We start from the raw sequence: 54,867 nt of genomic DNA on the forward strand, positions 1-54,867 counted from the left end.
CCATTGGAATTACCTCTCTCGTTTACGTCCGTCGACAGAGTCGACGAGCGGGCTTAGAAGTCGAGCCCGGCCTCGCGGGCCGCGTCCGCCAGGGCGGCGATGCGGCCGGCGTACCGGTTGCCCGCACGGTCGAAGACGACCGTCTCGACGCCGGCGGCCTTGGCGCGCTCGGCGACCAGGCTTCCGACCTTCTTGGCCAGCTCGGTCTTGTCGCCCTCGGTGCCGCGGATGGACACGTCGAGGGTGGACGCCGACGCCAGGGTGTGACCCTTGGCGTCGTCGATGACCTGGGCGACCATGTGGCGGTTCGAGCGGGTCACGACGAGGCGCGGACGCACCTCGGTGCCGGTGACGCGCTTGCGAACGCGGATGGCGCGGCGCTTGCGGGCGGCGTTCTTGTAGGCGTTGCCCTTGCCGATCTTGACAGAGACGCTCATCGCTTACTTACCACTCTTTCCGACCTTGCGGCGGATGACCTCGCCCGCGTACTTGACGCCCTTGGCCTTGTACGGGTCGGGCTTGCGCAGCTTGCGGATCTTGGCAGCGACCTCGCCGACCTTCTGCTTGTCAGTGCCGTCCACGTGGAACTTGGTGGGCGACTCGACCACGAAGGAGATGCCCTCCGGGGCCTCGACCAGGATCGGGTGGCTGTAGCCGAGCGAGAACTCCATCGCGGAGCCCTTCGCGGCGACTCGGTAACCAACACCGCTGATCTCCAGCGACTTGCGGTAGCCCGCGGTCACGCCGGTGATCATGTTCGCCACCAGCGTCCGCGAGAGGCCGTGCAGGGCCTTCGACTGACGCTCGTCGTTCGGGCGGGAGACGACCAGGGTGCCGTCCTCGCCCTTGCTGATCTCGATCGGCGCGGCGACGACGTGGGTGAGGGTGCCCTTGGGGCCCTTCACCGAGACCGCCTGGCCATCGATGGTGACGTCCACGCCGGCGGGAACCGGGATGGGCAGCCGTCCAATACGCGACATTGCTGTACCTCCGTTTCCCGAATTACCAGACGTAGGCGAGAACTTCTCCGCCTACGCCCTTCTTGGCGGCCTGCTTGTCGGTGAGGAGACCGGAGGACGTGGAGATGATCGCCACGCCCAGGCCGCCGAGCACCTTCGGCAGGTTGGTGGACTTTGCGTAAACGCGCAGACCCGGCTTGCTGATGCGCTTGATGCCGGCGATGGAGCGCTCACGGTTGGGGCCGAACTTGAGCTCGATGGTCAGCTTCTTGCCGACCTCGCCCTCGGTCGGGTCCTCAACCTTGTAGGAGGAGATGTAACCCTCCTGCTGCAGGATCTCGGCGACGTGCGCCTTGATCTTGCTCGACGGCATCACGACGGAGTCGTGGTACGCCGAGTTCGCGTTACGCAGACGAGTGAGCATGTCTGCGATCGGGTCGGTCATGGTCATGGTGGCCTCAGGCCTCTCTCGCCGTGGTTTCTCCGCGCCAGGTCCCCCTCCGCGCACTCCGGGGAGTGCGAAAGGGGCACAAGCGCAGGGGACCTGCGACGTAGTAAGACATGGGTGCGAGCCCTCACAAGAGAGCCGCGAGCACCTGTGGAGATGCCGCGGCAGGGGCCCGACCCCACCACCTTACGGGAATCCTCTCGGAAGCCCAAAAAGCGGTGGAGTCGGGCACGCTGCTTCGCAGTGGTGTGCCTAGGGCGCCTGGACTACCAGGAGCTCTTGGTCACGCCCGGCAGCTCGCCGCGGTGCGCCATCTCACGGAGGCAGACACGGCACAGGCCGAACTTGCGGTACACCGAGTGCGGACGGCCGCAGCGCTGGCACCGGGTGTACGCCCGGACACCGAACTTCGGCTTACGCTCGGCCTTTGCGATAAGGGCCTTCTTCGCCATGGCTCACGCCTCCTTGAACGGGAAGCCCAGAGCGCGCAGGAGCGCCCGGCCCTCATCGTCGGTCTGAGCGGTGGTCACGACGGTGATGTCCATACCGCGCTGACGGTCGACCTTGTCCTGGTCGATCTCGTGGAACATGACCTGCTCGGTCAGACCGAAGGTGTAGTTGCCACGGCCGTCGAACTGCTTCGGGGAGAGGCCGCGGAAGTCGCGGATGCGCGGCAGGGCCAGCGACACCAGACGGTCCACGAACTCCCACATGCGGTCACCACGAAGGGTGACGTGGGCGCCGATCGGCTGGCCCTCGCGCAGCTTGAACTGCGCGATCGACTTGCGGGCCTTGGTCACGGCCGGCTTCTGACCGGTGATCGCGGTCAGGTCCTTGATCGCGCCCTCGATCAGCTTGCTGTCACGGGCGGCCTCGCCGACACCCATGTTGACCACGACCTTGACCAGGCCGGGGATCAGCATGACGTTCTCGTACGAGAACTGCTCCTGCAGCTGGCCCTTGACCTCGGAGTTGTAACGCTCCTTGAGGCGGGGGGCCACCTTCTCAACAGTCGTCTCAGACATCAGATGTCCTCACCGGTCCGCTTGGCAACGCGGATCTTGTTGCCCTGGTCGTCGAAGCGGTAGCCGACGCGGGTGACGACCTTCTTGCCGTCCTTCTCCACGACCAGCTGGACGTTGGAGACGTGCACCGGGGCCTCGACGGTCACGATGCCGCCCTGGGTGCCCGGGCCCGGCTTGGTGTGCTTCTTGACCCGGTTGACACCCTCGACGAGGACCTTGTTCTCAGCGGGGATGGCCTGGATGACCTTGCCCTGCTTGCCCTTGTCCTTGCCGGTGATGACCTGGACCAGGTCACCCTTCTTGATCTTCATGCTGTTCGCCATGAGATTAGAGCACCTCCGGCGCCAGCGAGATGATCTTCATGAACTTCTTGTCGCGCAGCTCGCGGCCCACGGGGCCGAAGATGCGGGTACCGCGGGGGTCGCCCTCGGTGTTCTTGAGGACGACGGCGGCGTTCTCGTCGAACCGGATGTAGGAACCGTCCGGACGACGGCGCTCCTTCACGGTGCGGACGATGACGCACTTGACGACGTCACCCTTCTTCACCGAACCGCCGGGGATCGCGTCCTTGACGGTGGCGACGATGACGTCCCCGATACCGGCGTAGCGGCGACCGGAGCCACCGAGAACGCGGATGCAGAGAATCTCCTTGGCACCCGTGTTGTCGGCGACACGCAGTCGCGACTCCTGCTGGATCACAGCTTTCTCCTGATCGTCAACGAGAGTCGACGGGCCGGCCGCTGCTCACACCGGCAGCTCCCGCAGGGGCCTGCGAGAACCCGGTGCACATACGGCCGTACCTCATCGGCTTCGTTACTTGGCCTTCTCGAGGATCTCGACGACGCGCCAGCGCTTCGTCGCGGACAGCGGCCGGGTCTCCATGAGGAGGACACGGTCGCCGACACCGCACGCGTTCTGCTCGTCGTGCGCCTTCAGCTTGTTCGTACGGCGGATGACCTTGCCGTACAGCGCGTGCTTGACGCGGTCCTCGACGGCGACGACGACGGTCTTGTCCATCTTGTCGCTGACGACGAGACCCTCACGGGTCTTGCGGAAACCGCGCGTCTCGTTGGTGTTCTCAGTCATCAGGCGTTCTCCACCGTCTCGATGCCCAGCTCGCGCTCGCGCATCAGGGTGTAGATCCGCGCGATGTCCTTACGGACCAGCTTCAGCCGGCCGTGGTTGTCGAGCTGCCCGGTCGCCGCCTGGAAGCGGAGGTTGAACAGCTCCTCCTTGGCCTCACGCAGCTTGGCAACGAGGCCCTCGTTGTCCAGCTGACGAAGCTCAGCAGCCTTGGTAGCGGCCGACATCAGCTCTCACCGTCCTCGCGCCGGACGATCCGGCACTTCATCGGCAGCTTGTGCGCGGCACGGGTGAGCGCCTCGCGAGCAACCTTCTCGTTCGGGTACGACAGCTCGAACATGACCCGACCCGGGTGCACGTTCGCGATCCACCACTCCGGCGAACCCTTACCGGAACCCATGCGGGTCTCGGCCGGCTTCTTGGTGAGCGGGCGGTCCGGGTAGATGTTGATCCAGACCTTGCCGCCACGGCGGATGTGACGGGTGATCGCGATACGAGCGGACTCGATCTGACGGTTCGTCACGTAGGCCGGGGTCACGGCCTGGATGCCGAACTGGCCGAACGCCAGCTCGGTGCCGCCCTTCGAAGCGCCGCGACGCTTCGGGTGGTGCTGCTTGCGGTGCTTGACCCTACGGGGGATCAGCATGGGGGTCAGGCCTCCGTTCCGGTGTTCTCGGCAGCCGGAGCCTCGACCGCAGCGGCCGCGGGGGCCTCAGCAGCGGCGGGACGACGGCCGCGGCCACCGCGCTCGCCACCACGGCGCTCGCCACCGCGGGCGGGACGACCACCCTCGGGACGGGCCGGGCGGTTGCCCGAGCGGGCAGCGGCGTTCTCAGCGCGGACCTCGGCGATGTTCTTGACGTCGCCCTTGTAGATCCAGACCTTCACGCCGATGCGGCCGAAGGTGGTCTTGGCCTCGAAGAAGCCGTAGTCGACGTTCGCACGGAGGGTGTGCAGCGGCACGCGACCCTCGCGGTAGAACTCCGAACGGCTCATCTCGGCGCCGCCGAGACGACCGGAGCACTGGACCTTGATGCCCTTGGCGCCGGACTTCATGGTGCCCTGCATCGACTTGCGCATGGCACGGCGGAAGGAGACGCGGGAGGACAGCTGCTCCGCGACGCCCTGAGCCACGAGCTGGGCGTCCAGCTCGGGGTTCTTGACCTCGAGGATGTTCAGCTGGACCTGCTTGCCGGTCAGCTTCTCGAGGTCGCCGCGGATGCGGTCGGCCTCGGTGCCGCGCCGGCCGATGACGATGCCGGGGCGAGCGGTGTGGATGTCGACGCGGACGCGGTCGCGGGTGCGCTCGATCTCGACCTTGGAGATGCCGGCGCGCTCCATGCCCTTCGTCATCATGCGACGAATGGCGACGTCTTCCTTGACGTAGTCCTTGTACAGCTTGTCGGCGTACCAGCGGGACTTGAAGTCCGTGCTGATGCCGAGGCGGAACCCGTGCGGGTTAACCTTCTGGCCCATTACCGGGTCCCTTCCTTGCTGCTGACGACCACGGTGATGTGGCTGGTCCGCTTGCGGATCCGGTAGGCACGGCCCTGGGCGCGCGGACGGAACCGCTTCAGGGTCGGGCCCTCGTCAACGTACGCCTCGGAGATGTAGAGGTCGTCCACGTTGGAGTGGTTGTAGTTGTGCGCGGCGTTGGCGATGGCGCTGTCGAGCACCTTGCCGACCGGCACGGTGGCTGCCTGCGGAGCGAAACGCAGGACGGCCTGGGCCTCCGTGGCCGGAAGGCCGCGGATGAGGTCCACCACGCGGCGGGCCTTCATGGGCGTGACGCGGATGTACCGCGCCTGGGCCCTGGCTTCCATGGTTGTCCCCTTAATGGAGTAAGTCACTTAAGTCTGTCTGGCGCTGAGCTCAAGCCCGCGGAGCGACTAGCGACGCTTCGACTTGCGGTCTTCCTTCACGTGCCCCTTGAAGGTGCGCGTGGGAGCGAACTCGCCGAGCTTGTGGCCGACCATCGACTCGGTGACGAACACCGGGACGTGCTTGCGGCCATCGTGAACCGCGATCGTGTGGCCGAGCATGGCCGGGGAGATCACGGAACGACGGGACCAGGTCTTGATGACGTTCTGCGTGCCCGCCTCGTTCTGCACGTCCACCTTCTTCTGAAGGTGGTCGTCGATGAAGGGGCCCTTCTTGAGACTGCGCGGCATCTGACCTGCTCCTAGCGCTTCTTGTTGGTCTTGCGGCGGCGCACGATGAGCTTGTCCGACGCCTTGTTCGGGCGACGGGTACGGCCCTCGGGCTTGCCCCACGGCGAGACCGGGTGGCGACCACCGGAGGTCTTACCCTCACCACCACCGTGCGGGTGGTCGATCGGGTTCATGGCGACACCACGCACGGTCGGGCGGACGCCCTTCCAGCGCATGCGGCCGGCCTTGCCCCAGTTGATGTTCGACTGCTCGGCGTTGCCGACCTCGCCGACGGTCGCGCGGCAGCGCGCGTCAACCAGGCGGATCTCACCGGAGGGCATGCGCAGGTGCGCCATGCGGCCCTCACGGGCGAGCAGCTGGATGCCGGAACCGGCGGAGCGGGCCATCTTGGCACCGCCACCGGGACGCAGCTCCACCGCGTGGATGGTGGTACCGACCGGGATGTTGCGCAGCGGCAGGTTGTTGCCCGGCTTGATGTCGGCCCCGGGGCCGTTCTCGATCCGGTCACCCTGCGCGACGCCGCGGGGGGCGATGATGTAGCGCTTCTCGCCGTCCGCGTAGTGCAGGAGCGCGATGCGCGCGGTGCGGTTGGGGTCGTACTCGATGTGAGCGACCTTGGCCGGCACGCCGTCCTTGTCGTGACGACGGAAGTCGATCACGCGGTAGGCGCGCTTGTGACCGCCACCCTGGTGGCGGGCGGTGACACGACCGGCGTTGTTACGGCCGCCCTTGCTGTGCAGCGGGCGAACCAGCGACTTCTCCGGCGTGGACCGCGTGATTTCGACGAAGTCGGCCACGCTGGAGCCGCGGCGGCCCGGCGTAGTCGGCTTGTACTTGCGGATACCCATTTTCGTCCTCGTCCTTAACGACGATCACGCTCTCCGTCAGGCGGAGACCGGACCACCGAAGATGTCGATGCGGTTGCCCTCGGCCAGCGTCACGATGGCGCGCTTGGTGTCCTTGCGCTTGCCGAAACCGGTGCGGGAGCGCTTGCGCTTGCCCTGGCGGTTGAGCGTGTTGACGGCCTCGACCTTGACCGAGAAGACCGCCTCGACGGCCTGCTTGATCTGGGTCTTGTTGGCGTCCGGCGACACGACGAACGTGTACTTGTTCTCGTCGAGGAGCGAGTAGCTCTTCTCGGAGATGACCGGCTTGATCAGGACGTCACGCGGGTCCGTGTACGTCTTGCTCGTGATCTCGGCAGCCATCAGGCGGCGCTCCCTTCGAGCTCGCCCTCAGCAGCAACGGCCTTGGCGGACGCGACCGGACCGGCCACGAAACGCTCGAAGGCGGCCTGGGTGAAGACCACATCGTCGGAGACGAGCACGTCGTAGGTGTTCAGCTGACCGGCGTCCAGGATGTGGACGTTCGGCAGGTTGCGAGCGGACTTGAGGCCCAGCTCGTCCTCGCGCTCGACGACCAGGAGGACGTTCTTGCGCTCGGAGATCTTGCCGAACAGGGTCTTGGCGGCCTTGGTCGACGGCGCATCGGTCGCGGTCACCGCGGTGATCACGTGGATGCGCTCGTGGCGGGCCCGGTCGGTGAGCGCACCGCGGAGGGCGGCGGCGATCATCTTCTTCGGGGTCCGCTGCGAGTAGTCGCGCGGCACGGGACCGTGCACGACGCCACCGCCGGCGAACTGCGGCGCACGGGTCGAGCCCTGACGGGCGCGGCCGGTGCCCTTCTGGCGGTACGGCTTCTTGCCGCCACCACGGACCTCGCCGCGGCGCTTCACCTTGTGCGTGCCCTGGCGGGCAGCGGCGAGCTGCGCGACGACGACCTGGTGCATCAGCGGGATGCTGACCTTGGCGTCGAAGATCTCGGCGGGCAGCTCGAGGCTGCCGGCCTTGTCGCCGGCCGGCGACAGGATGTCAATGGTGGTCATATCCTTCACAGCCCCTTCGCCGCGGTGCGGACGAGGACGAGGCCGCCGTTCGGGCCCGGGACGGCGCCCTTGATGAGGAGCAGGCCCTTCTCCGCGTCGACCGCGTGCACGGTCAGGTTCTGGGTGGTCACACGCTCGTGGCCCATCCGACCCGCCATGCGCAGGCCCTTGAACACGCGGCCCGGGGTGGCGCAGCCACCGATGGAACCGGGCGAGCGGTGCTTGCGCTGGGTGCCGTGACCGGCGCCGAGGCCCTTGAAGTTGTGACGCTTCATGACACCGGCGAAGCCCTTGCCCTTGGAGGTGCCGGTCACGTCGACCTTGACACCCGCCTCGAACAGCTCGGCGGTGATCTCCTGGCCCAGGGTGTACTCGGACGCGTCCGAGGTACGCAGCTCGACCAGGTGGCGGCGCGGGGTGACACCGGCCTTGGCGAAGTGACCCGCGAGGGGCTTGTTCACCTTGCGGGGGTCGATCTCGCCGAAGCCGATCTGGACGGCGTCGTAGCCGGCCGGGCTGTCGGCGGTGTGGACCTGGGTCACGACATTCGGCCCGGCCTTGACGACGGTCACCGGAACGATCCGGTTGTTCTCGTCCCAGACCTGGGTCATGCCGAGCTTCTCGCCCAGGATGCCCTTAATCTGCTTAGCCATCTTCGGTGCGCCTCTCAGAGCTTGATCTCGATGTCGACACCGGCCGGCAGGTCGAGACGCATGAGCGAGTCAACCGTCTTCGGCGTGGGGTCGAGGATGTCGATCAGACGCTTGTGAGTACGCATCTCGAAGTGCTCGCGCGAGTCCTTGTACTTGTGCGGCGAGCGGATGACGCAGTACACGTTCTTCTCAGTGGGCAGCGGCACCGGGCCCGCGACCTGCGCACCAGTACGGATCACCGTCTCGACGATCTTCTTCGCCGAGGAGTCGATGACCTCGTGGTCGTAGGCCTTGAGCCGGATGCGGATCTTCTGTCCCGCCATGGCTACTCAGTAGTCCTTCTGTGGTCTGTTGCTTCCACGACCGGCTTCGTCCGGGCGGACTGGTCCGGCGGCGCCTCCGGGTGGTTACCCTCTCCGACCCCCGCGGTCGGGCGTGTCGCCCTACCGCTTGCAAAAAACCAAAGAGGTCTCCCTCTTCGGTTCTCACTCTCGGTCGGTGAGGTCTTGCACCCACCAGGCGCCGGGTCGAGGCCCCGCCCACGCTTCCCGGAAGATTCCCGTACGTCCGCCCCGCAGCTGCCGCGGTGTCGCTTACACACCACTGCGCCCACACGCCCACCGCAGGAGCGGTGAACGCGGACGCATGAACGGCCATCACGGGAACGACGAGTACGTGGGACTCGCTTCCGGTCCTCCCGGCGGGAGGCGCGCAGCATCGGCACTCAACCGAGCAACTTGGACATACTGCCACACCAGACGGCCCCGGCGCCAATCGGGAGGGCCGGCGCCGGGCGGCACCGGCCCTCCCCCGGTCAGCCGAGGCGCTGCGGCGCGAGCTCGGCCCGGTGGCCCTCGAAGGTCACCATGACGACGTCGAGCGCCTTGTGGCGGCCGGTCCGCGCGGCCTGCCGGACCTGCGCGAGGAGCTCCGGGTCCGAGAGGTAGATCCGCAGCGGGACGGCCGACTGGTCGGCGAAGTCGACGATCTCCTGCCCCGTCCGTCCCTTCAGCGCGAACGTCCACGCCCGCCAGGAGAGTCCCTGGTCGCGGCTCAGCACGCCCAGCCAGAGGTTGTCCTCGATCCGCGCGGGATCGGTCGGGACGCGGTCGCCGAGCAGCAGCATCGACACCTTGCCGTCGTCCTTGGGCCGGGCCCGGTCGATGGCGGTCACCTGGTCGGCGATGCGCGGGTGGGCGGACTGGGCCCGGAGGTACACCCGCCCCGCGCTGCTGCTCCAGCCGGAGTCCTTGGCGAGGTCGGGCTGCGAGTTCATCAGCAGGGCGGCGAGCAGGCAGGCGGTCGCCACCAGCGCGGTGACCACCGGGGCGAGCCTGCCGAGCACGCCCGTCCCGGCGGGGCGGGCCCGGCGGGACGCGACCAGCAGGACCGGCCCGACGGCGGCGCCGGCCGTGACCACGGTCGCCAGGAACAGACCGTGCATCATCTTCTCGAAGAAGTACGAGGTCTGGCCGGCGACCGCCATCTGGTACTCGCGGATGCCGAAGGCGAGCAGACCGGTGGCGGCGAGGCAGCCCGCGGCCACCCGGGCCGGGGGATTGCGGCGGGCGCCGCGTCCGAGCAGCAGGACCGCCGCCACGGCGAGCACCGGGTAGAGCAGGTGGCGGCTGACGGGGTACACCGCGCCGGGCACGGTCAGCACGCTGGCCGATCCGGCCGACGCCCAGTTGGCGGCGATCGGCAGGAGCGCCAGCACGCCGGCGGCCGCGGCGGCCAGCAGGGTGCGGCCGATCCGCCGGAGCCAGCGCCGGCGGTGCGCCCAGGCCCACACCAGGGCGACCAGGCCGGTGGCCGGCAGCAGCAGGTAGTAGCTGCAGGCGATCGCCACGAAGACCGCGCCCATGCACACCAGCTGCTCGCCGATGCGGCTCAGCGGGCGGACGGCGAGGGCCAGGAAAACCGCGAAGAGCGCCAGGCCGAAGATCTCGCTGAGGAAGCCGGTCAGCACCAGCCGGGGCAGTTCCACCACGGCGACCCAGACGCCGCCCGCCAGGCAGACCGGCAGGAGGAAGCGGGCGGCGACGGCCGGGCCCGCCGCCCAGCGCACCGACCACGCGGTGAAGGCCACCAGGGCCCCCGCGACGGCCGTGCTCAGCAGGATGAACAGGGAGAGCGCGTGCAGCGGCGCGGCCGGCGCGTCGGTGCCGCGCACGAACGAGGTCAGCACGGCCAGCGTCATGTGGCTGCCGGGCGGGTAGGTGTACACGCCCTCCTGGATGGTCCTGGCGGCGTCGTCCGCCCGCAGGGCCAGGTAGCCGGAGAAGCGGATCATGCTGTCGTACAGCGCGAAGTGGCGGCCCAGGTCCTCGGAGGTGATGACCAGCGCGAGGCGGTCGACCGCGTCGCGGTGCAGGAGGGGGCGCAGGAAGAAGGCGAAGCCGAAGGCCGAGGTCAGCAGGACGGGCACGTCCCGGGCCGGCAGCAGGTTCCGCCGGGTCCGCCGCCGCGCGGAGTCGTCCGGCGCTCCCCGCAGGACGCGCACGCCGATCAGGGTGAGCGCCGTGGTCTCGGCCAGGGCCAGCGGGTTCAGGCCCCAGGGCCAGAAGGAGGCGATCAGGCCGAGCACGCATATCCAGCCGACCAGGACGGCCGCCGATATGAACAGCCGGTCCAGCGGCGACGTGCGCGAGCGGATCAGCGAGGCCGCCGCGGCCCACAGCAGAAGGGGCGTCAGCAGGTCGGCGGAGACCAGGTGCAGCAGCACCGGCGCCACCAGGAGCACCGCCGCGAAGACCGGGGCCCCTGCCCACCGGGGGGCTGTGCCCCTGCCGCGGCCCCCGCTGTCCGGCCGGGCCGGGTCGGAGGCGGAAGCGCCGTTGAGGGTCTTGATCGGCATGGTTTCGGAGGGCAACCCGAGCCCCTTCGATGGTTAGGTTAGGGGCGTCCAGCCGCCTAAGATCAGGTCGCGACGCGAGCAACCTATCAGAGCGTGTCCAGGAGGGGCCCGACGCCTCCGGGGCCCCGGTGCGCCCGTCCCCGCCGATGCACGGATACTCTTCCGTAGGAGTGGAGCGGTTGCCGGTCGCCGCCCGGCTTCCTGCGGCTCGAATTCGGCTGTCCGCTCCGACCGGACCGGAGCGTGCACGTACGAGGGGGACCCAACCCGATGTTCAGGGTGCTGAAGGCGATGGCGACGCGGTCGCCGAGCGACCGGCGCAGACTGTGGACGATCGCCTTCCTCACCTTCGCGATCCTCGGCGGCACCTGGTCCGTCGCCACCCCGCTGATGGCCTCGCCCGACGAGCCCGCGCACGTGGTGCGCGCGGCGGCGGTGGTCCGCGGCCAGGTGAACGGCGTCGAGGTGATGGAGCCCCAGATGGTGGGGTACATCCACAGCACCTGGGCGAACTCCGGCGTCGAACTCCCCAGCTGGTACCAGCAGCTCAAGACGGCCGACACCTGCTACCGCTTCAAGGGCAAGATCCCCGCGAAGTGCGCGAAGAAGGTCCACGAGGACTCGGACACCGTGCTGGTGACGACGAGTGCCGGCCGCTACAACCCGGTCTACTACTTCGCGGTCGGCTGGCCCAGCCTCCTGGTGTCCGGCCCGCACAGCGTCTACCTGATGCGCCTGGTCTCCGCCGTGCTGTCCGCGCTGCTGCTGGCGAGCGCGATGGTCACGGCCGGCGAGTGGCGCCGGTCCTGGCTGCCGAAGATCGGTGTGCTCGCCGCCGCCACGCCCATGACGCTGTTCCTCGGCGGCATGGTCAACCCCAACGGCGTCGAGATCGCTGCGGGCCTGCTGTTCTGGACGGCGGTGCTGTCGCTGCTGATAGATCCGCAACCGGACCTGCTGAAGCGGCGGTTGGCCCGCACGGGGGTGGCCGGCGTCGTCCTGCTGGAGATCAGGCCGCTCGGGCTGGCCTGGATCGTCGGCACCGTGTTCTTCGGTCTGCTGGCCTCCCAGCAGGGCGCGGTGCGCGAGATCGTCAAGCACCGCAGCGCCCGGCTCTGGGCGGTCGTCCTGGCCGTCGCGCTCGCCGCGGCGCAGGCGTGGAACAGCACCCACCCCGACCACTCGACCATCCAGACCTCCGCGGACCTGAGCTTCTTCAAGGCGGCCGAGCACACCTTCCTGGAGAGCGACAAGTACCTGCGCCAGATGATCGGCTGGTTCGGCTGGCTGGACGCGGAGAGCCCGTTCCTGACCGTGTCGGTGTGGTCCGGCACGATCCTGCTGCTGATCATGCTGTCGCTGGCGTGCGGGCGGCGCCGCGACGTGATCGCGCTGCTCGGGCTGATGGCCGCGATCCTCGGCATCCCGATCGTCGCCCAGGGACTGCAGGCCTCCACCCTCGGCCTCATCTGGCAGGGCCGCTACCTGCTGCCGTTCGCGGTGGGCCTGCCGCTGCTCGCCGCCACCATCCTCTCCAAGCGCTCCCCGCAGGGCGGGTTGATGCGCGCCCGGCTGACCCTCGTCATCGGCTCCGCGCTGGCCGCCGCACAGCTGGCGGCGTTCTTCTGGGCGCTGCGCCGCTTCACGGTCGGCGTCGAGGGGCACGTCATCCCGATGCCGGCGGCGTGGAGCCCGCCGGGGACGTGGGTGCTGTGGACGGTGGTGTACGCGCTGGGATCGATCGGCGTGGTCTGGCTGGTGGCGGGTCAGAGCGACTACCGCCCGCCGACGGTCGGGGACGCTGACGGCACGGGCAGCGCCTCCGCGGTGCTGTCGGTGACCGCCTCGCCGGACGCCGGCGTCGGCCGGTCCCTCACCGTCCCCTCCGCGGTCCCCGCGGGGGCGGCCGAGGTCTGACCGCCGCACGGCCCAGGAAACGGCACCGGGCCCGTAGGACGCCCCCGGGAGGCGTCCTACGGGCCCGGTGCCGTTCCACGGCCGGTGTTCCCGTGGCCGGGGTCAGCGCACGGCGTGCCGCAGCATGGCGTTCACGCCGGGCCGGCCGGCGTGCTTGGCCGCCCCCGGGAGCAGGGTGAGGGCGTGCAGCCGCGAGGAGAGGTGGAGGCGGGACACCCGGGCGGCCTGGGCCCAGCCGTGCGCCCCGAGCCGGTCCGCGGTCTCCACGAAGAAGCGCTTGGCCTCGCCGAAGCGGGCGCCGGTGTACGCCTTCGCCGAGGACTCGCTCTCGGCGTGCCGCCGGTAGCTGAAGCACTCCTCGGACGCCACGGCCAGCGAGGCGCCGTCCACCAGCAGGTCGATCACCAGGGCGAGGTCCTGGATCACGCCGAGGTCGGCGCGGAAGCCGAACTTCCTGATGGACTCGGTGCGCCAGCAGATCGACGGGAAGTAGAGCCAGTTGCCGCGCAGCAGGCTGACCGCGAGCTCCTCGCCGGCGAGCAGTTCGCGGCCGGCGCCCTTGGGCGCGTACAGCTTCCGCTTGGTGCGGTCCACCAGGGTGTCGAACGGCTCGCCGTCGCTGCCGATGACCCGGACGCCCGGCTGGACCATGGTGGCGGCCGGGAACCGCTCCACGGCCTCCCGGACGACCCGGAGGTAGTTCGGGTGCATCAGGTCGTCGCAGCCCATGAGGGTCAGGTACTCGTACTCGGCGAGCTCCACGCAGCGGTTGAAGTTGCCGGTGACGCCGAGGTTCTCGTCGTTGCGGAAGTACCGGACCCGGTCGTCGCCCAGGGACTCGAACCATCCGGGCACGTCGGGCTCGCGCCCGTCGTCGACGACGGTCAGCCGCCAGTCGTCGCCGTCCTGGGCGAGGACGCTGCGCACGGCGTCCTGCATCAGGGCCACGTCGCCGTAGTAAGGCAGCAGGATCTCGAAACGCGACATCGGGCCTAGACCTTCAGGGCGGACGGGAGTTCGGACCCGGCCGGGTGGACGGGGGCGACCGGACGGGTGCGGAGGTGCTCCGGCATGCGCCGCATCATGGCGAGCAGCAGCACTAGGCCGGCCCGGGCGAGGTAGATCATCGCCTTGACCGGGGAGGCGCTCGGCCGGCCGGTCGTCCGGGGCCGCATCGCGACCGGGACCTGGCGGACGACGTAGCCGCAGCGGACGGCGCCGACCATGCTCTCCACCGTGTCGCCCAGGTACTCGACCGGGTACCACTGGGCGAAGAACTCGATGAGGTCGCGGTTGCAGGCGCGGAAGCCGGAGGTGGTGTCGGTGAGGCGGGTCCGGGCGATCCGCGACAGCACCCGGGAGAGCAGGCCCATGGCCCACTTGCGCGGGCCGCGGACCTTGTAGTCGCCCTCGCCGTCGAAGCGGGCGCCTATCACCAGGTCGGCCTCGGAGAGCTTCGCGAGCAGGGTGGGTATGTACGCGGGGTCGTGCTGGCCGTCGGCGTCCACCTGGATCGCGACGTCGTAGCCGTTCTGCTGCGCGTAGCGGTAGCCGAGCCGCATCGCACCGCCGACGCCGAGGTTGTAGGGCAGGCTGACGACCGCGGAGCCGGCCGCGGCGGCCACCTGGGCGGTGGCGTCCGAGGAGCCGTCGTTCACCACCAGCGTGTCCACCCAGGGGAGTTGGGTCTGCAACTCCTTGAGCACGCCGGGAAGGCCCTCGGCCTCGTTCCAGGCCGGAAGGATGACGAGGACTCGGCGCCCGTCGATCATGAGTGCACCTCGGTTTCGGCACTGTCCTCGGGGAGGTCGCGGGCGGTCTGCAGCGAGTACCCGTCCCGTTCCATCAGGTGGGCCCGCATCAGCGCGACCTCCTCGGAAAGGCTGCGGGTCTCGGCCTCCAGACGGCTGGCCTCCCAGCTGAGGTGCAGGCAAACGAGCAGGATGAGGATGAAGCCCGCGAACAGGACCAGGCTCACACCGGAAGCGACCCCGAGCCGACGGGCCGTGGCGTCGAGGACCCGGGGGACGAATCCGAGCGGAGCCACGACCAGGCCGATGGCTATCCATATCGCGGCGTACTTCTCACGCAGCTGTTGCCTGCGCAGCAGCTCGACGATGCAGGCGAGCACCAGCACGCCGGTGATCGAGGTGAGAACTGTGAGTTGCACGGAAGAATTCGCCTTTCGGCATCGGCGGGAGGCTCATCGTAGTCGCACGTGCGGCAGGGTCCGTGGACGGGGTCGAACGGTTGCGCGGGCCGCTCAGACCCGGTCGAGCACGGCGGTCGGCGGGTTGGGCGACGGGGTGCGGCGGGCGGGCCGGAGCGCGGCGAGCATGCCGAGGCACGTCACCGCGGAGCCCGCGAAGTAGGCGAGTTCCGTCCGGGTGGCGATGGGCCCCGGCAGCAGGGTCACCCCCACCAGGCAGGCCGTTCCCAGGACCCAGCCGAGCAGCTGGAAGCGGTGCCGGTCGAGCACCATGAGGGCCTGGCCGAGGAGCATCGCCAGCATGTAGAAGAGGGTGCCGAGGGAGAGCCAGAGGAAGTCCCAGCCGCCCAGCACCGGCGGTGCGGCGAACAGCACGCGGATGAGCCACGGCCCGAGGGCGACCGCGACGGCTCCGCCGGCTCCGCCGAGCAGGCAGATGACCGCCCCGCTGCGTCGGAGCAGTTGGTTGAAGGCCGGGCGGTCGCCCGCCGCGGCGGCGCTCGACAGCCCGCTGAGCAGCGAGGCCTGCAGCGAGCCGAAGACGAAGAGCGGCACCCGGGCCAGCACCAGGGCGTTCAGCAGGGCGGCGATCAGCGCGACCGCCGTCGGCTCCAGCAGCTGGGTGCTGAGGACGACCGCGTTGACCACGAGCTGGGCGAGCAGGGTCGAGCAGATCAGCAGCCACAGCCCGCGGGAGAGGTCCCGCCAGGCGATGGCCGGGCCGGGCCGCAGCACCCGGACGAGCGGCGGCAGGGTCACCAGCACGGACACCAGCGGCGCGACCGCGAGGATCAGGCTGAAGGCCAGGGCCGTGTGCGCACCCGCCGCGGCGCAGCCGAAGGCGAGGCCCATCCGCAGGCCGCCGTCCACTCCGAGCTGGGTGCCGTACGCGGTGAACCGGCCGAGGCCGGCGAGGATGCCGCGGGTGAGGTAGCCGGCGGCGAGGCCGACGAAGGCCGCGCCGAGGGCGGCCACCATCGCCAGGTCGCCGTGGAAGAAGGAGTCGGCGATCGGCCGGGACGCGGCCGCGAGGACGGCGAGGGTCGCCGCCAGGATCCCGCCGGTGAGCAGGGCCGCCTTGCGCAGCACCGGGAGCGCGCCGTGGCCGAGGACGGCCCGGGCGGCGACGATCCGGGTCAGCTCCTGTTCGATCGGGAAGAAGACGCCGATCCCGATCGACATGACGATGGTCCACAGCACCGAGACGTTCGCCATCGCGTCGACCGACAGGCTGTGGCCGGCCACGCCCAGGTGGACGTAGGAGGCGGCGCCGAGGACCACCGTGCCGGCGGCCACGACCGGGGTGCCGGCCGGAAGGGCGGCCAGGACCCTGGCGAGCGGGTTCCTCATCGGGTGCCGCCGTCCTCGGCGGCGGGGACGGACGTGCGGGCGGCGGCGGCGAGCGCGGCGAACGCCGGTGTGGCCATGGCCTCCTCCAGCTGGGCCCGCCAGTCGGCCTGCGGCGCGAGGCCGGCCGCGGCGAAGCGGTCGTGCCCGAGCACGCTGAAGGCGGGCCTGACGGCGGGGCGGACGAAGGCCGCCGAGGTGGTGGTGCGGATCCGCTCCGGGTCCAGTCCGGCCAGCCGGTAGGCCTCCCGGGCGAGCCCGTGCCAGGTCGTCCGGCCGGCGGCGGTGCCGTGGTAGACACCGGCCGGTGCGTCGGCGGACCGGCCGAGGGCGGCCAGCTGCCGGGCGAGGGCGCGGGACCAGGTGGGCTGGCCGTGCTGGTCGTCGACGACGTCGAGGGCCGGCCGCTGGGCGGCCAGCTTGAGCATGGTGGCGACGAAGTTCGGGCCGTGCTCGCCGTAGAGCCACGCGGTGCGCACCACGTAGCCGTTCTCCGGCAGCAGCTCCAGCACGGCGCGCTCGCCGGCCAGCTTGCTGCGGCCGTAGGCGTTGACCGGCGCGGTGGCGGCGGTCTCCGGGTAGGGCTCGGTGGCGTCGCCGGGCAGCACGTAGTCGGTGGAGACCTGCAGCAGCCGGGCGCCCTCGGCGGCGCAGGCGGCGGCGAGGTTGCGGGCGCCGTCGCCGTTGACCGCGGTGGCGGCGGCCTCGGCGCTCTCCGCGCCGTCGACGTCCGTCCAGGCGGCGCAGTTGACGACCACCCGGTGGCCGCGGACGGCGGCCCGGACGGCGGCCGGGTCGGTGATGTCGAGGTCGGCCCGGCCCAGCGCCGTCACCTCGTCGCCCTCGTTCTCGAGGACGGTGACGAGGTCGCGGCCGAGCATGCCGGCCGCGCCCGTCACCAGCCAGCGGGTACTCACTTCGCCAGGGCCGCCTTCGTCTTGAGCGGCTCCCACCAGGCGCGGTTCTCGCGGTACCAGGCGATGGTGGCCGCGAGGCCGTCCTCGAAGCGCACCTGCGGGGTGTAGCCGAGCTCCTCGCGGATCTTGGAGATGTCGAGGGAGTAGCGCAGGTCGTGGCCCTTGCGGTCCTGGACGTGCTCGACCATGTCCCAGCCGGCGCCGGCGGCTTCCAGCAGGAGGCCGGTGAGCTCCTTGTTGGTGACCTCGGTGCCGCCGCCGATGTTGTAGACCTCGCCGGCCCGGCCGCCGCGCATCACCAGGTCGATGCCCCGGCAGTGGTCGGAGACGTGCAGCCAGTCCCGGATGTTGCCGCCGTCGCCGTACAGCGGCACCTTCCTGCCGTCGATCAGGTTGGTGGTGAACAGCGGGATGACCTTCTCCGGGAACTGGTAGTACCCGTAGTTGTTGGAGCAGCGGGTGACCACCACGTCCATGCCGTGGGTGCGGTGGTAGGCCAGCGCCAGCAGGTCGGAGGACGCCTTGGAGGCGGAGTACGGGGAGTTGGGCGCGAGCGGCCACTCCTCCGTCCAGGAGCCCTCGGTGATGGAGCCGTAGACCTCGTCGGTGGAGACGTGGACGAAGCGGCCGACCCCGTGCTTGCGGGCGGCGTCGAGCAGCACCTGGGTGCCGACGACGTTGGTGAGGACGAACGGGCCGGCACCGGCGATCGAGCGGTCCACGTGGGACTCCGCGGCGAAGTGCACGACGACGTCGTGGCCGGGCATCACCTGGTCGACGACGGCCTCGTCGCAGATGTCGCCCTTCACGAAGGTGTAGCCCGGGTGCTCCGCCACGGGGGCGAGGTTCGCCTCGACGCCCGAGTAGGTGAGCTTGTCGAGCACGGTGATCCTGAGCGACCCGTCCGCGCCGAGCAGCTGTCGGACAAACTCTGAACCGATGAAGCCGGCACCGCCGGTGACGAGAATGCGCATAGTGCCCGCAGTCTACTTGCCGTCCGAATGCATGGACGGCCCGGGCGAGGGGTATGGGGCGGTCCTCGCATAGGCTGCACGCCATGCGTGGAATTCTCTTGGCCGGCGGCACCGGGTCCCGGCTGTGGCCCCTGACGCGAGCGGTCTCGAAGCAGCTGCTCCCGGTCTTCGACAAGCCGATGATCTACTACCCGCTCTCCACCCTGGTGATGGCGGGCATCAGCGAGATCCTGATCATCACCACCCCGGAGGACCGGCCGCAGTTCGAGCGCCTGCTCGGCGACGGCTCCCAGCTGGGCCTCAGCCTCGAATACGCGGTGCAGGAGCGTCCCGAGGGCATCGCCCAGGCGTTCGTCCTCGGCGCGGACTTCATCGGCGACGAGCACGTGGCGCTGATCCTCGGCGACAACATCTTTCACGGCAGCGGCCTCGGCACGCGGCTCGCCGAGCACACCGACGCGGTCGGCGGCCGGGTCTTCGCGTACCCGGTGGCCGACCCGACCGCCTACGGCGTGGTCGAGTTCGACGAGCAGGGCCAGGTCATCTCCATCGAGGAGAAGCCGGAGAAGCCGAAGTCCCGGTACGCGGTGCCGGGCCTCTACTTCTACGACAACCGCGTGGTGGAGATCGCCCGCGACCTGGAGCCGAGCGCCCGCGGCGAGCTCGAGATCACCGCCGTCAACGAGGCGTACCTGCGCGACGGCCGGCTGCACGTGACGATCCTCGACCGCGGCACCGCCTGGCTGGACACCGGGACGTTCGTGTCGATGGTGCAGGCCTCGGAGTTCGTCCGCGTGATCGAGGAGCGCCAGGGCTTCAAGATCGGCTGCATCGAGGAGGCGTGCTGGCGCGCCGGGCTGATCGACTCCGAGCAGCTGCGCGAGCTGGCCCTGCCGCTGCTGAAGAGCGGTTACGGCACCTACCTGTTGAACCTGCTGGACGAGGAGGAGTCCCGGTGAAGATCCGCGAGCTCGGCATCGAGGGAGCGTTCGAGATCACCCCGCAGCTGCACGGGGACCCGCGCGGCCTGTTCACCGAGTGGTACCGCTTCGACCGGCTGGCCGAGGCGGTCGGTCACCCGCTGCGCCTGGCCCAGGGCAACCTCTCCGTCTCGGCGCGCGGCGTGGTGCGCGGCATCCACTTCGCCGACGTGCCGCCCGGTCAGGCGAAGTACGTGACCTGCGTGCGCGGTGCGGTGCTCGACGTGGTGGTGGACCTGCGGGTCGGCTCGCCGACCTTCGGCCGCTGGGAGGGCGTCCGGCTGGACGACACCGAGCGCCGGGCGCTGTACATCGCCGAGGGCCTCGGCCACGGCTTCTGCGCGCTCACCGACGACGCCACGCTGTCCTACCTCTGCTCGGAGACCTACAACCCCACCGGGGAGCACGCGGTGCACCCGCTCGACGCGGAGCTGGGCATCGAGTGGCCGGCCGAGCTGCCGCAGCTGTCGGCCCGCGACGAGGCCGCGCCCTCGCTCGCCGAGGCGATCGCCACCGGCCTGCTGCCGGACTACGAGACCTGCCGCACGTACTCCGCGGGCCTGTGACCCGGTAGCCGGAAACGCGGAAGGGCCCGCCCTCCCCGTCCTCGCGGACGGAGGGGGCGGGCCCTTCCGTTTGCCTTGCGGCGAGCCCTACGACGGGCCGGGGTCAGATCGTCACTTGACGATCTTGGTGACCTGGCCGGCGCCGACGGTGCGGCCACCCTCACGGATGGCGAACTTGAGGCCCTCCTCCATGGCGACGGGCTGGATCAGCGCGACGGTCATGGCGGTGTTGTCGCCCGGCATGACCATCTCGGTGCCCTCGGGGAGGGTCACGACGCCGGTCACGTCCGTGGTACGGAAGTAGAACTGCGGGCGGTAGTTGTTGAAGAAGGGGGTGTGACGGCCACCCTCGTCCTTCGACAGGATGTAGGCCTGGGCCTCGAAGTCGGTGTGCGGGGTGACCGAACCCGGCTTGATGATGACCTGGCCGCGCTCGACGTCCTCGCGCTTGATGCCACGGAGGAGCAGACCGACGTTCTCACCGGCCTGGCCCTCGTCGAGCAGCTTGCGGAACATCTCGATACCGGTGACCGTGGTGGTGGTCTTGGTGGTCTTGATGCCGATGATGTCGACGGTCTCGTTGACCTTGAGGACACCGCGCTCGATGCGGCCGGTGACGACGGTGCCACGACCGGTGATCGTGAAGACGTCCTCGATCGGCATCAGGAACGGCAGCTCGGTGGCACGGGCCGGGGTCGGGATCGACTCGTCGACGGCGTGCATGAGGCCGAGGAGCTTCTCGCCCCACTCCTTGTCGCCCTCGAGCGCCTTGAGCGCCGAGACGCGCACGACCGGCAGGTCGTCGCCCGGGAACTCGTACTCGGAGAGGAGCTCACGGACCTCGAGCTCGACGAGCTCCAGGATCTCCTCGTCGTCCACCATGTCGGCCTTGTTCAGGGCGACGACGATGTAGGGGACGCCGACCTGGCGGGCCAGGAGGACGTGCTCCTTGGTCTGCGGCATCGGGCCGTCGGTGGCGGCGACGACGAGGATCGCACCGTCCATCTGGGCCGCACCGGTGATCATGTTCTTGATGTAGTCAGCGTGACCCGGGCAGTCAACGTGGGCGTAGTGACGCGCCTCGGTCTGGTACTCGACGTGCGCGATCGAGATGGTGATACCGCGCTGCCGCTCCTCCGGCGCCTTGTCGATCTGGTCGAACGGCGTGAAGGGGTTGATGTCCGGGTACGCGTCGTGCAGCACCTTGGTGATCGCCGCGGTCAGCGTGGTCTTACCGTGGTCGATGTGACCGATGGTGCCGATGTTGACGTGGGGCTTCGTCCGCTCGAACTTCGCCTTCGCCACTGCAGTCCTCCTGAGGACAGTTCTGTACGCCGTACGACGTCAGTTGGTCTTTGATCGGGATTGGGAACGGGGCGCTGGTAGCGCTCCATGCCGTCCCGCGGGGTGGGGTGCCGGGAGGGCCCGGGGGAATCCGTGGGGATTCGCCCCGGGTTACCTCCTTCTAGCCTAAGGGGTCGGATTCGTCCCGAATAACGGGCCGAACCTTGACCGGCGGAGCCGGCCTTACTCGCCCTTGGCCTTGGCGATGATGTCGTCCGCCACGTTCCGCGGAACCTCGGCGTACGAGTCGAACTGCATCGAGTAGCTTGCGCGACCAGAGGTCTTGCTGCGCAGGTCACCGACGTAGCCGAACATCTCGGAGAGCGGCACGAGCGCCTTGACGACGCGCGCACCGTGACGCTCCTCCATGGCCCGGATCTGGCCACGGCGGGAGTTGATGTCGCCGATCACGTCGCCCATGTAGTCCTCGGGCGTGGTGACCTCGACGGCCATCATCGGCTCCAGGAGGGCCGGACCGGCCTTCTTGGCGCCTTCCTTGAAGGCCATCGAACCGGCGATCTTGAACGCGAGCTCGGACGAGTCGACGTCGTGCGACGCACCGTCGAGCAGGGTCACGCGGACGCCCTGGAGCGGGTAGCCGGCGAGGACACCGAACTCCATGGCCTCCTGGCAACCGGCGTCGACCGAGGGGATGTACTCCTTCGGCACGCGGCCACCGGTGACCTTGTTGACGAACTCGTAGCCCTCGCCCGACTCCAGCGGCTCGATCGCGATCTGGATCTTCGCGAACTGACCCGAACCACCGGTCTGCTTCTTGTGCGTGTAGTCGATGCGCTCGACGGCCTTGCGGATCGTCTCGCGGTACGCGACCTGCGGCTTGCCGACGTTGGCCTCGACCTTGAACTCACGGCGCATACGGTCGACGAGCACCTCGAGGTGCAGCTCGCCCATACCCGCGATGATGGTCTGGCCGGTCTCCTCGTCCGTGTTGACCTGGAAGGACGGGTCCTCCTCGGCGAGACGCTGGATGGCGACACCCAGCTTCTCCTGGTCACCCTTGGACTTGGGCTCGATCGCGACGCGGATGACCGGGGCCGGGAAGTCCATGGACTCCAGGATGACCGGCTGCTTCTCGTCGGACAGCGTCTCACCGGTGGTGGTCTGCTTCAGGCCCATGACGGCGATGATGTCGCCGGCGCCCACCGAGTCGATCTCCTCACGCTTGTTCGCGTGCATGCGGTAGATCTTGCCGATGCGCTCCTTCTTGCCCTTGACGGAGTTCAGCACCGAGGTGCCGGACTCCAGGCGGCCGGAGTACACGCGGACGAAGGTGAGCTTGCCCAGGTGCGGGTCGGACATGATCTTGAACGCCAGGGCGGCCAGCGGCTCGTCGTCCGAGGCCTGGCGGACGATCTTCTCTTCGGGGTTGTTCGGCTTGGTGCCCTCGATGCCCTCGATGTCGAGGGGCGACGGCAGGTACTTCACAACCGCGTCGAGCAGGGGCTGAACGCCCTTGTTCTTGAACGCCGAGCCGCAGAAGATCGGGGTGAAGTCCGAGTTCAGCGTGCCCTTGCGGATCGCGGCGACCAGCAGCTCCTCGGGGATGTCCTCGCCCTCCAGGGCGAGCTCCATCACCTCGTCGCTGACGTTCGACACGGTGTCGAGCAGGGCCTCGCGGTACTCCTCGGCCTTGTCGGCGAGGTCGGCCGGGATGTCGACGACGTCGTACATCTCGCCCTTGGTGGCCTCGGGCGACCAGACCAGGGCCTTCATCTTCACCAGGTCGACGACGCCGACGAAGTCGGACTCCGCGCCGATCGGGAGCTGCATGACCAGCGGGGTGGCGCCGAGGCGGTCCACGATGGTCTGCACGCAGAAGTAGAAGTCGGCGCCCGTGCGGTCCAGCTTGTTGATGAAGCAGATGCGCGGGACGCCGTAGCGGTCAGCCTGCCGCCACACGGTCTCGGACTGGGGCTCGACGCCGGCGACGCCGTCGAACACCGTCACGCCACCGTCGAGCACGCGCAGCGAGCGCTCCACCTCGACGGTGAAGTCGACGTGGCCCGGGGTGTCGATGATGTTGATGGTGTTGTCGACGCCGTCGAGCGTCCAGTGACAGGTCGTCGCGGCCGACGTGATGGTGATGCCGCGCTCCTGCTCCTGCTCCATCCAGTCCATGGTGGCAGCGCCATCGTGGACCTCACCGATCTTGTACGAGACACCGGTGTAGAACAGGATCCGCTCGGTGGTGGTGGTCTTGCCCGCGTCGATGTGCGCCATGATCCCGATGTTGCGGACCTTGGCGAGGTCAAGGGAGGTTGCAGCCATGGTGGCTCGTTCTCTCTCTGTCTAGTGACGGGGTTCGGACTACCAGCGGTAGTGCGCGAAGGCCTTGTTGGACTCGGCCATCTTGTGGGTGTCCTCGCGACGCTTCACGGACGCGCCGAGGCCGTTGCTGGCGTCGAGGATCTCGTTCAGCAGACGCTCGGTCATGGTCTTCTCGCGACGGGCGCGGGAGTAACCGACGAGCCAGCGCAGCGCCAGGGTGTTGGCACGGCCCGGCTTGACCTCGACCGGCACCTGGTAGGTCGCGCCACCGACACGGCGGGACTTGACCTCGAGGGTCGGCTTGACGTTCTCCAGGGCGCGCTTGAGCGCGACCACCGGGTCGGCGCCGGTCTTCTCGCGGACGCCCTCGAGGGCGCCGTACACGATCCGCTCGGCGGTGGAGCGCTTGCCGTGCAGCAGGATCTTGTTGACCAGCGAGGTCACCAGCGGGGAGCCGTAAACCGGGTCGATGATGACCGGGCGCTTCGGGGCGGGGCCCTTACGAGGCATTCTTACTTCTCCTTCTTGGCGCCGTAGCGGCTGCGAGCCTGCTTGCGGTTCTTGACACCCTGGGTGTCGAGGGAGCCGCGGATGATCTTGTAGCGGACACCAGGAAGGTCCTTCACACGGCCACCGCGGACCAGCACGATGGAGTGCTCCTGCAGGTTGTGGCCCTCGCCCGGGATGTAGGCGGTGACCTCGATCCCGCTGGTGAGGCGCACACGGGCGACCTTACGAAGCGCCGAGTTCGGCTTCTTCGGGGTGGTCGTGTACACACGCGTGCAGACGCCACGACGCTGCGGGGAGCCCTTCAGGGCGGGCGTCTTGTTCTTCTCGACCTTGTCCTGCCGGCCCTTTCGGACCAGCTGCTGGATCGTAGGCACCGTTTCTCCGTTTTCTGTGTGCCAAGGCTGCGTAAAACTAACCTGCGGCGCCCCTCGACCCACCGACCCACGCGGTCGGGTGTGTCGAGTCTCCCGGCGGAGGAATCGCGGAATCCCATGAGCTGATGGACAGCGACGGCGCTCGCACGGCGAGAGCGGGATCAGCGCTCCGCTACGGCGGCCGGTCAACTGGCACGCACAAGGACCCGGGGACACCCCAGGCACGAATCAGAGCGTACCTAGCGCATCGGCGGCGGTCAAAACAAATGCAACGCCGCTGCTCACCCGGGCGAGCCTGGACAACCGGAACGGTGCGGGAACGTTCGAGCCGTCTTACCACACATCGGACGGGGCCGCCACCCTGCCCGGCCGCCGTCCCGGCCCGCGGAACGGGACGGAACCGCAGGTCAGCCCGCGGACACCACGGCGAGCAGCATCATCAGCGCCCATCCGGCCACCGACAGCCAGCCGATCACCAGACCGGCCGTCGCCATGCCGTCGCCCTCCTCGCGGCCGGCCCGCAGCTGCGACTTCGCGATGTGCCCGGTGACCACGGCCGGGATGCCGAGCGCGCCGAAGGTCGGCAGGCAGAGCAGGCCCAGCACCATCGAGGCGATCGCCATCCCGTTGGTGCGCGGCGGCGCGTACGGCGCCGGCGGCGGCATGAAGGTCGGCGGGACGACCGGCACGGCCGCGCCCATCGGCGCCACCATCGGCCCGGACGGCAGGTCGGCGACCAGCTGCGCGAGCTGACCGTACGTCTGCGCGCGGTGCGCGTGGTCGAAGCGCTGCGAGTACTCCTCCGCCGTCAGCCGGCCCTCGGCGTAGGCGGCCTTCAGCACGTCGACCGTCCGCTCGCGGTCCGCGTGGGCGGCGCGCATCGCGGCCTGCGGGGTGGCCGCCGGCTGCCAGGGCTGCGGCGGCGGGCCGTACGACTGCTGCGGATGCCTCCACGGCTCAACGGCCATGCGGCCACCTCCCTGACACCCCGTCGCGCGTCGGCTGCGCGTGCTGCCCCTACAGAATGCAGGACGAGCGGCGCCCCCGAGTAGTTGCCCGCCACGAAGACCGATTCACGTGGCGGCCGCCACGCGCCGCCCGCGGCCCGCCCGCCCGTCGGAGCCGCTCCTGCATCATGGGACGGGATCCGGCCGGTCGTGGCCGGGCCGGCGGACGCGGACGGAAGAGGCATCGTGGGCAGGCGCAGCGGCAGGGCCGGGCAGGACTCCGCCGTCGAGGGGCTGCTGGCCTCGGCGGTGCAGCAGGTCGTGGCTGCGCCCGCGGAGACGTTGGAGTACGCGCTGGACGGCGGCGCCTCGCTGCTGGCCGCCTCGGCGGAGCAGTGGCCGGAGGTCGGCCGGGCGCTGCTGGCGTTCGCGGAGCGCGCGGTCGGCCGGTGCTGGACGGCCGGGTGGCGGCCCGCCGACCTCGTCCGGGTGGTGCGGCGCGAGCTGGGGCCGGTGCACCTGGCGCTGGCGGTCGACCTGATCGCGGCGGAGGGCAGGCGGCACCCGGCCGCCTCGCTGGACCGGCGCTGGCAGGAGCAGCTGCGGGAGCTGGCGGCCGAGGTGTGGTGGGGGTCGGACGAGGCGTACCTGCCGGAGTTCGCGGCCCGGCACCGGCAGGACCGGTTCGCGCTGGCGACGGCCGCGCTGGAGCTGCTGCGGGCCTGGTCGCTGCTGCCGCCGATCGCGCCGGTCGGCCCGGTGCCCGGGCAGCAGGGCGGCGGTCGGGCGTTCGACCCGGCGGCCGCGCGCCCGGCGGCGGGCGAGCCGCGGATGCTCGGGCGGATCCGGGCGCTGCTGGCGAAGGCCGAGTCGACGGAGTTCCCCGACGAGGCGGAGGCGCTGACCGAAAAGGCCCAGCAGCTGATGGCGCAGCACTCGATCGACGAGGCGCTGCTCGCGGCGGGCGGCCCGGCGAAGGACGCGCCGGCCGCGCTGCGGATCGGGGTCGACCAGCCGTACGAGAGCCCGAAGGCGATGCTGCTGGACGCGGTGGCGGCGGCGAACCGGTGCCGGGTGGTGTGGGCGAAGGAGTTCGGCTTCTGCACGGTGATCGGCTTCGACGCGGACCTGGACGCGGTGGAGCTGCTCTACACCTCGCTGCTGGTGCAGGGCACCGCGGCGATGCACCGGGCGGGCAGCCGCCGGCACCAGGACGGCGCGCCGCGGACGAAGGCGTTCCGTCAGTCCTTCCTGATCTCCTATGCTGCGCGGATCCGGGAGCGGCTCACCGAGGCGACCGAGCGGGCGACCGCCGACGCGGCGGCCGGACGGCACCTGCGCGAGGACGGCACCTCCGAGCAGCTGGCGCCGGACGAGCGGCTGCTGCCGGTGCTGGCGGCCCGCGGGCAGGCGGTGGACGACACGGTCGGGCGGATGTTCCCGAAGCTGGTCTCGCAGCGGGTGCGGGTCAGCGACGGAGAGGGGTGGGCGGCCGGACGGGCCGCCGCGGACCGGGCGGCGCTGCACGGGCGTGCCGGGGCGATCGAGGACTGACGGCCGGAGCGGCCGCGGAGGGGGAGACGATGGTGGAGTACCGGGACCGCGTGCGCGGCTCACTGGTGGGCGGGGCGCTCGGCGACGCGCTGGGCTGGCCGGTGGAGTTCCAGCGGCTGGACGACATCCGGGACCGCTTCGGCCCGGACGGGCTGCGCTCGCCGGCCGCCGGCGGCCGGCACGGCGAGGTGACCGACGACACCCAGATGACGCTGTTCACCGCCGAGGGCCTGCTGCGCGGCGGCACCCGCGAGGAGGTCCACCGGGCGTACCGGCGGTGGATGCTGACCCAGCGGCTGCCCGGGCCGGAGCGCCACCCGGACGGCTGGCTGCTCGGCCGGGAGTTCCTGTACGCCTCGCGGGCGCCGGGGACGGCCTGCACCAGCGGGCTCGCCGGGTACGGCTACCTGCCGCCGGTGGCGTACGGGCTGCACGGCGAGGTGAACGCGCAGTCCAAGGGCTGCGGCACGGTGATGCGCTCGGCGCCGTTCGGGCTGGCCCGGCTGGGGGTGCGGCGGGCCTTCGAACTGGCGGCGGACTGCGCTCAGCTGACGCACGGACACCCGACGGGGTACCTGGCGGCGGGGGCCTTCGCGGCGCTGGTCGAGCGGCTGGTGCACGGGACGGAGCTGCGGCGGGCGGTCGAGGAGACCGTCGAGCAGACCGCGGCGTACCCGGGCGGCGAGGAGACGGTGGCGGCGCTGCGGCGTGCGGTGCGGGTGGCCGGGCTCGGCCCGGCGTGCCCCGAGCGGGTGGAGCAGGTGGGCCTCGGCTGGATCGCCGAGGAGTGCCTGGCGATCGCGGTGTACGCGGCGCTGACGGGCGCGGACGCCCGGGAGGCGCTGGTGCTGGCGGCGAACCACTCGGGGGACAGCGACTCCACCGGTGCGGTCTGCGGCAACCTGGTCGGCGCGATGTACGGCACCGCCGGGCTGCCGGCGGACTGGACGGCCGAGGTGGAGGGCCTGGACGTGGTGCTGCAGGTCGCGGACGACCTGGTGGCGGCCTTCGCGGACGGCGACCGGGCCGCACTGGCGGACCGGTACCCGCTGCTGCCCCCGGTGGAGGCTTCCGCGGCTCCCGCCTTCTCGGCTCCCGTCGCTCCCCCGACGCCCGCTGCTCCCCCGGCGCCGCCGGCGGGCCGGCAGCGCTTCCGGACCAGGGACTGAGCCGGTGGGCCTGAGTCCGGAGAAGGTGGCGGCCGCCGCGCCGGGGCTGGTCGGCCACTACGCGTCGGCGCGGGTCAGCCTGGAGAAGTCCGGGCTGCGCGGGGTGCGGGCCGCGGTGTACCTGGTGCTGGACCGGTCCGGGTCCATGCGGCCGTTCTACCGCTCGGGTGCCGTCCAGCGCTTCGCCGAGCAGGTGCTGGCGCTCTCCGCGCACCTGGACGACGACGGGCGGGTGCCGGTGGTGTTCTTCTCCACCGAGGTGGACGGGGTGGCCGAGCTCGCGCTCGACGACCACCGCGGCCGGATCGACGCGCTGCACGCCGGGCTCGGGCACATGGGCCGCACCAACTACCACCTGGCGATGAAGGCCGTGATCCGGCACCACCAGCTGTCCGGGGCGAACGCCCCGGCGCTGGTGGTGTTCCAGACCGACGGCGGCCCGACCGCCCGCGGCGCGGCCCGCGAGCTGCTCTGCCTGGCCGCCGAACTGCCGCTCTACTGGCAGTTCGTGGGCTTCGGCGACCCGGCCGACCAGGAGTTCGCCTTCCTGCACCGGCTGGACGAGCTCCCGGTGCCCGCGGCCAGGCCGGTCGACAACGCCGGCTTCTTCCCGGCCGGCCGCGACCCCGGGTCCCACTCCGACGCCGAGCTGTACGACCGGCTGCTGGAGGGCTTCCCCGCGTGGCTGGCGGCCGCCCGGGCGGCGGGCGTCCTGGCCGGCTGAGTCGGCGCCCGGGCGGCCGAGCGGGCGTCAGTCCCAGAGCGCGCCGAGCGCGAGGAGTTCGTCGCGGTACTCGATGCGCTCGGCCCACTCGGCGGGCCAGGCGGCGCTGCCGTGCCGGGCGCCGGCGAAGGCGCCGGTGAGGCAGGCGATGGAGTCGGAGTCTCCGGAGGAGAAGGCGGCCCGGCGGACGGCGGCGACCGGGTCGTCGGGCAGCAGCAGGAAGCACAGCAGACCGGTGGCGAAGGCCTCTTCGGCGATCCACCCGGCGCCGGTGGTCTCGCACGGGTCGGTGTCGAGGGAGGGCCGGGCGAGCGCGGCGTCCAGCCGGTCGAGGACGAAGAGGCACTCGTCCCAGCCGCGGGTGGCGAAGGTCTCCGGCGACGGGTCCTGGGCGTGGGCGGCGAGGTCGCCGAGCCAGAACGCGTCGTAGCGGCCGCGCTGCCCGGTGGCGTACGCGCGCAGCAGGCCCGGGAGTTCGGCCGGGGCGGTGCCGTCGGCGAGCAGCCGCACGGTGTGCGCGGTGAGCACGCTGGCGGCGAGCGCGGTGGGGTGGCCGTGGGTCAACCCGGACTGCAGCTGCGCGGCGCCCGAGAGCTGGGCCGGCGTCAGCCCGCGGACGAGGCCGAGCGGGGCGACCCGCATGTTGGCGCCGCAGCCCTTGGAGCCGACGTCGCTCGCCTGCTGCCAGGGCGTGCCGTCCCTGCTGAGGCGGTGGCAGGAGCGCATGCAGGTGCGGCCGGGGGCGCGGTTGTTCTCCGGGGAGCGCCACCAGTCGACGAACCCCTCGCGCAACGGCCGCTCCAGGCGCAGCGGGGTGAGCGGGCCGCGCTCCAGGGCGGTGCGCAGGGCGCGGCCGAGGGCGAGGGTCATCTGGGTGTCGTCGGTGACCCTGGCCGGGTCGGGCAGCGGGAGCCGGCGCCAGTCGGGGCAGCCGGCGGTGATGCCCGCCATGGTGTCGAACTCGGTGGGTCGTCCCATGGCGTCGCCGATCGCCAGCCCCAGCAGTGCCCCCGTTGCCGCTCCCACGGCCACCTCCAGCGGTGTGTCAGACCTCGACCAGCAGTTCTTCGAGTCCGCGGATCACGTAGCCGGGCCGCCAGACGGGCTCGCGGACGAGGCGCAGGCCGGGTGCCCGGCGGAGCAGTGCGCCGAAGGACTCGTTGAGCTCCAGTCTGGCGAGCGGGGCGCCGAGACAGAAATGGATTCCGGCGCCGAAGGTGATGTGCGGGTTGTCGGTGCGGCCGAGGTCGAGCCGGTCGGGGTCGGCGAAGCGCTCGGGGTCGCGGTTGGCGGAGCCGAAGAGCAGGGCGACCTCGGAGCCGCGCGGGATCCGTACCCCGCCGACCTCGATGTCCTCCAGCACCCAGCGTTCGAACATCTGCAGCGGTGTGTCCCAGCGCATCAGTTCCTCGACGGCGGTGGGCAGCAGTTCGTCCACCGAGGCGCGGAGCCGGGCGAGTTCGCCGGGGTTGCGGAAGAGCGCCCACCAGCCGTTGCCGGTGGTGTTGACGGTCGCCTCGTGCCCGGCGTTGAGCAGCAGCACGCAGGTGGAGACGACCTCCTGCTCGCTGAGCACCTCCCCCTCGTCGGCGACCAGGGCGAGGGCGCTGATCAGGTCGTCGCCGGGGTCGGTGCGGCGCCGCCGGATCAGGGCGCGCAGGTAGTCGGAGAACTCGGTGCTGGCGCGGACGGCGCGCCGCGCCGTCTCCTCGCCCGGGTTGAGCTCGAACATGCCGGTGATGTCGGCGGACCACGGCCGCAGCAGGTGCCGGTCGCCCTCCGGGACGCCGAGCATCTCGGCGATGACGGCGACCGGCAGCGGCTCGGCGACCGTCGCGATCAGGTCGCCGCCGCCGTCGGCCAGCAGGCCGGTGACGAGTCCGTCGGCGAGCCGGGCGACGGTGGGGCGCAGCGACTCGACCCGGCGCGGGGTGAAGGCCTTGGAGACCAGGCGGCGGATGCGGGTGTGGTCGGGGGCCTCCAGGTCGAGCAGGCCGTTGTCGTTGAGGGTGTGGAAGGGCTCGTGCGCGGGGTCGGGCTCGGGCCGGCCGAACTCGGCGTGGGTGTAGCGGTGGGTGTAGGTGCGGCCGAGCCGGCGGTCGCGCAGCAGGGCGGAGACGTCGGCGTACCGGGCGATCAGCCACTGGTTGCTGGGTTCGTACCGGGTGACCGGCGCCTTCGCCCGTAGCTCGGCGTACGCGTCGTAGGGGTGGGCGACGAACGCCGCCGACCACGGGTCGAAGCCACCGCTTGCCATCGTCCGCCTCCCACGCGTCCGGGGAGGGCCCATGCTACGCAGCCGGTCAGGCCGGGGTGGAGAACTCCCCTGCGGTGATCCGGGCGACCAGCGCGGGCAGCGCCTGCGAGATCGGTTCGCGGATCACCTCGGCGGCCTCGTCGTCGTAGGGGGTCGGGTCGGCGTTGACGACGATCAGCCGGGCGCCGTGCTCCACCGCGACCCGGGCGAGAGCGGCCGCCGGGTGGACCTGCAGCAGGGTGCCGACGGCGAGGAACAGGTCGCAGGCCTTGGCGATCGCCGCGGCGTCCGCGAGCACCTGCTCGTCGAGCACTTCGCCGAACATCACGGTGCACGGCTTGAGCACGCCCCCGCAGGCGAGGCAGGCCGGGTCCGGCTCGCCGGCGTCGACCCGGGCCAGCGCCTCGGCCATCGGGGTGCGCAGGCGGCAGCGGACGCACTGCACCCGGTCGGCGGTGCCGTGGAGTTCGAGCACCTTGCGCTCGGGCAGGCCCGAACGCCGGTGCAGGCCGTCGACGTTCTGCGTGAGGACGCGCATCGGCAGCCCGGAGCGTTCCAGTTCGACGAGCGCGAGGTGGCCGGCGTTGGGTTCGGCACCGACGGCGCCGACCTCCTTGCGCAGCTGCCAGGACCGCCGGCGGACGTCCGGATCGGCGAGGTACGGGCCGATGGTGACGAGCTCCTGCGCCTTCGGGTCGCGCTGCCACAGGCCGTTCGGGCCGCGGTAGTCGGGGATGCCGGAGTCTGTGGAGATGCCCGCGCCGGTGAGGACGGCGATCAGGGGCCGCTTGGCGTTCATGGCCGGGACGGTACGCGGGCGGCCGCGGCCGGCGCCACCGGAAAACCTGGTGCGCCGCGCGGCGGCGGGTGCGCACACTGGCCGGGAACCCCACCGTGTCGAAGGAGTCCCGTGCAGGGTGCCGTCACCGTCTCGCCGTCCCGGGTACCGGAGTTGCTGCTGGGTCTGGCGACCGTCCGCCCGGTCTTCCTGTGGGGTGCGCCCGGCATCGGCAAGTCCTCGCTGGTGCGGGGGTTCGCCGATTCGCTGGGTCTGGAGTGCGTGAGCCTGATCGGCACCCAGTTGGCGCCGGAGGACCTGGTCGGCGTGCCGCAGCTGACCGCGGACGGCCGGTCCCGGTTCTGCCCGCCGGAGTCGATCGCCCGCGACGAGCCGTACTGCCTGTTCCTCGACGAGCTCAACGCGGCCTCGCCGGACGTGCAGAAGGCCTTCTACTCGCTGATCCTGGACCGCCGGATCGGCTCCTACGAGCTGCCGCCGGGCTCGATCGTGATCGGCGCGGGCAACCGGGCGACCGACGGTGCGCTGGCCCGGCCGATGGCCTCCGCGCTGGTCAACCGGCTGGTCCACGTGCACCTGCGGGCCAGCGCCACCGACTGGCTGGCCTGGGCGGCCGGCGCGGGCATCCACCCGTGGGTGCTGGACCACCTCACCGACCGGCCGGACCACCTGTGGTCGGCGCCGCCGAAGACCGAGGAGCCGTTCTCCACCCCGCGCTCCTGGCACATGCTCTCCGACGCGCTGCACTCCTTCGGCCCGGCCCTGGACGAGGCGGCGCTGCAGGTGGTCGCGCACGGCCTGCTCACCCCGCAGCACGCGGTGGCCTTCTGCGGCTACGCCAAGATCGTCCGCAACGCGTACGGGCTGGACGCCATCCTCAAGGGCGACGCCCGCTGGCCCGCCCGGTTGGAGGACCGCGACCTGCTGTACTACCTGGCCGACGCCTTCCGCGGGAGGCTGGTCAAGGTGCTCCCGGCCCGCAAGGAGCACGCCTCCGAGCAGCTGCGGCGCACCGCGTACCGGGCGAAGTCGCTGCTCGTCCAGCTCGCCGAGATCTCCGTCGAGGTCGCCCAGACCGTCATCGCGGACGGCGAGGACGGCAACCCGGTGCTGCCGTCGTGGTTCCTGGTCGAGGCCGCCCGGGACATGCCCCGGCTCGTCGAGGCACGGCGGTGAGCCGTGCCGCCGCGAAGCGCCGCGCCGCCGGCCGTGATCCCGAGGAACGTCCGGACCCGGCCGCCGAGGCCTTCCGGGCGGGACTCGCGCTGGTGGGGGCCAACCACGCCCTGAACGCGATCGACGCCCGGATCTGCACCGCCCCCGGCTGCGAGGCCGTCCCGCCCGGCGGCTGGGCGGTCGTCGACTCCGACGGCACCGTGCACGCCGACATCGGGCGGCACGCCGAACCCGCCGAGTGGGCCTGGGTGCTGACGCACTGCCTGCTCCACCTCGGCTTCGGCCACGTGCCCGCCGCGCGCGGCCGGCGCACACCGGCCGACGACGCGCTGCAGGCCGCCCGCTGCACCGCCGTCCACCGCTTCCAGGCCACCTTCCACGTCGGGCGCTGCCCGTTCGACCTGCCGCGGTCGCTGCCCGCCGGCGACGAGGACGAACTCGCCGCCCGCTGGCGCCGCGACGGGGTACCGGACGTCCCGAGCGCCTGCGGCCCGGGCCTCGCCGACCAGCTGCTGGTGCCCTGGCAGGGATACCGGGACCCGGAGGACTGGACGGCCGCGTTCGCCGCGGCCCTCACCCGGACGGTCTCCGCCGCGATGGACGTCGCCGGCGGCCGCCGGGCCGGCCTCACCGACGCCCGCGAACCGCAGCGGCCCTGGATGCGGGCGCTGAACTGGTTCGTCTCCTCCTACCCGCTGCTCGGCGGCATCGCGGCCGGCATGACCGTCGTCGCCGACGCCGAACTCGCCCGCGCGCACGGGATCTCCGTCGCCGCGGTGAACGCCGCGGCCGGCGAGCTCTACGTCAACCCGCTGCTGCACCTGACCGACGAGGAGTGGCGGTTCGTCCTCGGCCACGAGATGCTGCACGCCGCCCTGCGGCACGGCGACCGGACGGGCGCCCGCGACCCGTACCTCTTCAACGTCGCCTGCGACTTCGTGGTGAACGGCTGGCTGGTCGAGATGGGCGTCGGCGACATGCCGGAGGGCCTGCTGCACGACCCGCGGCTCAAGGGGCTCTCCGCCGAGGAGGTGTACGACCGGATCGTCCGCGACCAGCGGCGGATCCGCCGCCTCGCCACCCTCGCCGGGAAGGGCCGGCCGGACGTGCTCGGCGAGCCGCTCGGCAGCCCGCGCGACCACGTCGACCTGGACGGGTTCTACCGGCGCGGCCTGCAGCAGGGCTTCGAACTCCACACCCGGGAGCGCGGCACCCTCCCCGCCGGACTGGTCGAGGAGATCCGCGCGCTCGCCCACCCGCCGCTGCCCTGGGACGCGCAGCTCGCCCGCTGGTTCGACGAGTTCGTGCCGTCCCCGCAGACCGTGCGCAGCTACGCCCGGCCCTCGCGCCGGCAGTCCGCCACCCCGGACATCCCGCGGGCGGGGCGGTGGCGGCCCGAGGAGGAGGTAGCCCGGTGCACCTTCGGCGTGGTGCTCGACACCTCCGGCTCGATGAGCCGGCCGCTGCTCGGCAAGGCCCTCGGCGCCATCGCCTCGTACGCGGCGGCCCGCGACGTGGCCGCCGCCCGGGTGGTGTTCTGCGACGCCGCACCGCACGACGCCGGCTACCTGCCGCCGGAGGAGATCGCCGGCCGGGTCCGCGTCCGGGGCCGCGGCGGCACGGTGCTGCAGCCCGGGGTCGACCTGCTGGAACGCGCCGAGGACTTCCCACCGGGGGCTCCGCTGCTGGTGATCACCGACGCCGAGTGCGACGTCCTGCGGATCCGCCGCGAGCACGCCTACCTCGTCCCCCGCGGCGCCACCCTCCCCTTCGCCCCCCGCGGCCCGGTCTTCCGCATGCGCTGAAGCTCCCGGCGGCGGCTCGGGGCGACGGTCGCGGACGGCCCGTCACGGCTCCCCCGCGACCACCGCCCCGGACTCGTAGGCGAAGACCACGGCGTGCACGCGGTCCGCAGCTGCAGCTTGGCGAGGAGGTTGGAGACGTGGGTCTTCACGGTGTGCTCGCTGACGGTGAGTTCGGCGGCGATCTCGGCGTGGAGAGTCCGCGGGCGAGCAGCCGCAGCGTCTGGGCCTTGCGGGCGGTCAGCTGCTGCAGCATCCGGGAGGGCGGCCGTGCCGGGCTCGCCGGTCCGGCCCTGCGGGCGGTGAACTCGCCGATCAGCCGTCGGGTGACGGAGGGCGCGAGCAGCGCCTCACCGGTGGCGACCGTGCGGACGCCGGTGACCTCGACGTCCCCGGTCTCCCCCTCGATCACCAGGGTGCGCACCTGCTCGGTGACCCGGTAGCCGACGTCCCGCCGGTGGTCCTCGGCGAGGCAGCCCACCAGGGCGGCCCCGGTCAGCGCGGTCACGGCCGTGTACAGCAGCACCTTGGCCGGTGGACGGTTCATGCGCCCCCCCGGCCGCCCGGACCGTCCGGACCGCCGCGGGGACCACACTGCCCGTCGGAGGGGCCCCTCCGGATTCCCCGCCGGAGCGGTCCTGCCGACTCCTCCGCGCGGGGGAGGACGAGGGGACGCGGGAACGCCGCAGGGCGGCCGCCCCTTCCGGGGTGGCCGCCCTGCGGCGTTCAGGACCTGCGGACTCAGCCGGTGTACGGGCCGTAGTCGTAGTCGTCCAGCGGGACCGCCTGGCCGGAGCCGGCGCCGAAGGGCGACAGGTCGTAGTCGTCGTAGCCGACGGCCGAGTACATCGCGGCCTTGGCCTCCTCGGTCGGCTCGACCCGGATGTTGCGGTAGCGGGGCAGACCCGTACCGGCCGGGATGAGCTTACCGAGGATGACGTTCTCCTTGAGGCCCAGCAGCGGGTCCGACTTGGCGTGGATCGCCGCGTCGGTGAGCACCCGGGTCGTCTCCTGGAAGGAGGCGGCCGACAGCCAGGACTCGGTGGCCAGCGAGGCCTTGGTGATACCCATGAGCTGCGGACGGCCGGAGGCGGGGTGACCGCCCTCGGACACCACGCGGCGGTTCTCCTGCTCGAAGCGGCCGCGCTCGACGAGCTCGCCCGGGAGCAGCTCGGCGTCGCCCGACTCGATGATCGTCACGCGGCGGAGCATCTGCCGGATGATGATCTCGATGTGCTTGTCGTGGATCGACACACCCTGCGAGTTGTAGACCTTCTGGACCTCGGCGACCAGGTGGACCTGGACGGCGCGCTGGCCCATGATGCGCAGGACGTCGTGCGGGTTGGTGGCACCGACGGTCAGCTTCTGGCCGACCTCGACCGCCTCGCCCTCGCTCACCAGGAGCTTGACGCGCTTGGAGACCGGGTAGGCGATCTCGTCGCTGCCGTCGTCCGGGGTGACGACCAGCTTGCGGGTCTTCTCGGTGTCCTCGATGCGGACCCGGCCCTGCGCCTCCGAGATCGGGGCCACACCCTTGGGGGTACGGGCCTCGAAGAGCTCGACGACACGCGGCAGACCCTGGGTGATGTCGTCACCGGCCACACCACCGGTGTGGAAGGTACGCATCGTCAGCTGGGTACCGGGCTCACCGATGGACTGGGCGGCGATGATGCCGACCGCCTCACCGATGTCGACCAGCTTGCCGGTGGCCAGCGAGCGGCCGTAGCACATGGCGCAGGTGCCGACCGCCGACTCACAGGTGAGGATCGAGCGGGTCTTGACCTCGCTGATGCCGTGCCGGATCAGCTCGTCGATCAGGACGTCGCCGAGGTCGGTGTTGGCGGTGGCCAGCAGCTTGCCGTCGACGGTGATGTCCTCGGCGAGCATGCGGGCGTAGACGCTGGTCTCGACGTCGTCGGCCTTGCGCAGCACGCCGTCGGCGCCCACGGAACCGATCGACAGCTTCAGGCCGCGCTCGGTGCCGCAGTCCTCCTCGCGGATGATGACGTCCTGGGAGACGTCGACCAGACGACGGGTGAGGTAACCGGAGTCGGCGGTGCGCAGGGCGGTGTCGGCGAGACCCTTACGGGCACCGTGGGTGGAGATGAAGTACTCCAGCACGGACAGGCCCTCGCGGAAGGACGCCTTGATGGGACGCGGGATCGTCTCGTTCTTGGCGTTCGACACCAGACCACGCATACCGGCGATCTGACGCATCTGCATCATGTTTCCACGAGCACCCGAGTCGACCATCATGAAGATGGGGTTCGTCTTCGGGAAGTTCACGGCCATGGCCTCGGCGACCTCGTTGGTCGCGCGGGTCCAGATGCCGACCAGCTCGCTCTTGCGCTCGTCGTTGGTGATCAGACCGCGCTCGTACTGCTTCTGGACCTTCTCCGCCTGCGCCTCGTAGCCCTCGAGGATCTGGGGCTTGCTCGGCGGGACGATGACGTCCGAGATCGAGACGGTGACACCGGAACGGGTCGACCAGTGGAAGCCGGACGCCTTCAGGTTGTCGAGCGTCGCGGCGACGACGACCTTCGGGTAGCGCTCGGCCAGGTCGTTGACGATGGCCGACAGCTGCTTCTTGCCGACCTCGTAGTCGACGAACGGGTAGTCCTCGGGCAGCAGCTCGTTGAAGAGCGCGCGGCCCAGGGTGGTGGTGATGCGGAACGGCTCGCCCTCGAACCAGGTCGACTGGCCGTCCTCGTCCACCGGCGCCGTCCAGCCGCGCGGCGGGACCGTGCCAGCGGGCATGCGCAGGTCGATCGGGGCCTGGACGTCCAGCTCGCGGGCGTCGAAGGCCATGATCGCCTCGGCGGTCGACGAGAAGGAGCGGCCGGCGCCCTTCACGTTGTCGCGGTCCGAGGTGAGGAAGAACAGACCGAGCACCATGTCCTGGGTCGGCATGGTGACCGGACGGCCGTCGGCCGGCTTGAGGATGTTGTTCGAGGACAGCATCAGGATGCGGGCCTCGGCCTGCGCCTCCGCGGAGAGCGGCAGGTGGACGGCCATCTGGTCACCGTCGAAGTCCGCGTTGAACGCGGTGCAGACGAGCGGGTGGATCTGGATGGCCTTGCCCTCGACCAGCTGCGGCTCGAAGGCCTGGATGCCGAGGCGGTGCAGGGTGGGCGCACGGTTCAGCAGGACGGGGTGCTCGGCGATGACCTCTTCGAGGACGTCCCACACGACCGGGCGGGCGCGCTCGACCATGCGCTTGGCCGACTTGATGTTCTGCGCGTGGTTCAGGTCGACCAGGCGCTTCATCACGAACGGCTTGAAGAGCTCCAGCGCCATGGCCTTGGGCAGACCGCACTGGTGCAGCTTGAGCTGCGGGCCGACGACGATGACCGAACGGGCCGAGTAGTCGACGCGCTTGCCGAGCAGGTTCTGGCGGAAACGACCCTGCTTGCCCTTGAGCATGTCGGAGAGCGACTTCAGCGGACGGTTGCCGGGGCCCGTGACCGGGCGGCCGCGGCGGCCGTTGTCGAAGAGCGCGTCGACGGCCTCCTGGAGCATGCGCTTCTCGTTGTTCACGATGATCTCGGGGGCACCGAGGTCGAGGAGGCGCTTCAGGCGGTTGTTGCGGTTGATGACGCGGCGGTACAGGTCGTTCAGGTCGGAGGTCGCGAAGCGGCCACCGTCGAGCTGCACCATCGGACGCAGGTCCGGCGGGATGACCGGCACGCAGTCCAGCACCATGCCCTTGGGCTTGTTGGTGGTCTGCAGGAACGCGGAGACGACCTTGAGGCGCTTGAGCGCACGGGTCTTCTTCTGGCCCTTGCCGGTGCGGATGATCTCGCGCAGGCGCTCGGACTCCTCCGCCAGGTCGAACGACTCCAGGCGGTCCTTGAGCGCCGCGGCGCCCATCGAGCCGGAGAAGTACGTGCCGAAGCGGTCGCGCAGCTCGCGGTAGAGCAGCTCGTCGCCCTCCAGGTCCTGGACCTTGAGGTTCTTGAAGCGGCTCCACACCTCGTCGAGGCGGTCCAGCTCGCGCTGGGCGCGGTCGCGCAGCTGCTTCATCTCGCGCTCGGCGCCCTCGCGCACCTTGCGGCGGACGTCGGCCTTGGCGCCCTCGGCCTCCAGCTCGGCCAGGTCGGTCTCGGCCTTCTTGGCACGGCCTTCGAGGTCGGCGTCGCGGCGGTTCTCGATCTGCTGGCGCTCGACCGAGACGTGCGCCTCCAGGGACGGCAGGTCGCGCTGGCGGCGCTCGTCGTCGACCCAGGTGATCATGTAGGCGGCGAAGTAGATGACCTTCTCGAGGTCCTTCGGCGCCAGGTCCAGCAGGTAGCCCAGGCGGGACGGGACACCCTTGAAGTACCAGATGTGGGTGACCGGGGCGGCCAGCTCGATGTGGCCCATCCGCTCGCGGCGCACCTTGGCGCGGGTCACCTCGACGCCGCAGCGCTCGCAGATGATGCCCTTGAAGCGGACGCGCTTGTACTTACCGCAGTAGCACTCCCAGTCCCGGGTGGGGCCGAAGATCTTCTCGCAGAAGAGGCCGTCCTTCTCGGGCTTCAGGGTGCGGTAGTTGATGGTCTCCGGCTTCTTGACCTCGCCGTGGGACCACTGGCGGATGTCGTCGGCGGTGGCCAGGCCGATACGGAGCTCGTCGAAGAAGTTGACGTCAAGCACTGGTCGTCAAGCCCTCTTTCGTGATTCGAGAGTTTGTCTGTGGTCTGAGGGGGGCCTGGGGGCGGGGCCGGCTGTTCCTGCTCACGCGGAGCAGCCGGCCCGGCCTCCGTCAGACCTCTTCGACGCTGCTCGGCTCGCGCCGGGACAGGTCAATGCCGAGCTCCTCGGCCGCACGGAAGACGTCCTCGTCGGAGTCCCGCATCTCGATGGACTGGCCGTCCGAGGACAGCACCTCCACGTTGAGGCAGAGCGACTGCATTTCCTTGATGAGCACCTTGAAGGACTCGGGAATGCCGGGCTCGGGGATGTTCTCGCCCTTGACGATGGCCTCGTAGACCTTCACGCGGCCGAGGACGTCGTCGGACTTGATGGTGAGGAGCTCCTGCAGCGCGTACGCGGCTCCGTACGCCTCGAGGGCCCACACCTCCATCTCACCGAATCGCTGACCACCGAACTGCGCCTTACCACCGAGCGGCTGCTGGGTGATCATCGAGTACGGACCGGTCGAACGGGCGTGCAGCTTGTCGTCGACCAGGTGGTGCAGCTTGAGGATGTACATGTAGCCGACCGAGATCGGCATCGGGAACGGCTCGCCGGAGCGGCCGTCGAACAGCCGGGCCTTGCCGGTGGAGTTCACCAGGCGCTCGCCGTCGCGGGTGAGCGTGGTGTTGTCCAGCAGGCCGGTGATCTCGTCCTCGCGGGCGCCGTCGAAGACCGGGGTGGCGAGGTTGGTGCCACCGACGACCTGGTCGGCGCCGATCTCCTGCAGGCGCTGGGCCCACTCGTCGGCGAGGCCGGAGACGTCCCAGCCCTGCTGGGCGAGCCAGCCGAGGTGGATCTCCAGGACCTGTCCCGGGTTCATTCGGGACGGGACACCCAGCGGGTTGAGGATGATGTCGACCGGGGTGCCGTCCTCCAGGAACGGCATGTCCTCGACCGGCAGGATCTTGGAGATGACGCCCTTGTTGCCGTGACGGCCGGCGAGCTTGTCACCGTTGGTGATCTTGCGCTTCTGGGCCACGTAGACGCGGACCAGCTGGTTGACGCCCGGAGGGAGCTCGTCGCCCTCCTCGCGGTCGAAGACGCGGACGCCGATGACCTTGCCGGACTCGCCGTGCGGCACCTTCAGCGAGGTGTCGCGGACCTCGCGCGCCTTCTCACCGAAGATCGCGCGGAGCAGGCGCTCCTCGGGGGTCAGCTCGGTCTCGCCCTTCGGGGTGACCTTGCCGACCAGGATGTCGCCGGTGACGACGTCGGCGCCGATCCGGATGATGCCGCGCTCGTCGAGGTCGGCGAGGACCTCCTCGGAGACGTTCGGGATGTCCCGGGTGATCTCCTCGGGGCCCAGCTTGGTGTCACGGGCGTCGACCTCGTGCTCCTCGATGTGGATCGAGGAGAGGACGTCGTCCTGGACGAGGCGCTGCGACAGGATGATCGCGTCCTCGTAGTTGTGGCCCTCCCACGACATGAACGCCACGAGGAGGTTCTTGCCGAGCGCCATCTCGCCCTGGTCGGTGCACGGGCCGTCGGCCAGCACCTGGCCGGCCTCGACGCGGGCGCCCTCGTCCACGAGCACCTTCTGGTTGAAGGAGGTGCCCTGGTTCGAGCGGGTGAACTTGGCGGCGCGGTACGTGGTGTACGTGCCGTCGTCGTTGGCCACGGTGACGTAGTCGGCCGAGACCTCCTGCACCACACCGGCCTTCTCGGCGGTGATGACGTCGGCGGCGTCGACCGCGCAGCGGTACTCCATGCCGGTGCCGACCAGCGGGGCCTCGCTCTTCAGCAGCGGCACCGCCTGGCGCATCATGTTCGAGCCCATGAGCGCGCGGTTGGCGTCGTCGTGCTCGAGGAAGGGGATCATGGCGGTCGCGACCGACACCATCTGGCGCGGCGAGACGTCCATGTAGTCGATCTCGGTGCCCGGGATGTAGTCGATCTCGCCGCCGCGGCGGCGGACCAGGACGCGGGGCTCCGCGAAGTGCAGGTCGTTCGTCAGCGGCGCGTTGGCCTGCGCGATGACGTAGCGGTCCTCCTCGTCGGCGGTGAGGTAGTCCACCTGCTCGGTGACCACGCCGTCGACGACCTTGCGGTACGGCGTCTCGATGAAGCCGAACGCGTTGACCCGGCCGTACGAGGCGAGCGAGCCGATCAGACCGATGTTCGGGCCTTCCGGCGTCTCGATCGGACACATGCGGCCGTAGTGCGAGGGGTGCACGTCACGGACCTCGAAGCCGGCCCGCTCACGGGACAGACCACCGGGGCCGAGCGCGGACAGACGGCGCTTGTGGGTCAGGCCCGACAGCGGGTTCGTCTGGTCCATGAACTGCGACAGCTGGCTGGTGCCGAAGAACTCCTTGATGGAGGCGACGACCGGCCGGATGTTGATCAGGGTCTGCGGCGTGATGGCCTCGACGTCCTGGGTGGTCATGCGCTCGCGCACGACGCGCTCCATACGGGCGAGACCCGTGCGGACCTGGTTCTGGATGAGCTCGCCGACGTTGCGCAGGCGCCGGTTGCCGAAGTGGTCGATGTCGTCGACCTCGATGACGATGTCGCGGCCCTCGTCGTCACGCCACTCGGTCTCGCCGGCGTGCAGCTTCACCAGGTACTTGATGGTGTTGATGATGTCCGGCTCGGTGAGCACGCCGGAGTCCAGGGACTCGCCGTTGCCGAGCTTGCGGTTGACCTTGTAGCGGCCGACCTTGGCCAGGTCGTAGCGCTTCGGGTTGAAGTAGAGGTTCTCGAGCAGGGTCTGCGCGGCCTCACGCGTCGGCGGCTCGCCCGGACGCAGCTTGCGGTAGATGTCGAGCAGCGCGTCGTCCTGGCCCTGGGTGTGGTCCTTCTCCAGGGTGGCGCGCATCGACTCGTACTGGCCGAACTCCTCGAGGATCATCTCGTTGGTCCAGCCGAGGGCCTTCAGCAGCACGGTGACCGACTGCTTGCGCTTGCGGTCGATGCGGACACCGACCATGTCGCGCTTGTCGATCTCCATCTCCAGCCAGGCACCGCGGGAGGGGATGATCTTGGCGGAGTAGATGTCCTTGTCGGACACCTTGTCCAGGGAGGAGTCGAAGTAGACGCCCGGGGAACGGACCAGCTGCGACACGACGACGCGCTCGGTGCCGTTGATCACGAACGTGCCCTTGTGGGTCATGAGCGGGAAGTCGCCCATGAAGACCGTCTGGGACTTGATCTCGCCGGTCTCGTTGTTGGTGAATTCGGCGGTGACGAAGAGCGGGGCCGCGTAGGTGAAGTCGCGGTCCTTGCACTCGTCAATGGAGTTCTTCGGCGGCTCGAAACGGTGGTCGCGGAAGGTCAGCGACATCGACCCGGAGAAGTCCTCGATCGGCGAGATCTCCTCGAAGATCTCCTCCAGACCGGACTTGGTGGGGACGTCCTGACCGTTGTCCAGCGCCTCCTCGACCCGGGACTTCCAGGCCGCATTGCCGAGCAGCCAGTCAAAGCTCTCGGTCTGCAGGGCCAGGAGGTTCGGGACCTCGAGGGGCTCCTTGATCTTCGCGAACGAAACGCGGAGCGGGGCGGTGGATGCGGCGGAATTGTTCGAGGCGTTGCGCGGCGCGGCCAAGAGGGGGGTCCTTCCGAGGGCTCGGAGCTCACTACGCGCGTACCGGCCGGGCCGAGACGGGACCGGTGCCACCGCCGGGGACCACCGCCGACCGGGAGGAGAATCCCCAGGTCAATGCCGGTTCACGGAGGCGGAGCCAGACCCCTTCAGGGCAGCGCAGACTCCGGGCGACGAGTCACGGAGCAGCTAACAGGCAGCGCAAAGGGACAGTGTAGCCAAAGGCGACACTGCTGACAAGCCCTGATTCGGAGACCGAATCGGACGCTCCCTCCGGTCGCATCCCGTGGGCTCCGGCCCCCGCCGGGGAGCCGTGCCGCAGGGGTGCCCTGCCCTCGTACAACCGACGGCCCGGGAACTCCCGGGCCACCGCACCTCTACTCGGAGTCACTTCCCGCTGGGGCCACCGAATATGCATCCGGAGCCGCTCCAACCGGGGCGGACGGGCCGAGCGCGGCGCGCGCCTTGAGAATCGCGCGCCTGCTGCCGTTCGTCAAGGCCCCCACCGGAGTGCGGACCTCGTCTGCCTCATCGTCCGCGGCCCCGGGAGCGTTACAGATCCCGTGGTGGGAGCCGCCGCGACGACAGTGATCACCCTACCGGCCGCCACCGACAGTGGCCGAGCGCACAACGGGCGGGCCCTGTGCAGGTGTCCGGCAGGCCCGGGTGCGCCGCGGAGGCGGGCGGGCGGCACGGGCGGGCGGGTACGCGAAAGGCCGGGCCGGCCATCCTCGCGGATGGCCGGCCCGGCCCGTGTTCCTGCGCGCCCCTCAGCGGGGGCGTGGAGGCACCTCCCGGCCCTCAGGGCCGGGGAGGGGTCACTTGACGGTGACCTTGGCGCCCGCGCCCTCGAGCTGGGCCTTGGCCTTCTCGGCGGTCTCCTTGTTGACCTTCTCGAGAACCTTGGCACCGGCGGTGTCGACGAGGTCCTTGGCCTCCTTCAGGCCGAGGGAGGTCAGGGCGCGCACCTCCTTGATGACCTGGATCTTCTTGTCGCCCGCACCGTCGAGGATGACGTCGAACTCGTCCTGCTCCTCGACGGCCTCGGCCTGGGCACCCGGGGCGGCAACGCCCGCGACGGCGACCGGAGCGGCAGCGGTGACGTCGAACTTCTCCTCGAAGGCCTTCACGAACTCGGAGAGCTCGATGAGGGTCATCTCCTCGAACTGCGCGAGCAGCTCGTCCTGGGTCAGCTTCGCCATGATTGGCGTCCTTCCACTAAATCGGCAGGTGGTGCCGGATGTACGGATTGGCGGGCGTACTACGGGCCCGCTAGAGGGCGGGAGTGATTACTCCGCGTCCTCGGCGGGAGCCGGCGTACCGGCACCGCCCTGCTCGACCTTGTCGCGCAGCGCGTCCACGGTGCGGACGAGCTTCGACGGCAGGGCCTGGAAGACCGCGGCAGCCTGGGAGGGCTTGGCCTTCAGGGCACCCGCGAGCTTGGCGAGCAGCACCTCGCGGGACTCGAGGTCCGCGAGCTTCTTGATCTCATCGGCGGACAGCGCCTTGCCGTCAAGGACACCGCCCTTGATGATGAGAGCGGGGTTCTCCTTGGCGAAGTCACGCAGAGCCTTCGCCGACTCCACCGGGTCACCGGTGACGAAGGCGACAGCCGTCGGACCGGCGAACAGGTCGTCCAGCTCAGAGATCCCGGCCTCGTTGGCCGCGATCTTGGTCAGCGTGTTCTTCACCACGGCGTACTCGGCGTTCTCACCCAGCGAGCGACGCAGGGTCTTGACCTGCTTCACCGTGAGACCGCGGTACTCGGTCAGCAGCGCCGCGGAGGAACCACGGAACTTGTCCGTGATCTCGGCGACGGCAGCAGCCTTGTCGGGCCTTGCCATAGGCGTACGCCTCCTTCCGTGATGTCGAAGTCGGGCCGACCTTGGAGCAGTCGACCATTCAACGCCTCGACGCGCCGGTTCGAAGGAAGCCTCAGCAGAAACGATGAGAGCCCCGGTGCGCAGGCGCACGGGGCTCTGAAAGACCTCGACGTCCGACGTGACGGATCACGGCGGGCGGAAGTCCAAGCTCCAAACACTCCTGCGCGGGCTGCCTGCGACGAATCGCAGATCCTTCGGCGCCTCGCCCCCGAAAGGAAGCGGACGACAACCAGCGGTCTTCGGCAGCCACCACCGTACTGGACGCCCGGCACTTCGACCAAATTCGGGCATCCGCTACAGCGGCGGCAGGCTCCGCCCGCCCGCGTCGGCGGTGTCCGACTCGGCCGGGGCCTGCACCGACAGCGGCCCGCCGAACTCGTCGAAGCGCAGCGTGTCGGAGATCCGCTCGGCCGCGCCGGAGCCGGTGCGCTGCAGCTGGACGGGCTGGTCACGGTCGTTCAGCCAGACGTCGAGGGTGATCACCCCGCCGTCGCCCAGCGCGGTGCGCAGGGCGGCCCGCCGGGCGGGCGGGAGCTGGGTCTGCGCCTCGGCGTAGTCGGCGACCGTGGTGGCGACCCGGTAGTGCACCACGGCGGTGTCGTCGATCTCCTCCGCGCCGATCCGCTCGGGCGCGGGGGCGGCCACCGCCGCGGTCAGCGCCACCACCGGGTTGAGCCGGTCGACGGTGTCGGCGTACGGCACGGCGCGCTGGCCGTCGGTGCCGGGCACGCCGGTGAACTTCTCCCAGTGCCGCCCGCCGAGCCGGCTCGCGGTGGCCGCGTCGCCGCCGCGGTAGGCGGTGGTGTCCAGCACCACGACCTCCTCGGTGGTGCCGGGGCGCTTGAGCTGGAGCACCGTCTTGGGCGCCCAGAACAGCAGGCCGGCCACGGTGTCCGAGCCGAGGTTGCCGCTGAAGCGGGCCCGCCGGGCGCCGTGCACGGCCAGCTGGGCGGAGAGCAGCACGCCGTGCGGCGAGCGGTCGGTCGGGGTGGCGAGCACCGTCGGGTCGGCGGAGGCGCTCGGCGAGGCCGCCGGGGCGCCCCCGGAACCGCTGCCGCAGGCGGTGAGCACCGCGGCCAGTGCCGCGGCCGCAGCCGCGCGGCGCACCGCCCGTCCCGCCATCCCCGCCTCCCCTGCCCGTCCCGTGCCTCGTCCGCTGCCCTTCACCCTGCCATGCCGGCCGCCGCGGCGTCCGGCCGGCCCCGGCCGCGGTCCCGCGCGGCCGCGCACACGGCCGACGGGCCCGCACCCCCGGTGAAAGGGGGTGCGGGCCCGTCGGTCACGAACTGCGCGGTGCGCCAGGACGCGGCTACTGCCGGAGCACGGTGGCTCAGACGGCGGCCGGGTCCTCCTCGACGAGGAGGTTGCGGGTGCGGTTCGGGTCCACCTGGACGCCCGGGCCCATGGTGGTCGAGAACGCGATCTTCTTGATGTAGCGGCCCTTGGCGGCGGCCGGCTTGGCCCGGAGGACCTCCTCGAGCGCGGCGCCGTAGTTCTCGACCAGCTGCTCGTCGGTGAAGGAGGCCTTACCGATGATCAGGTGCAGGTTCGAGTGCTTGTCGACGCGGAACTCGATCTTGCCGCCCTTGATGTCGTTGACGGCCTTGGCGACGTCCGGGGTGACGGTGCCGGTCTTCGGGTTCGGCATCAGGCCACGGGGACCGAGCACGCGGCCGAGGCGGCCGACCTTGCCCATGAGGTCCGGGGTGGCGACGACGGCGTCGAAGTCCAGGCGACCCTTGGCAACCTCGTCGATCAGCTCGTCGGAGCCGACGATGTCGGCGCCGGCAGCACGCGCGGCCTCGGCACGGTCACCGGTCGCGAAGACCAGGACCCGAGCGGTCTTACCCGTGCCGTGCGGGAGGATGACGGTGCTGCGGACCATCTGGTCGGCCTTGCGCGGGTCGACACCCAGGCGCATGGCAACCTCGACGGTCGCGTCGAACTTGGTGGTGGAGGTCTCCCGGGCGAGGCGGACGGCCTCGAGCGGGGCGTAGATCCGGCTGCGGTCGACCTTGGCGTCCGCGGCCTTGAGGGCCTTGCTGCGCTTCACTGCTTCTCCTGAAGGATGGGCCCCTCCTGCACGTTGGCGGGCAAGGAGGGAGGAGTTCGTGGTGGGAACGGGCCGCGCTCGGCCCTACCACGGGGACGACTGGGCCGATCAGCCCTCGACGGTGATGCCCATCGACCGGGCGGTGCCGGCGATGATCTTCGACGCGGCGTCCAGGTCGTTGGCGTTCAGGTCGGGGAGCTTCACGGTGGCGATCTCGCGGACCTGGGCAGCCGTGAGCTTGGCGACCTTGGTCTTGTGCGGCTCGCTGGAGCCCTTGTCGATGCCGGCGGCCTTCAGGATGAGGCGCGCGGCCGGCGGCGTCTTCGTGATGAAGGTGAAGGTGCGGTCCTCGTAGACCGTGATCTCCACCGGCACGATCATGCCGCGCTGCGACTCGGTCGCGGCGTTGTAGGCCTTGCAGAACTCCATGATGTTGACGCCGTGCTGACCCAGCGCGGGGCCGACCGGCGGGGCCGGGTTGGCCGCACCGGCGTTGATCTGGAGCTTGATAAGCCCCGTGACCTTCTTCTTCTTGGGAGGCATGTCTCTCCGGGTCCTTCCGAGAGGTGATTTCGGCGTGTGCATCGGTCGGGGCGACACCCGGCCGCCAGCACACACATCGGACCAGGCTAACCGCTGATGCGGTCCTGGACCAAAACGGCTTCGGGGCGGAGCCTGCGCCCCGCCCCGAAGCCGAAGATCTGCGTCAGTTCTTCTGGATCTGGTCGAACGACAGCTCGACCGGGGTCTCGCGGCCGAAGATCTCGACCAGGCCCTTGACCTTCTTCGAGTCGGGGTTGATCTCGTTGATGGTCGCCTGCAGGGTCGCGAACGGGCCGTCGGTGACGGTGACCGAGTCGCCGACCTCGAAGTCGAGCACCTGGACCTCGACCGGGCGGACCGGGGACGCCTTGCCGGCCTCCTTGGCCGCGGCGCGCTCGACGTCCGGCGCGAGCATCTTGACGACCTCGTCCAGCGTCAGCGGGTACGGGTCGTAGGCGTTGCCGACGAAGCCGGTGACACCCGGGGTGTTGCGGACGACGCCCCAGGACTCGGCGTCCAGCTCCATGCGGACCAGGACGTAGCCGGGGAGCTTGTTCTGACGGATGGTCTTGCGGTCGCCGTTCTTGATCTGGACGACCTCTTCCTGCGGCACGGCCGACTCGAAGATGCGGTCCTCGACGTTCAGCGAGACGGAGCGCTGCTCCAGGTTCTGCTTCACGCGGTTCTCGTAGCCGGCGTACGTGTGGATGACGTACCACTCGCCCGGCGCGAGGCGGAGCTTCTCGCGGAACTCGGCGACCGGGTCGCTCTCCTCCGCCTCGGCGGTGAACGCCTCCTCGGCGGCGGCTTCGGCCTCGGCGACCTCGTGCAGCGCGGCGGCCTCGGCCGGCACGCCCGCCTCCGCCTCGTCCGCAGCCTCGACCTCGTCCTCGTCGGCGTCGGCGGCGTCGAGGATCTGCTCCGCAGCCTCGGCGTCGGCGGCCTCGGCCGCGACGTCCGCGTCGCGGACGGTCTCGTCGGCGTCGGCGTCGTACAGGGGGGACTCAGACACGGGCGCTGCTTCTTTCCTGGGATGTGTAACGGATACCTCAACAGTACCGAGTCAACGGTAGCTGGCCCGCCCGGTCGGCGCCGAAAGCCCGGACCGGTCTCCCGTCCCGGAGGGGCGGGGCACCGGTCTCGGGTGCGCGGGACGGGTCGGGCGGGTGTCCGGACGTCGCGCACCGGCCGGTCGGGCCGGTGGCGTCCGCGGAGGAAAGTCGCGCCGGATCGGGCGCGGGGTCAGCCGAAGATCAGCAGGCTGAGCTTGGCGAAGGCGGTGTCGAGGCCGTAGACCACGAGCATGATCGTGACGACGAAGACGACGACCACGGTGGTGTACTGGATCAGCTCGCCGCGGCTCGGCCAGACGACCTTGCGGAGTTCGGCGATGATCTGGCGGTAGAAGACCGCCATGCGCGCGAAGAGGCCCTTCTTGGCCCGCTTGCCGGACTTGCGGTCGCCGCCCTGCGCCTTGCGGGCGCGCTTCCGGTCGCGGCGGGAGAGCGCCTCGTCAGGCGTGGCGGCAGCGCCGTCGGCACCCTCGGGGTTGCCGCTCTCAGGCGTTGCGGTGGAGCCCGTGGTCTCCGTCACTCGTCCTCACCTGAATCCGGGTCCTGCCGAGAAGCGTGCCCGGGGTGGGCGCGCCGGTCCGGCGAAGTGCATTGCTGACGGGGCCCTCTCCGCATCAAGCCCGCTCGCTCTGTGGAGCGAACGGGCTCGGTACGAAAAAAGCAGCAGGGCACGAGGGACTCGAACCCCCAACCGCCGGTTTTGGAGACCGGTGCTCTACCAATTGAGCTAGTGCCCTACGGTGCCTCGCGGCCCCGGAGTCGACCCCCAACCTACCGCATCGGTGCCGGTGCGTGGTGTACGCATCGGCGTTGCGGTCCGCGGGGGCCATCGGTGGTCGAGCATACGGGTTCCGAGGCGTTTGGTCGAACCTCATTTGCCTACGTCGCCCGACGGAGCCCGCCGCCGGGCCTGCGGGGACACATCGTGGGACGCCCGGTACGCATGCTGGAACCCTCCTGCCCCGGCGGTGCCCACTCTGCGACGATGCAGGCATGAGCGCTTCCACCCCCGCCAACGTCCGTCCCGCCGACCGCCGGGTGTCCGCCCGGATCGGCGCCATCGCGGAGTCCGCCACCCTCGCCGTGGACGCCAAGGCCAAGGCCCTCAAGGCGGCCGGCCGCCCCGTCATCGGCTTCGGCGCGGGCGAGCCCGACTTCCCGACCCCGGGCTACATCGTCGACGCCGCGGTCGCCGCCTGCCGGGACCCGAAGAACCACCGCTACACCCCGGCCGGCGGCCTGCCCGAGCTCAAGGCCGCGATCGCCGCCAAGACGCTGCGCGACTCGGGCTACCAGGTGGACGCCTCCCAGGTGCTCGTGACCAACGGCGGCAAGCAGGCCATCTACGAGGCCTTCGCCGCGATCCTCGACCCGGGCGACGAGGTCATCGTCCCGGCGCCGTACTGGACCACCTACCCGGAGTCGATCCAGCTCGCGGGCGGCGTGGCGGTCGAGGTCGTCACCGACGAGACCACCGGCTACAAGGCCTCGGTCGAGCAGCTGGAGGCGGCCCGCACCGAGAACACCAAGGTGGTGCTCTTCGTCTCGCCGTCCAACCCGACCGGCGCGGTGTACACCCGCGAGGAGGCCGAGGCGATCGGCCGCTGGGCGCTGGAGCACGGCCTGTGGGTGCTCACCGACGAGATCTACGAGCACCTGGTCTACGGGGACGCCGAGTTCACCTCGCTGCCGGCCCTGCTGCCCGAGCTGCGCGACAAGTGCGTCGTGGTCAACGGCGTCGCCAAGACCTACGCGATGACCGGCTGGCGGGTGGGCTGGCTGATCGGCCCGCAGGACGTCGTGAAGGCCGCGACCAACCTGCAGTCGCACGCCACCTCCAACGTCTCCAACGTCGCCCAGGTGGCCGCGCTGGCCGCGGTGGCCGGCGACCTGTCGGCCGTCGACGAGATGAAGACCGCCTTCGACCGCCGCCGCCGCACGATCGTGAAGATGCTCAACGAGATCGACGGCGTGCTCTGCCCCGAGCCCGAGGGCGCCTTCTACGTCTACCCGTCGGTCAAGGGCCTGCTCGGCAAGGAGATCCGCGGGAAGCGCCCGGCCAGCTCCTCCGAGCTCGCCGCGCTGATCCTGGACGAGGCCGAGGTCGCGGTCGTCCCGGGCGAGGCCTTCGGCACCCCCGGCTACCTGCGGCTGTCCTACGCGCTCGGCGACGCCGACCTGGTCGAGGGCGTGACCCGGATCCAGCGGCTGCTGGCCGAGGCCCGCGACTGACCCTCCCCGGCTGCCGCACCGCCCCCTGACACCCCGTTGAAACTCATTCTTTCGAGGGATGTTCAGGGGGCGGCTCCCGTTCGCCGCCGGAATACGGCAGGATCGGTGGATGGATCGCCTTTCAACCCCGCGTGACGTCGTCCTCCTGCCCAAGGCCCACCTCCACCTGCACTTCACCGGGTCGATGCGCCCGGCCACGCTGCTGGAGCTGGCCGACAAGCACGGGGTGCGGCTGCCGGAGGCCCTGAGTTCCGGCGAGCCCCCCAGCCTGCGGGCGACGGACGAGCGCGGCTGGTTCCGCTTCCAGCGCCTCTACGACACCGCCCGCTCGGTGCTCCGCGACGAGTCCGACATCCGGCGCCTGGTCCGCGAGACCGCCGAGGACGAGCGGCGGGACGGCTCCCGCTGGCTGGAGATCCAGGTCGACCCCACCTCGTACGCGCCGCGGCTCGGCGGGCTGATCCCCGCGCTGGAGCTGATCCTCGACGCGGTGCGGGAGGCCTCGGCGGCCACCGGGGTGGGCATGCGGGTGGTGGTCGCGGCCAACCGGATGAAGTCCCCGATGGACGCGCGCACCCTCGCCCGGCTGGCCGTCCGCTACACCGACCGCGGCGTGGTCGGCTTCGGCCTCTCCAACGACGAGCGCCGCGGGCTGGCCCGGGACTTCGACCGCGCCTTCGAGATCGCCCGCAAGGGCGGGCTGCTGGCGGCCCCGCACGGCGGCGAGCTCTCCGGCCCGGAGTCCGTCCGGGACTGCCTGGACGACCTGGGCGCCGGCCGGATCGGGCACGGCGTCCGCTCCGCGGAGGACGCCCGGCTGCTGGAGCGGCTGGCCGCGCGCGGCGTCACCTGCGAGGTCTGCCCCTCGTCCAACGTGTCGCTGGGCGTCTACGAGCGCGCCGAGGACGTGCCGCTGCGCACCCTCTTCGAGGCCGGTGTGCCGATGGCCCTGGGCGCGGACGACCCGCTGCTCTTCGGCTCCCGGCTCGCCGCCCAGTACGACCTCGTCCGGACGGTGCACGGCTTCTCCGACGCCGAGCTCGCCGAGCTGGCCCGCCAGTCGGTGCGCGGCTCGCTCGCACCCGAGTCGGTGCGCAAGGAGCTGCTGGCCGACATCGACGGGTGGCTGGCCGGCCCGGCGGGCGCTGCCGCCCTAGAGGGCGACGCCGACCATCACGGGCTCGTTCACCAGCTCCACGCCGAAGGCGGCGCGCACGCCGTCGCGGACCTCGCGGGCCAGCGCCAGTAGGTCCTCGGTGCTGGCCGAGCCCCGGTTGGTGAGCGCCAGGGTGTGCTTGGTGGAGAGGGTGGCCCGGCCGGTGCCGTAGCCCTTGGTGAAGCCCGCCTTGTCGATCAGCCAGGCGGCGGAGGTCTTGGTACGGCCGTCGGGCGCGGGGAAGGCGGGGGCGGTCAGGCCGTCGAGCCGGGCGGTGAAGGCCGCGTACTGCTCGGCGGTGAGCACCGGGTTGGTGAAGAAGGAGCCGGCCGACCAGGTGTCGTGGTCCTCCGGGTCCAGCACCATGCCCTTGCCGGCCCGCAGCTCCAGCACGGTCTCGGCGGCGGTGGCGAGGCCGACCCGCTCCCCCGCGGCCACGCCGAGCGTCCGGGCGACCTCGGCGTACTTGACCGGCGAGGACTGCCCGGCGGCGTCCTCCAGGGCGAAGCGCACCCGCAGCACCACGTAGCGGTCCGGGTCGGCCTTGAAGCGGCTGTGCCGGTAGGAGAAGGCGCACTCGGCGTTGGCGAGGACGACCGTCTCCCCCGCCTGCCGGTCGTAGGCGACGACCTCGGTGATCGTCTCGGCGACCTCCTGGCCGTAGGCGCCGACGTTCTGCACCGGGGTGGCGCCGGCCGAGCCGGGGATGCCGGCCAGGAACTCGACGCCCGCGAGGCCCGCGGCGACGGTGCGGGCGACCGCGTCGGCCCAGACCTCGCCGGCGGCCAGCTCCAGGCGGGTGCCGTCCAGCTCGAAGCCGCGGGTGGCGATCCGCAGCACGGTGCCGTCGAAGCCGGCGTCGCCGATCACCAGGTTGGAGCCGCCGCCCAGCAGGAGCAGCGGCTCGCCGGCCGCGTCGGCCTCGCGGACGGCAGCGACGACCTCGTCGTCGGTGGTGGCCGTGACGAGGCGGCGGGCGGGGCCGCCGAGCCGGAGCGTGGTCAGCGGGGCGAGCGGGGCGTTCTGGAGTACCTGCACGCCCACCACGGTATACGGGGCGGCGCCGTGCCCGGCGCGGGTGCCCGCGGTTCCCGGGCGGACACCGATAGTGGAGACGTATGCTATCCATATTGGTCCGCCGCCCGCCGCGCGGACCGTCCGACCCTCGAACAGACGGGACGCCATGCGCATCGGAGAGCTGAGCCGGCGGACCGGGGTGCCGGTCCCGACCATCAAGTACTACCTGCGGGAGGGACTGCTGCCCGGCGGCGAGCTGACCAGTCCGAACCAGGCCCAGTACGGCGAGCCCCACGTGCACCGGCTGAAGCTGGTGCGGGCGATGGTCGAGGTCGGCAAGCTCTCGGTGGCCGCGACCCGCGACGTCCTGCAGGCGATCGACGAGCCCGGCAACAGCCTGCACCAGGTGCTGGGCATCGCCCAGGCCGCCGTCACCCCGGCGGTGACCGCGGCCGACCCGGACGCCTGGGAGAGCGCGGAGAAGCTGGTCGAGGAGCTCGTCGAGCGGCACGGCTGGGAGGTGAAGCCGGGCAACCCCGCCCGGCAGGCGCTGGCCCAGCTGGTGGTGACCCTCCGCGACCTCGGCCAGGACGACCTGCTCGACGTCTTCGACGACTACGCGGCCGCCGCGGAGCGGCTCTCCACGGCGGAGCTGGCGCTGATCGGCCGCCGCGAGGGCCTGGACAGCAAGGTGGAGGGCGCGGTGCTGGGCACCGTGCTCGGCGACGCCCTGATCGGGGCGATGCGCCGGCTGGCCCAGGCGAACGCCTCGCACCGCGCCTTCGAGGGCGCCCGCGGCTGACGGGCCGCATGGACGCACGCCGAAGGCCCCCGGGAGTTCCGGGGGCCTTCGGCGTGCGACGACCGCTCCTGTGGGAGCGGGTCCGTCAGGCGTTGGCGGGGGCGGGCTCGTCCGCGGGGACGTCCTCCACCGGCTCGGCGGCCGGGCGGGGCGGGCGCGGGATGAACAGGGCGCAGACGCCGCCGAACACCACCACCGCGACGCCGACCCAGACCGCCGGGTGCAGGCCCTTGACGAACTCCTGGGCGTTCGCCGGGCTGCCGTACTCCAGGAAGACGCTGCTGAGCACGGCGATGCCGAGCGCGCCGCCGATCTCCCGGACGGTGGTGTTGGCGCCGGAGGCCTTGCCCCGGTGCTCGGGGCCGACCGCGCCCAGCACCACGGCCGCCGTCGGGGCGATGGCGAAGCCCATGCCTGCGCCGGCCACCAGCATCGCGCCGACCAGGTGGGAGTAGGGGGTGTCGTCGGTGGCGGCCAGGTTGATCCAGGCGAGGCCGGCGGCCTGCAGGAAGAGGCCGAGCGCCATCAGCCGGCCGCCGCCGACCCGGTCGGTCAGCGCGCCGGCGACCGGGGCGATGAACATCGGCATCAGGGTCCAGGCGAGGGTGAGCACGCCGGCGTGCAGCGGGGTGCGGTAGGGCGCGATCTGCAGGTACTGGGAGAGGAAGAAGATCGAGCCGAACACGCCGAAGTACATCGAGGCGGACACCACGTTGGTCAGGGTGAAGGCGCGGACGCGGTAGAAGCCGAGCGGCAGCAGCGGGTGCTCGACGCGGCGCTCCCAGAGCACGAAGGCGGTCAGCAGGACGGCGGCGGCCGCGAAGGCGCCGAGGATGCGGCCGTCCGTCCAGCCGTCCTCGCTGCCGTTGACGATGCCCCAGACCAGGGCGAGCAGGCCGGCCGAGGCGAGCAGCATGCCGAGCAGGTCGAGGCCGGCCCGCTCGCCGCGGCTCT

At 70.9% G+C, this 54,867-nt stretch carries 58 protein-coding genes and 1 tRNA gene (2 of these 59 running past the window's edge); 11 read left to right on the plus strand and 48 right to left on the minus strand.

All coding sequences use genetic code 11. The annotated features are described in order from the left end of the window. From rpsE to AB0O09_RS06375, 20 genes are all read right to left on the minus strand, one after another. Nucleotides 1–4 carry the 5' end (the start) of a 30S ribosomal protein S5 gene (gene rpsE, locus AB0O09_RS06280; RefSeq protein WP_263104954.1) on the minus strand. The gene continues 617 nt to the left of window position 1, outside the view, so only the first 4 of its 621 coding nucleotides appear in the window; it begins with the start codon at nucleotides 2–4; its stop codon lies beyond the left edge, outside the window. A 49-nt stretch (nucleotides 5–53) separates the two neighbouring features. Continuing rightward, a complete protein-coding gene (gene rplR / locus AB0O09_RS06285; protein WP_030263465.1) occupies nucleotides 54–437 on the minus strand; it encodes a 50S ribosomal protein L18 in 384 nt (127 codons plus the stop codon). A gap of 3 nt (nucleotides 438–440) precedes the next feature. After that, nucleotides 441–980, minus strand: coding sequence for a 50S ribosomal protein L6 (gene rplF / locus AB0O09_RS06290; protein WP_344621478.1), 540 nt, complete (start codon nucleotides 978–980; stop codon nucleotides 441–443). Between the two features lie 22 nt (nucleotides 981–1,002). Further along, nucleotides 1,003–1,410 carry a 30S ribosomal protein S8 gene (gene rpsH / locus AB0O09_RS06295; protein ID WP_030263474.1) on the minus strand — a complete coding sequence of 136 codons (408 nt, stop codon included), beginning with the start codon at nucleotides 1,408–1,410 and terminating at the stop codon, nucleotides 1,003–1,005. Nucleotides 1,411–1,673: 263 nt separating this feature from the next. After that, entirely contained in the window at nucleotides 1,674–1,859 is a 186-nt protein-coding gene (locus AB0O09_RS06300; protein WP_030263476.1) for a type Z 30S ribosomal protein S14, read from the minus strand. 3 nt (nucleotides 1,860–1,862) lie between these two features. After that, nucleotides 1,863–2,432, minus strand: coding sequence for a 50S ribosomal protein L5 (gene rplE / locus AB0O09_RS06305; protein WP_030263480.1), 570 nt, complete (start codon nucleotides 2,430–2,432; stop codon nucleotides 1,863–1,865). Further along, a complete protein-coding gene (rplX, locus tag AB0O09_RS06310) occupies nucleotides 2,432–2,743 on the minus strand; it encodes a 50S ribosomal protein L24 (RefSeq protein ID WP_033214113.1) in 312 nt (103 codons plus the stop codon). Before rplX ends, rplE begins: the two co-directional genes overlap by 1 nt. A gap of 16 nt (nucleotides 2,744–2,759) precedes the next feature. After that, entirely contained in the window at nucleotides 2,760–3,131 is a 372-nt protein-coding gene (rplN, locus tag AB0O09_RS06315) for a 50S ribosomal protein L14 (RefSeq protein ID WP_145790774.1), read from the minus strand. Between the two features lie 114 nt (nucleotides 3,132–3,245). After that, the gene (rpsQ, locus tag AB0O09_RS06320; protein ID WP_014136278.1) at nucleotides 3,246–3,518 is read right to left on the minus strand and encodes a 30S ribosomal protein S17; all 273 of its coding nucleotides are present in this window, start codon (nucleotides 3,516–3,518) and stop codon (nucleotides 3,246–3,248) included. Next, complete coding sequence (rpmC, locus tag AB0O09_RS06325) at nucleotides 3,518–3,742, minus strand: 50S ribosomal protein L29 (RefSeq protein WP_030263491.1); 225 nt, start codon at nucleotides 3,740–3,742, stop codon at nucleotides 3,518–3,520. Before rpmC ends, rpsQ begins: the two co-directional genes overlap by 1 nt. Continuing rightward, complete coding sequence (gene rplP / locus AB0O09_RS06330; RefSeq protein WP_030300385.1) at nucleotides 3,742–4,161, minus strand: 50S ribosomal protein L16; 420 nt, start codon at nucleotides 4,159–4,161, stop codon at nucleotides 3,742–3,744. Before rplP ends, rpmC begins: the two co-directional genes overlap by 1 nt. 5 nt (nucleotides 4,162–4,166) lie before the next feature. Beyond that, nucleotides 4,167–4,991 carry a 30S ribosomal protein S3 gene (gene rpsC / locus AB0O09_RS06335; protein WP_030280775.1) on the minus strand — a complete coding sequence of 275 codons (825 nt, stop codon included), beginning with the start codon at nucleotides 4,989–4,991 and terminating at the stop codon, nucleotides 4,167–4,169. Next, nucleotides 4,991–5,338, minus strand: coding sequence for a 50S ribosomal protein L22 (gene rplV, locus AB0O09_RS06340; protein ID WP_095874452.1), 348 nt, complete (start codon nucleotides 5,336–5,338; stop codon nucleotides 4,991–4,993). Before rplV ends, rpsC begins: the two co-directional genes overlap by 1 nt. Nucleotides 5,339–5,404: 66 nt before the next feature. After that, nucleotides 5,405–5,686: a 30S ribosomal protein S19 gene (rpsS, locus tag AB0O09_RS06345; RefSeq protein ID WP_014136283.1), complete on the minus strand. Its 282-nt coding sequence runs from the start codon at nucleotides 5,684–5,686 to the stop codon at nucleotides 5,405–5,407. An 11-nt stretch (nucleotides 5,687–5,697) separates the two neighbouring features. Beyond that, nucleotides 5,698–6,534, minus strand: a complete 837-nt coding sequence (rplB, locus tag AB0O09_RS06350; protein WP_030263511.1) for a 50S ribosomal protein L2 — start codon at nucleotides 6,532–6,534, stop codon at nucleotides 5,698–5,700. A gap of 36 nt (nucleotides 6,535–6,570) precedes the next feature. Next, nucleotides 6,571–6,897, minus strand: a complete 327-nt coding sequence (gene rplW / locus AB0O09_RS06355; RefSeq protein ID WP_263108062.1) for a 50S ribosomal protein L23 — start codon at nucleotides 6,895–6,897, stop codon at nucleotides 6,571–6,573. Next, the gene (gene rplD, locus AB0O09_RS06360) at nucleotides 6,894–7,571 is read right to left on the minus strand and encodes a 50S ribosomal protein L4 (RefSeq protein WP_363540453.1); all 678 of its coding nucleotides are present in this window, start codon (nucleotides 7,569–7,571) and stop codon (nucleotides 6,894–6,896) included. Before rplD ends, rplW begins: the two co-directional genes overlap by 4 nt. Nucleotides 7,572–7,576: 5 nt before the next feature. Then, the gene (gene rplC / locus AB0O09_RS06365) at nucleotides 7,577–8,224 is read right to left on the minus strand and encodes a 50S ribosomal protein L3 (protein ID WP_030263524.1); all 648 of its coding nucleotides are present in this window, start codon (nucleotides 8,222–8,224) and stop codon (nucleotides 7,577–7,579) included. A 14-nt stretch (nucleotides 8,225–8,238) separates the two neighbouring features. Beyond that, nucleotides 8,239–8,547 (minus strand): 30S ribosomal protein S10, encoded by a 309-nt coding sequence (rpsJ, locus tag AB0O09_RS06370; protein WP_012785157.1) that lies wholly within the window; start codon nucleotides 8,545–8,547, stop codon nucleotides 8,239–8,241. 491 nt (nucleotides 8,548–9,038) lie between these two features. Beyond that, entirely contained in the window at nucleotides 9,039–11,081 is a 2,043-nt protein-coding gene (locus AB0O09_RS06375; RefSeq protein ID WP_363540454.1) for a hypothetical protein, read from the minus strand. Between the two features lie 270 nt (nucleotides 11,082–11,351). On the opposite strand from AB0O09_RS06375, the gene AB0O09_RS06380 reads away from it, so the two are divergent. Further along, nucleotides 11,352–12,998: a DUF2142 domain-containing protein gene (locus tag AB0O09_RS06380; protein WP_363540455.1), complete on the plus strand. Its 1,647-nt coding sequence runs from the start codon at nucleotides 11,352–11,354 to the stop codon at nucleotides 12,996–12,998. A 102-nt stretch (nucleotides 12,999–13,100) separates the two neighbouring features. On the opposite strand, the gene AB0O09_RS06385 is transcribed toward AB0O09_RS06380, so the two are convergent. The 6 genes from AB0O09_RS06385 to rfbB all read right to left on the minus strand — a co-directional run bounded on the left by AB0O09_RS06385 (nucleotide 13,101) and on the right by rfbB (nucleotide 18,445). Next, nucleotides 13,101–13,985, minus strand: coding sequence for a glycosyltransferase family 2 protein (locus AB0O09_RS06385; RefSeq protein ID WP_363540456.1), 885 nt, complete (start codon nucleotides 13,983–13,985; stop codon nucleotides 13,101–13,103). A 5-nt stretch (nucleotides 13,986–13,990) separates the two neighbouring features. Beyond that, entirely contained in the window at nucleotides 13,991–14,770 is a 780-nt protein-coding gene (locus AB0O09_RS06390) for a glycosyltransferase family 2 protein (RefSeq protein ID WP_359978243.1), read from the minus strand. Further along, nucleotides 14,767–15,168, minus strand: coding sequence for a DUF2304 domain-containing protein (locus AB0O09_RS06395; RefSeq protein WP_359978241.1), 402 nt, complete (start codon nucleotides 15,166–15,168; stop codon nucleotides 14,767–14,769). Before AB0O09_RS06395 ends, AB0O09_RS06390 begins: the two co-directional genes overlap by 4 nt. A gap of 93 nt (nucleotides 15,169–15,261) precedes the next feature. Then, nucleotides 15,262–16,557, minus strand: a complete 1,296-nt coding sequence (locus AB0O09_RS06400) for a hypothetical protein (RefSeq protein WP_363540457.1) — start codon at nucleotides 16,555–16,557, stop codon at nucleotides 15,262–15,264. After that, nucleotides 16,554–17,471: a dTDP-4-dehydrorhamnose reductase gene (rfbD, locus tag AB0O09_RS06405; protein WP_359978236.1), complete on the minus strand. Its 918-nt coding sequence runs from the start codon at nucleotides 17,469–17,471 to the stop codon at nucleotides 16,554–16,556. The genes AB0O09_RS06400 and rfbD overlap by 4 nt, the downstream gene beginning before the upstream one ends. Further along, nucleotides 17,468–18,445, minus strand: a complete 978-nt coding sequence (gene rfbB, locus AB0O09_RS06410) for a dTDP-glucose 4,6-dehydratase (RefSeq protein ID WP_359978233.1) — start codon at nucleotides 18,443–18,445, stop codon at nucleotides 17,468–17,470. Before rfbB ends, rfbD begins: the two co-directional genes overlap by 4 nt. An 83-nt stretch (nucleotides 18,446–18,528) precedes the next feature. Here rfbB and rfbA point away from each other — a divergent pair, with 83 nt between their 5' ends. Both rfbA and rfbC read left to right on the plus strand, forming a co-directional pair. Continuing rightward, complete coding sequence (gene rfbA / locus AB0O09_RS06415; protein ID WP_363540458.1) at nucleotides 18,529–19,404, plus strand: glucose-1-phosphate thymidylyltransferase RfbA; 876 nt, start codon at nucleotides 18,529–18,531, stop codon at nucleotides 19,402–19,404. A gap of 2 nt (nucleotides 19,405–19,406) precedes the next feature. Continuing rightward, on the plus strand, nucleotides 19,407–19,991 hold the full coding sequence (gene rfbC / locus AB0O09_RS06420) for a dTDP-4-dehydrorhamnose 3,5-epimerase (protein ID WP_359978260.1): 585 nt from the start codon (nucleotides 19,407–19,409) through the stop codon (nucleotides 19,989–19,991). Between the two features lie 111 nt (nucleotides 19,992–20,102). On the opposite strand, the gene tuf is transcribed toward rfbC, so the two are convergent. The 5 genes from tuf to AB0O09_RS06445 all read right to left on the minus strand — a co-directional run bounded on the left by tuf (nucleotide 20,103) and on the right by AB0O09_RS06445 (nucleotide 25,476). Then, the gene (gene tuf / locus AB0O09_RS06425; RefSeq protein ID WP_030263551.1) at nucleotides 20,103–21,296 is read right to left on the minus strand and encodes an elongation factor Tu; all 1,194 of its coding nucleotides are present in this window, start codon (nucleotides 21,294–21,296) and stop codon (nucleotides 20,103–20,105) included. Nucleotides 21,297–21,518: 222 nt separating this feature from the next. Then, nucleotides 21,519–23,624 (minus strand): elongation factor G, encoded by a 2,106-nt coding sequence (gene fusA, locus AB0O09_RS06430; protein WP_263104938.1) that lies wholly within the window; start codon nucleotides 23,622–23,624, stop codon nucleotides 21,519–21,521. 39 nt (nucleotides 23,625–23,663) lie between these two features. Beyond that, on the minus strand, nucleotides 23,664–24,134 hold the full coding sequence (gene rpsG / locus AB0O09_RS06435) for a 30S ribosomal protein S7 (protein ID WP_030263556.1): 471 nt from the start codon (nucleotides 24,132–24,134) through the stop codon (nucleotides 23,664–23,666). 2 nt (nucleotides 24,135–24,136) lie between these two features. Further along, nucleotides 24,137–24,508 (minus strand): 30S ribosomal protein S12, encoded by a 372-nt coding sequence (rpsL, locus tag AB0O09_RS06440; protein WP_014144289.1) that lies wholly within the window; start codon nucleotides 24,506–24,508, stop codon nucleotides 24,137–24,139. Between the two features lie 407 nt (nucleotides 24,509–24,915). After that, on the minus strand, nucleotides 24,916–25,476 hold the full coding sequence (locus tag AB0O09_RS06445) for a DUF1707 and DUF4190 domain-containing protein (RefSeq protein ID WP_363540459.1): 561 nt from the start codon (nucleotides 25,474–25,476) through the stop codon (nucleotides 24,916–24,918). Nucleotides 25,477–25,701: 225 nt separating this feature from the next. Here AB0O09_RS06445 and AB0O09_RS06450 point away from each other — a divergent pair, with 225 nt between their 5' ends. From AB0O09_RS06450 to AB0O09_RS06460, 3 genes are read left to right on the plus strand one after another with little or no spacing between them, the layout of a single operon-like run. Continuing rightward, on the plus strand, nucleotides 25,702–27,009 hold the full coding sequence (locus AB0O09_RS06450; protein WP_363540460.1) for a DUF2786 domain-containing protein: 1,308 nt from the start codon (nucleotides 25,702–25,704) through the stop codon (nucleotides 27,007–27,009). 29 nt (nucleotides 27,010–27,038) lie between these two features. Continuing rightward, nucleotides 27,039–28,178: an ADP-ribosylglycohydrolase family protein gene (locus AB0O09_RS06455; RefSeq protein ID WP_363540461.1), complete on the plus strand. Its 1,140-nt coding sequence runs from the start codon at nucleotides 27,039–27,041 to the stop codon at nucleotides 28,176–28,178. A 4-nt stretch (nucleotides 28,179–28,182) separates the two neighbouring features. Further along, the gene (locus tag AB0O09_RS06460; RefSeq protein ID WP_363540462.1) at nucleotides 28,183–28,902 is read left to right on the plus strand and encodes a VWA domain-containing protein; all 720 of its coding nucleotides are present in this window, start codon (nucleotides 28,183–28,185) and stop codon (nucleotides 28,900–28,902) included. 27 nt (nucleotides 28,903–28,929) lie between these two features. On the opposite strand, the gene AB0O09_RS06465 is transcribed toward AB0O09_RS06460, so the two are convergent. The 3 genes from AB0O09_RS06465 to AB0O09_RS06475 are packed head-to-tail and all read right to left on the minus strand — an operon-like array spanning nucleotide 28,930 to nucleotide 31,958. Continuing rightward, nucleotides 28,930–29,928 (minus strand): ADP-ribosylglycohydrolase family protein, encoded by a 999-nt coding sequence (locus AB0O09_RS06465; protein WP_363540463.1) that lies wholly within the window; start codon nucleotides 29,926–29,928, stop codon nucleotides 28,930–28,932. 19 nt (nucleotides 29,929–29,947) lie between these two features. Then, nucleotides 29,948–31,159 (minus strand): cytochrome P450, encoded by a 1,212-nt coding sequence (locus AB0O09_RS06470; RefSeq protein ID WP_363540464.1) that lies wholly within the window; start codon nucleotides 31,157–31,159, stop codon nucleotides 29,948–29,950. A gap of 46 nt (nucleotides 31,160–31,205) precedes the next feature. Further along, a complete protein-coding gene (locus tag AB0O09_RS06475) occupies nucleotides 31,206–31,958 on the minus strand; it encodes a Sir2 family NAD-dependent protein deacetylase (RefSeq protein WP_363540465.1) in 753 nt (250 codons plus the stop codon). A gap of 111 nt (nucleotides 31,959–32,069) precedes the next feature. Here AB0O09_RS06475 and AB0O09_RS06480 point away from each other — a divergent pair, with 111 nt between their 5' ends. Both AB0O09_RS06480 and AB0O09_RS06485 read left to right on the plus strand, forming a co-directional pair. After that, nucleotides 32,070–33,134 (plus strand): MoxR family ATPase, encoded by a 1,065-nt coding sequence (locus tag AB0O09_RS06480; protein ID WP_363540466.1) that lies wholly within the window; start codon nucleotides 32,070–32,072, stop codon nucleotides 33,132–33,134. Then, nucleotides 33,131–34,939, plus strand: a complete 1,809-nt coding sequence (locus AB0O09_RS06485) for a hypothetical protein (RefSeq protein ID WP_363540467.1) — start codon at nucleotides 33,131–33,133, stop codon at nucleotides 34,937–34,939. The genes AB0O09_RS06480 and AB0O09_RS06485 overlap by 4 nt, the downstream gene beginning before the upstream one ends. Here AB0O09_RS06485 and AB0O09_RS06490 read toward each other — a convergent pair. The 12 genes from AB0O09_RS06490 to AB0O09_RS06545 form a co-directional block, all read right to left on the minus strand. Next, a complete protein-coding gene (locus AB0O09_RS06490; protein ID WP_363540468.1) occupies nucleotides 34,873–35,088 on the minus strand; it encodes a hypothetical protein in 216 nt (71 codons plus the stop codon). The genes AB0O09_RS06485 and AB0O09_RS06490 overlap by 67 nt on opposite strands. Further along, a complete protein-coding gene (locus AB0O09_RS06495) occupies nucleotides 35,085–35,483 on the minus strand; it encodes a hypothetical protein (protein WP_363540469.1) in 399 nt (132 codons plus the stop codon). The genes AB0O09_RS06490 and AB0O09_RS06495 overlap by 4 nt, the downstream gene beginning before the upstream one ends. Nucleotides 35,484–35,677: 194 nt before the next feature. Continuing rightward, the gene (locus AB0O09_RS06500; protein WP_363540470.1) at nucleotides 35,678–39,571 is read right to left on the minus strand and encodes a DNA-directed RNA polymerase subunit beta'; all 3,894 of its coding nucleotides are present in this window, start codon (nucleotides 39,569–39,571) and stop codon (nucleotides 35,678–35,680) included. A gap of 109 nt (nucleotides 39,572–39,680) precedes the next feature. Next, on the minus strand, nucleotides 39,681–43,157 hold the full coding sequence (rpoB, locus tag AB0O09_RS06505) for a DNA-directed RNA polymerase subunit beta (RefSeq protein WP_344621448.1): 3,477 nt from the start codon (nucleotides 43,155–43,157) through the stop codon (nucleotides 39,681–39,683). A gap of 815 nt (nucleotides 43,158–43,972) precedes the next feature. Next, entirely contained in the window at nucleotides 43,973–44,356 is a 384-nt protein-coding gene (gene rplL, locus AB0O09_RS06510) for a 50S ribosomal protein L7/L12 (RefSeq protein WP_363540471.1), read from the minus strand. An 87-nt stretch (nucleotides 44,357–44,443) separates the two neighbouring features. Continuing rightward, nucleotides 44,444–44,998: a 50S ribosomal protein L10 gene (rplJ, locus tag AB0O09_RS06515; RefSeq protein ID WP_095874414.1), complete on the minus strand. Its 555-nt coding sequence runs from the start codon at nucleotides 44,996–44,998 to the stop codon at nucleotides 44,444–44,446. Between the two features lie 333 nt (nucleotides 44,999–45,331). Then, the gene (locus tag AB0O09_RS06520; protein WP_344621446.1) at nucleotides 45,332–46,159 is read right to left on the minus strand and encodes a hypothetical protein; all 828 of its coding nucleotides are present in this window, start codon (nucleotides 46,157–46,159) and stop codon (nucleotides 45,332–45,334) included. 208 nt (nucleotides 46,160–46,367) lie between these two features. Further along, the gene (gene rplA, locus AB0O09_RS06525; RefSeq protein WP_263104917.1) at nucleotides 46,368–47,090 is read right to left on the minus strand and encodes a 50S ribosomal protein L1; all 723 of its coding nucleotides are present in this window, start codon (nucleotides 47,088–47,090) and stop codon (nucleotides 46,368–46,370) included. A 108-nt stretch (nucleotides 47,091–47,198) separates the two neighbouring features. Further along, nucleotides 47,199–47,633, minus strand: coding sequence for a 50S ribosomal protein L11 (rplK, locus tag AB0O09_RS06530; protein WP_030263630.1), 435 nt, complete (start codon nucleotides 47,631–47,633; stop codon nucleotides 47,199–47,201). Between the two features lie 163 nt (nucleotides 47,634–47,796). Next, entirely contained in the window at nucleotides 47,797–48,645 is an 849-nt protein-coding gene (nusG, locus tag AB0O09_RS06535; RefSeq protein WP_363540472.1) for a transcription termination/antitermination protein NusG, read from the minus strand. 230 nt (nucleotides 48,646–48,875) lie between these two features. Beyond that, nucleotides 48,876–49,226 carry a preprotein translocase subunit SecE gene (gene secE / locus AB0O09_RS06540; RefSeq protein WP_263104914.1) on the minus strand — a complete coding sequence of 117 codons (351 nt, stop codon included), beginning with the start codon at nucleotides 49,224–49,226 and terminating at the stop codon, nucleotides 48,876–48,878. 144 nt (nucleotides 49,227–49,370) lie between these two features. Then, nucleotides 49,371–49,443 (minus strand) — tRNA-Trp (locus tag AB0O09_RS06545). 256 nt (nucleotides 49,444–49,699) lie between these two features. Here AB0O09_RS06545 and AB0O09_RS06550 point away from each other — a divergent pair. Both AB0O09_RS06550 and AB0O09_RS06555 read left to right on the plus strand, forming a co-directional pair. Next, nucleotides 49,700–50,938 carry a pyridoxal phosphate-dependent aminotransferase gene (locus tag AB0O09_RS06550; RefSeq protein ID WP_363540473.1) on the plus strand — a complete coding sequence of 413 codons (1,239 nt, stop codon included), beginning with the start codon at nucleotides 49,700–49,702 and terminating at the stop codon, nucleotides 50,936–50,938. A gap of 109 nt (nucleotides 50,939–51,047) precedes the next feature. Then, nucleotides 51,048–52,187 carry an adenosine deaminase gene (locus AB0O09_RS06555; protein ID WP_363540474.1) on the plus strand — a complete coding sequence of 380 codons (1,140 nt, stop codon included), beginning with the start codon at nucleotides 51,048–51,050 and terminating at the stop codon, nucleotides 52,185–52,187. Here AB0O09_RS06555 and AB0O09_RS06560 read toward each other — a convergent pair. After that, on the minus strand, nucleotides 52,092–53,132 hold the full coding sequence (locus AB0O09_RS06560; protein ID WP_363540475.1) for a UDP-N-acetylmuramate dehydrogenase: 1,041 nt from the start codon (nucleotides 53,130–53,132) through the stop codon (nucleotides 52,092–52,094). The two genes, AB0O09_RS06555 and AB0O09_RS06560, sit on opposite strands and share 96 nt — an antisense overlap. Nucleotides 53,133–53,277: 145 nt before the next feature. Between AB0O09_RS06560 and AB0O09_RS06565 the strand changes: the two genes are divergently transcribed. Beyond that, entirely contained in the window at nucleotides 53,278–53,913 is a 636-nt protein-coding gene (locus AB0O09_RS06565) for a MerR family transcriptional regulator (protein WP_344621441.1), read from the plus strand. 85 nt (nucleotides 53,914–53,998) lie between these two features. Here AB0O09_RS06565 and AB0O09_RS06570 read toward each other — a convergent pair whose 3' ends face one another. Then, nucleotides 53,999–54,867 carry the 3' portion of an MFS transporter gene (locus AB0O09_RS06570; RefSeq protein WP_363540476.1) on the minus strand. Its footprint extends 610 nt past the window's final position, so 869 of the gene's 1,479 nt are visible here — the last part of the coding sequence; its start codon lies off the right edge, out of view — the gene reads right to left on this strand; the stop codon is at nucleotides 53,999–54,001.

This window comes from Kitasatospora sp. NPDC093679 (assembly GCF_040683455.1).
GTDB classification, from domain to species: domain Bacteria; phylum Actinomycetota; class Actinomycetes; order Streptomycetales; family Streptomycetaceae; genus Kitasatospora; species Kitasatospora arboriphila.

Coding starts and splice junctions, on each gene's coding strand:
- rplR (WP_030263465.1), bottom strand. CDS start 437: ATGAGCGTCTCTGTCAAGATCGGCAAGGGCAACGCCTACAAGAACGCC.
- rplF (WP_344621478.1), bottom strand. CDS start 980: ATGTCGCGTATTGGACGGCTGCCCATCCCGGTTCCCGCCGGCGTGGAC.
- rpsH (WP_030263474.1), bottom strand. CDS start 1,410: ATGACCATGACCGACCCGATCGCAGACATGCTCACTCGTCTGCGTAAC.
- AB0O09_RS06300 (WP_030263476.1), bottom strand. CDS start 1,859: ATGGCGAAGAAGGCCCTTATCGCAAAGGCCGAGCGTAAGCCGAAGTTC.
- rplE (WP_030263480.1), bottom strand. CDS start 2,432: ATGTCTGAGACGACTGTTGAGAAGGTGGCCCCCCGCCTCAAGGAGCGT.
- rplX (WP_033214113.1), bottom strand. CDS start 2,743: ATGAAGATCAAGAAGGGTGACCTGGTCCAGGTCATCACCGGCAAGGAC.
- rpsQ (WP_014136278.1), bottom strand. CDS start 3,518: ATGACTGAGAACACCAACGAGACGCGCGGTTTCCGCAAGACCCGTGAG.
- rpmC (WP_030263491.1), bottom strand. CDS start 3,742: ATGTCGGCCGCTACCAAGGCTGCTGAGCTTCGTCAGCTGGACAACGAG.
- rplP (WP_030300385.1), bottom strand. CDS start 4,161: ATGCTGATCCCCCGTAGGGTCAAGCACCGCAAGCAGCACCACCCGAAG.
- rpsC (WP_030280775.1), bottom strand. CDS start 4,991: ATGGGCCAGAAGGTTAACCCGCACGGGTTCCGCCTCGGCATCAGCACG.
- rplV (WP_095874452.1), bottom strand. CDS start 5,338: ATGGAAGCCAGGGCCCAGGCGCGGTACATCCGCGTCACGCCCATGAAG.
- rpsS (WP_014136283.1), bottom strand. CDS start 5,686: ATGCCGCGCAGTCTCAAGAAGGGCCCCTTCATCGACGACCACCTTCAG.
- rplB (WP_030263511.1), bottom strand. CDS start 6,534: ATGGGTATCCGCAAGTACAAGCCGACTACGCCGGGCCGCCGCGGCTCC.
- rplD (WP_363540453.1), bottom strand. CDS start 7,571: ATGACCACCATTGACATCCTGTCGCCGGCCGGCGACAAGGCCGGCAGC.
- rplC (WP_030263524.1), bottom strand. CDS start 8,224: ATGGCTAAGCAGATTAAGGGCATCCTGGGCGAGAAGCTCGGCATGACC.
- rpsJ (WP_012785157.1), bottom strand. CDS start 8,547: ATGGCGGGACAGAAGATCCGCATCCGGCTCAAGGCCTACGACCACGAG.
- AB0O09_RS06375 (WP_363540454.1), bottom strand. CDS start 11,081: ATGCCGATCAAGACCCTCAACGGCGCTTCCGCCTCCGACCCGGCCCGG.
- AB0O09_RS06380 (WP_363540455.1), top strand. CDS start 11,352: ATGTTCAGGGTGCTGAAGGCGATGGCGACGCGGTCGCCGAGCGACCGG.
- AB0O09_RS06385 (WP_363540456.1), bottom strand. CDS start 13,985: ATGTCGCGTTTCGAGATCCTGCTGCCTTACTACGGCGACGTGGCCCTG.
- AB0O09_RS06390 (WP_359978243.1), bottom strand. CDS start 14,770: ATGATCGACGGGCGCCGAGTCCTCGTCATCCTTCCGGCCTGGAACGAG.
- AB0O09_RS06400 (WP_363540457.1), bottom strand. CDS start 16,557: ATGAGGAACCCGCTCGCCAGGGTCCTGGCCGCCCTTCCGGCCGGCACC.
- rfbB (WP_359978233.1), bottom strand. CDS start 18,445: ATGCGCATTCTCGTCACCGGCGGTGCCGGCTTCATCGGTTCAGAGTTT.
- rfbA (WP_363540458.1), top strand. CDS start 18,529: ATGCGTGGAATTCTCTTGGCCGGCGGCACCGGGTCCCGGCTGTGGCCC.
- fusA (WP_263104938.1), bottom strand. CDS start 23,624: ATGGCTGCAACCTCCCTTGACCTCGCCAAGGTCCGCAACATCGGGATC.
- rpsG (WP_030263556.1), bottom strand. CDS start 24,134: ATGCCTCGTAAGGGCCCCGCCCCGAAGCGCCCGGTCATCATCGACCCG.
- AB0O09_RS06445 (WP_363540459.1), bottom strand. CDS start 25,476: ATGGCCGTTGAGCCGTGGAGGCATCCGCAGCAGTCGTACGGCCCGCCG.
- AB0O09_RS06455 (WP_363540461.1), top strand. CDS start 27,039: ATGGTGGAGTACCGGGACCGCGTGCGCGGCTCACTGGTGGGCGGGGCG.
- AB0O09_RS06470 (WP_363540464.1), bottom strand. CDS start 31,159: ATGGCAAGCGGTGGCTTCGACCCGTGGTCGGCGGCGTTCGTCGCCCAC.
- AB0O09_RS06475 (WP_363540465.1), bottom strand. CDS start 31,958: ATGAACGCCAAGCGGCCCCTGATCGCCGTCCTCACCGGCGCGGGCATC.
- AB0O09_RS06495 (WP_363540469.1), bottom strand. CDS start 35,483: ATGAACCGTCCACCGGCCAAGGTGCTGCTGTACACGGCCGTGACCGCG.
- rplL (WP_363540471.1), bottom strand. CDS start 44,356: ATGGCGAAGCTGACCCAGGACGAGCTGCTCGCGCAGTTCGAGGAGATG.
- rplJ (WP_095874414.1), bottom strand. CDS start 44,998: ATGGCAAGGCCCGACAAGGCTGCTGCCGTCGCCGAGATCACGGACAAG.
- AB0O09_RS06520 (WP_344621446.1), bottom strand. CDS start 46,159: ATGGCGGGACGGGCGGTGCGCCGCGCGGCTGCGGCCGCGGCACTGGCC.
- rplK (WP_030263630.1), bottom strand. CDS start 47,633: ATGCCTCCCAAGAAGAAGAAGGTCACGGGGCTTATCAAGCTCCAGATC.
- AB0O09_RS06550 (WP_363540473.1), top strand. CDS start 49,700: ATGAGCGCTTCCACCCCCGCCAACGTCCGTCCCGCCGACCGCCGGGTG.
- AB0O09_RS06555 (WP_363540474.1), top strand. CDS start 51,048: ATGGATCGCCTTTCAACCCCGCGTGACGTCGTCCTCCTGCCCAAGGCC.
- AB0O09_RS06565 (WP_344621441.1), top strand. CDS start 53,278: ATGCGCATCGGAGAGCTGAGCCGGCGGACCGGGGTGCCGGTCCCGACC.